The sequence below is a fragment of the Allobosea sp. 05T433 genome (assembly GCF_056396065.1).
Genome location: NZ_JBFTKS010000038.1, coordinates 1 through 43,868, shown reverse-complemented (window position 1 = coordinate 43,868; position 43,868 = coordinate 1). Strand labels below are relative to the sequence as shown.

At 63.8% G+C, this 43,868-nt stretch carries 37 protein-coding genes, 1 tRNA gene and 3 pseudogenes; 11 read left to right on the top strand and 30 right to left on the bottom strand.

Annotated features, from left to right (window positions below; translation table 11 throughout):
* Positions 1–168: 168 nt before the first annotated feature.
* The 5 genes and pseudogenes from AC1DGP_RS31470 to AC1DGP_RS31450 all read right to left on the bottom strand — a co-directional run.
* Positions 169–363: pseudogene (locus AC1DGP_RS31470) on the bottom strand (dihydrodipicolinate synthase family protein); the annotation flags it as partial.
* 293 nt (positions 364–656) lie between these two features.
* Positions 657–1,511: a DMT family transporter gene (locus tag AC1DGP_RS31465; RefSeq protein ID WP_476832996.1), complete on the bottom strand. Its 855-nt coding sequence runs from the start codon at positions 1,509–1,511 to the stop codon at positions 657–659.
* Between the two features lie 947 nt (positions 1,512–2,458).
* Positions 2,459–3,952: an ABC transporter substrate-binding protein gene (locus AC1DGP_RS31460; RefSeq protein ID WP_476832995.1), complete on the bottom strand. Its 1,494-nt coding sequence runs from the start codon at positions 3,950–3,952 to the stop codon at positions 2,459–2,461.
* Between the two features lie 133 nt (positions 3,953–4,085).
* Positions 4,086–4,387 (bottom strand): annotated as a pseudogene (locus AC1DGP_RS31455) (IS6 family transposase); the annotation flags it as partial.
* Positions 4,388–4,467: 80 nt separating this feature from the next.
* Positions 4,468–4,543: transfer RNA gene (locus AC1DGP_RS31450), tRNA-Ile, on the bottom strand.
* Positions 4,544–4,713: 170 nt separating this feature from the next.
* Here AC1DGP_RS31450 and AC1DGP_RS31445 point away from each other — a divergent pair.
* On the top strand, positions 4,714–5,076 hold the full coding sequence (locus AC1DGP_RS31445; protein WP_476832994.1) for a hypothetical protein: 363 nt from the start codon (positions 4,714–4,716) through the stop codon (positions 5,074–5,076).
* Here AC1DGP_RS31445 and AC1DGP_RS31440 read toward each other — a convergent pair.
* The 14 genes and pseudogenes from AC1DGP_RS31440 to ehuR all read right to left on the bottom strand — a co-directional run bounded on the left by AC1DGP_RS31440 (position 5,057) and on the right by ehuR (position 20,136).
* Entirely contained in the window at positions 5,057–5,503 is a 447-nt protein-coding gene (locus tag AC1DGP_RS31440; RefSeq protein ID WP_441508087.1) for an RES family NAD+ phosphorylase, read from the bottom strand. The genes AC1DGP_RS31445 and AC1DGP_RS31440 overlap by 20 nt on opposite strands.
* 1 nt (position 5,504) lies before the next feature.
* Complete coding sequence (parS, locus tag AC1DGP_RS31435; protein WP_476832993.1) at positions 5,505–5,933, bottom strand: type II RES/Xre toxin-antitoxin system antitoxin; 429 nt, start codon at positions 5,931–5,933, stop codon at positions 5,505–5,507.
* Positions 5,934–6,835: 902 nt separating this feature from the next.
* Positions 6,836–7,883: pseudogene (locus tag AC1DGP_RS31430) on the bottom strand (IS110 family RNA-guided transposase).
* Between the two features lie 188 nt (positions 7,884–8,071).
* Positions 8,072–9,454 (bottom strand): aminotransferase, encoded by a 1,383-nt coding sequence (locus AC1DGP_RS31425; RefSeq protein ID WP_476832992.1) that lies wholly within the window; start codon positions 9,452–9,454, stop codon positions 8,072–8,074.
* A gap of 35 nt (positions 9,455–9,489) precedes the next feature.
* Positions 9,490–10,998 carry an NAD-dependent succinate-semialdehyde dehydrogenase gene (locus AC1DGP_RS31420; protein ID WP_476832997.1) on the bottom strand — a complete coding sequence of 503 codons (1,509 nt, stop codon included), beginning with the start codon at positions 10,996–10,998 and terminating at the stop codon, positions 9,490–9,492.
* A gap of 135 nt (positions 10,999–11,133) precedes the next feature.
* A complete protein-coding gene (gene ehuA / locus AC1DGP_RS31415; protein ID WP_476832991.1) occupies positions 11,134–11,913 on the bottom strand; it encodes an ectoine/hydroxyectoine ABC transporter ATP-binding protein EhuA in 780 nt (259 codons plus the stop codon).
* On the bottom strand, positions 11,910–12,602 hold the full coding sequence (gene ehuD / locus AC1DGP_RS31410; protein ID WP_441492588.1) for an ectoine/hydroxyectoine ABC transporter permease subunit EhuD: 693 nt from the start codon (positions 12,600–12,602) through the stop codon (positions 11,910–11,912). Before ehuD ends, ehuA begins: the two co-directional genes overlap by 4 nt.
* A gap of 10 nt (positions 12,603–12,612) precedes the next feature.
* The gene (ehuC, locus tag AC1DGP_RS31405; RefSeq protein WP_476832990.1) at positions 12,613–13,278 is read right to left on the bottom strand and encodes an ectoine/hydroxyectoine ABC transporter permease subunit EhuC; all 666 of its coding nucleotides are present in this window, start codon (positions 13,276–13,278) and stop codon (positions 12,613–12,615) included.
* Positions 13,279–13,357: 79 nt separating this feature from the next.
* Positions 13,358–14,209 (bottom strand): ectoine/hydroxyectoine ABC transporter substrate-binding protein EhuB, encoded by an 852-nt coding sequence (gene ehuB / locus AC1DGP_RS31400; RefSeq protein WP_441480479.1) that lies wholly within the window; start codon positions 14,207–14,209, stop codon positions 13,358–13,360.
* Between the two features lie 105 nt (positions 14,210–14,314).
* On the bottom strand, positions 14,315–15,328 hold the full coding sequence (gene doeB, locus AC1DGP_RS31395) for a N(2)-acetyl-L-2,4-diaminobutanoate deacetylase DoeB (protein WP_441492589.1): 1,014 nt from the start codon (positions 15,326–15,328) through the stop codon (positions 14,315–14,317).
* Between the two features lie 4 nt (positions 15,329–15,332).
* Complete coding sequence (doeA, locus tag AC1DGP_RS31390) at positions 15,333–16,511, bottom strand: ectoine hydrolase DoeA (protein WP_476832989.1); 1,179 nt, start codon at positions 16,509–16,511, stop codon at positions 15,333–15,335.
* Entirely contained in the window at positions 16,508–17,521 is a 1,014-nt protein-coding gene (gene eutC / locus AC1DGP_RS31385; RefSeq protein ID WP_476832988.1) for an ectoine utilization protein EutC, read from the bottom strand. Before eutC ends, doeA begins: the two co-directional genes overlap by 4 nt.
* Complete coding sequence (eutB, locus tag AC1DGP_RS31380; RefSeq protein WP_441480483.1) at positions 17,518–18,546, bottom strand: hydroxyectoine utilization dehydratase EutB; 1,029 nt, start codon at positions 18,544–18,546, stop codon at positions 17,518–17,520. Before eutB ends, eutC begins: the two co-directional genes overlap by 4 nt.
* Positions 18,547–18,681: 135 nt before the next feature.
* Entirely contained in the window at positions 18,682–20,136 is a 1,455-nt protein-coding gene (gene ehuR / locus AC1DGP_RS31375; protein WP_441480484.1) for a MocR-like ectoine utilization transcription factor EhuR, read from the bottom strand.
* 60 nt (positions 20,137–20,196) lie between these two features.
* Here ehuR and AC1DGP_RS31370 point away from each other — a divergent pair, with 60 nt between their 5' ends.
* Complete coding sequence (locus AC1DGP_RS31370) at positions 20,197–20,658, top strand: Lrp/AsnC family transcriptional regulator (RefSeq protein WP_441480485.1); 462 nt, start codon at positions 20,197–20,199, stop codon at positions 20,656–20,658.
* 491 nt (positions 20,659–21,149) lie between these two features.
* On the opposite strand, the gene AC1DGP_RS31365 is transcribed toward AC1DGP_RS31370, so the two are convergent.
* The 9 genes from AC1DGP_RS31365 to AC1DGP_RS31325 all read right to left on the bottom strand — a co-directional run bounded on the left by AC1DGP_RS31365 (position 21,150) and on the right by AC1DGP_RS31325 (position 31,704).
* Entirely contained in the window at positions 21,150–22,217 is a 1,068-nt protein-coding gene (locus tag AC1DGP_RS31365; RefSeq protein ID WP_476832987.1) for an ABC transporter ATP-binding protein, read from the bottom strand.
* A gap of 17 nt (positions 22,218–22,234) precedes the next feature.
* Positions 22,235–23,020, bottom strand: coding sequence for an ABC transporter permease (locus AC1DGP_RS31360; RefSeq protein WP_476832986.1), 786 nt, complete (start codon positions 23,018–23,020; stop codon positions 22,235–22,237).
* Between the two features lies 1 nt (position 23,021).
* On the bottom strand, positions 23,022–23,897 hold the full coding sequence (locus AC1DGP_RS31355) for an ABC transporter permease (RefSeq protein WP_476832985.1): 876 nt from the start codon (positions 23,895–23,897) through the stop codon (positions 23,022–23,024).
* Positions 23,894–24,955 carry an ABC transporter substrate-binding protein gene (locus tag AC1DGP_RS31350; RefSeq protein WP_476832984.1) on the bottom strand — a complete coding sequence of 354 codons (1,062 nt, stop codon included), beginning with the start codon at positions 24,953–24,955 and terminating at the stop codon, positions 23,894–23,896. Before AC1DGP_RS31350 ends, AC1DGP_RS31355 begins: the two co-directional genes overlap by 4 nt.
* Before the next feature lie 12 nt (positions 24,956–24,967).
* A complete protein-coding gene (locus tag AC1DGP_RS31345; protein WP_476832983.1) occupies positions 24,968–25,933 on the bottom strand; it encodes a dipeptidase in 966 nt (321 codons plus the stop codon).
* Between the two features lie 12 nt (positions 25,934–25,945).
* Positions 25,946–26,656 (bottom strand): hypothetical protein, encoded by a 711-nt coding sequence (locus tag AC1DGP_RS31340; protein ID WP_476832982.1) that lies wholly within the window; start codon positions 26,654–26,656, stop codon positions 25,946–25,948.
* Positions 26,653–28,248, bottom strand: coding sequence for a hypothetical protein (locus tag AC1DGP_RS31335; RefSeq protein WP_441492600.1), 1,596 nt, complete (start codon positions 28,246–28,248; stop codon positions 26,653–26,655). Before AC1DGP_RS31335 ends, AC1DGP_RS31340 begins: the two co-directional genes overlap by 4 nt.
* A gap of 142 nt (positions 28,249–28,390) precedes the next feature.
* Positions 28,391–29,107, bottom strand: coding sequence for an IclR family transcriptional regulator (locus AC1DGP_RS31330; protein ID WP_441480493.1), 717 nt, complete (start codon positions 29,105–29,107; stop codon positions 28,391–28,393).
* A gap of 1,457 nt (positions 29,108–30,564) precedes the next feature.
* On the bottom strand, positions 30,565–31,704 hold the full coding sequence (locus tag AC1DGP_RS31325) for an AGE family epimerase/isomerase (protein WP_476832981.1): 1,140 nt from the start codon (positions 31,702–31,704) through the stop codon (positions 30,565–30,567).
* A 330-nt stretch (positions 31,705–32,034) separates the two neighbouring features.
* Here AC1DGP_RS31325 and AC1DGP_RS31320 point away from each other — a divergent pair, with 330 nt between their 5' ends.
* Positions 32,035–33,243 carry an extracellular solute-binding protein gene (locus AC1DGP_RS31320; protein WP_476832980.1) on the top strand — a complete coding sequence of 403 codons (1,209 nt, stop codon included), beginning with the start codon at positions 32,035–32,037 and terminating at the stop codon, positions 33,241–33,243.
* Between the two features lie 253 nt (positions 33,244–33,496).
* Here AC1DGP_RS31320 and AC1DGP_RS31315 read toward each other — a convergent pair whose 3' ends face one another.
* Entirely contained in the window at positions 33,497–34,639 is a 1,143-nt protein-coding gene (locus tag AC1DGP_RS31315; RefSeq protein ID WP_476832979.1) for an acyl-CoA dehydrogenase family protein, read from the bottom strand.
* Between the two features lie 27 nt (positions 34,640–34,666).
* Entirely contained in the window at positions 34,667–35,830 is a 1,164-nt protein-coding gene (locus AC1DGP_RS31310; RefSeq protein WP_476832978.1) for a dihydrodipicolinate synthase family protein, read from the bottom strand.
* Positions 35,831–36,000: 170 nt separating this feature from the next.
* Between AC1DGP_RS31310 and AC1DGP_RS31305 the strand changes: the two genes are divergently transcribed.
* From AC1DGP_RS31305 to AC1DGP_RS31270, 8 genes are all read left to right on the top strand, one after another.
* Positions 36,001–37,053 carry a LacI family DNA-binding transcriptional regulator gene (locus AC1DGP_RS31305; protein ID WP_441508103.1) on the top strand — a complete coding sequence of 351 codons (1,053 nt, stop codon included), beginning with the start codon at positions 36,001–36,003 and terminating at the stop codon, positions 37,051–37,053.
* A 24-nt stretch (positions 37,054–37,077) separates the two neighbouring features.
* Positions 37,078–38,670 carry an acyl CoA:acetate/3-ketoacid CoA transferase gene (locus AC1DGP_RS31300; RefSeq protein WP_476832977.1) on the top strand — a complete coding sequence of 531 codons (1,593 nt, stop codon included), beginning with the start codon at positions 37,078–37,080 and terminating at the stop codon, positions 38,668–38,670.
* Positions 38,667–39,440 carry an enoyl-CoA hydratase/isomerase family protein gene (locus AC1DGP_RS31295; protein ID WP_476769201.1) on the top strand — a complete coding sequence of 258 codons (774 nt, stop codon included), beginning with the start codon at positions 38,667–38,669 and terminating at the stop codon, positions 39,438–39,440. Before AC1DGP_RS31300 ends, AC1DGP_RS31295 begins: the two co-directional genes overlap by 4 nt.
* Position 39,441: 1 nt before the next feature.
* Positions 39,442–40,203, top strand: a complete 762-nt coding sequence (locus tag AC1DGP_RS31290; RefSeq protein ID WP_476832976.1) for a 3-ketoacyl-ACP reductase — start codon at positions 39,442–39,444, stop codon at positions 40,201–40,203.
* A 108-nt stretch (positions 40,204–40,311) separates the two neighbouring features.
* The gene (locus AC1DGP_RS31285; RefSeq protein ID WP_441492612.1) at positions 40,312–40,980 is read left to right on the top strand and encodes an amino acid ABC transporter permease; all 669 of its coding nucleotides are present in this window, start codon (positions 40,312–40,314) and stop codon (positions 40,978–40,980) included.
* 10 nt (positions 40,981–40,990) lie between these two features.
* The gene (locus AC1DGP_RS31280; protein WP_441492613.1) at positions 40,991–41,641 is read left to right on the top strand and encodes an amino acid ABC transporter permease; all 651 of its coding nucleotides are present in this window, start codon (positions 40,991–40,993) and stop codon (positions 41,639–41,641) included.
* 47 nt (positions 41,642–41,688) lie between these two features.
* Positions 41,689–42,510 carry a transporter substrate-binding domain-containing protein gene (locus AC1DGP_RS31275; protein ID WP_441492614.1) on the top strand — a complete coding sequence of 274 codons (822 nt, stop codon included), beginning with the start codon at positions 41,689–41,691 and terminating at the stop codon, positions 42,508–42,510.
* 82 nt (positions 42,511–42,592) lie between these two features.
* Positions 42,593–43,384 (top strand): amino acid ABC transporter ATP-binding protein, encoded by a 792-nt coding sequence (locus tag AC1DGP_RS31270; protein WP_441508106.1) that lies wholly within the window; start codon positions 42,593–42,595, stop codon positions 43,382–43,384.
* Positions 43,385–43,868: the final 484 nt, after the last annotated feature.

Sequence of the window (43,868 nt, the reverse complement as noted above, 5' to 3'; positions counted from 1 at the left end):
GAGCTTCTCTTCCGGCGTCCACCGCCGCCGCGATCCCGTCGTGATCACTTCAAGCCGAGAGAGCTTCGGCATAGGCGTATGACTATCCATACGCCTATTTCTTCACTCAGCACGCGCCACCGCAAGGCGGCCCACGCCGAAGGGCTACGGAGAAACGCGACTCCAGGCTCAGCTATTCGCTCTGGGGTCGGTTTTTGCCACGCGTTCTAGTAGGTAGTCGACCTCTGCCTTCGCGGCGGCTGTGATGGTGGAGCCCGGCAAACGCTGGGCGTCATGGCTGAGGATGCCGCGCTTCATCATCGTGTATTTGCGGACCGCCAAGCCCGCGCCTTGCTGCTGGGCGATGAGGGAGAGGGCGAGGTGGAGCGCGACGACCTCCCCTTTGATGACTCGGACCGGGCGGTTGGAAGCGATCCTCCGATCCGAGCCGAGATCGTTCGCCGTAGACGAATGCGACGCGATCACACGTAATCTGCGCGAACTCGACCGCCGACGAGGATCGATCGCCCGATTGCTGCATCAGCCTGTTCGCCCATTCGAAGATCGCGACGGCCTAAGCCATGGCCCGACGCCGCACCCCCAGCACCTGATTTCAAGCGCCAGGTGGCCAGGACTACATGGCTGGCGAGACGCTCCATAGCCTCGCTCGCCGACAGCTACCTAGCCCGGATGCGTTCCCGGTGGGCCGTGTAGAGTCCGCTCGCCGCGATCACCGCTCCTCCGAGGAAGGTCATGGCCTCGGGGACAGCCCCGAAGATGGCGAAGGAGAGTAGGGCTGCGGAGGCGAGCTGCACGTACGAGAACGGGGCGATCGTCGATGCGGGGGCCTTCTTGAAGGCGAGGATGACCATCCAGTGACCGATGGTCGAGAACAAGCCCATGGCCACGCCGATCCCGATCTCCCGCAGTGTCAAAGGATGCCAGGAGAAGGCCACGCCCGCGGACAGCACCGCGAAGCCGATGAGCGCGGACCAGGCCATCGTCACCTCCGACCGCTCGGCATGCATCTTTCGCGTCACGATCGCGGCCACCGCCCAGCACATGGCGGCGCCCATCGGCAGGAGAGCCGCCATGCTGAACCCAGCGGTGCCCGGTCGCACGACGATGAGCACGCCTGCAAAGCCGACCGCTGCCGCTGCCCAGCGGCGAAGGCCCACCTTCTCGCCGAGCAATGGGATGGACAGGGCCGTGATGAAGATGGGCGATATGAAGTTGATGGCGGTTGCCTCCGCAACGGGAAGCTGCGTGAGGCCCAAAATGAAGAGCATCGCGGAGCCAGCCACTGCGAGGCCACGAAGGGTCTGCATGCCGGGCGAGGCGGCCACGAGGGCGCGCCTGCCGCTCATAGCGAACGCGGTCGGCACAACCAGGATGACGAATACGAGATAGCGCAACCACGCCACCTGCACGCCGGGAAGGTTTGCCGTCAGGAGTTTCGCCGAGACGTCTCCGGCGGCGAAGAACAATGTGCTCGCCAGGATGAGACCTATGGCGAGGAACGCGTTGTCCACGGGTAACGAGATACCGGCGGGACGGGTAGGGGGCTTCCTTATCGAGACATCAGAGGAATAGGCATCGCAATCGGCCGCGGTGGCAGCTGCAGACGGGGGTGACATATCGATCCGATCGGGAAATTCGATCTGGCGGCGCGCCATATCCTTGGTTCAAGCAAGGCGCATGATCGTGATCAAACTATGAATTCGCGGCGCAATCGCCGAGCGAAGAAGCCCTACCCGCCATGTGAAATTTGCATGCGATGTGGTCCTCCGTCGTCGCGCCCTGCCTTCCTGATGGGTGCCCCTTACTTGCATCCGCGCGATCCCGAAGCCGACGCACGGCGATGCATGACGGGCGGGTAGCTCCACATCCGCCGAGGCTGCCGGCATCCGATCAACTGAAGGCCAGGGTAGGGGTCTCGGCGCTCAAAAGAGATCGGAGGCCTTGGCTGTCGGGAGCGCCAAGGTGAGGAGTTATATGACCTTGGCGCGTAGCCGCGCGTCGGGAAGTGGATTGTCAGGCGAACCGAGGGTGGGTCCACATGCGCCTGATAACCCGCTCCCGAACGGCCTCTGCGCCTCTTGCTGGACGGTCGCAAACGCGCAAAGTCGGGGCAGCCACCCGCCGTGCTTACGGTTTCTTTTGATTCATTTAGGCCGATGTCTGAGAGGACGTGCGGCCATGGCTCCGAGCGGATGGTGATGTATTCGCTACTGGCGCGCGCCGAATTAATCGCCCCCATTCGGGATCGGAGGCATTTGTATGACTCCGTCAGCTGACCAATCGACCGGGTCACGCAGCAACAGGATGATTGGCCGACTGGGTTCAGGGCATGACTTTCGCGAGAAACCGAATTCGATCGACCAAGCCTGGGTAGGTTTGCGCTTCCGAACCCGGCGGCGACCGGTTCAGTCCCTGACGCTCGCCGGCAGTTAACGTGCCAATGCCAGCTAGGCTCGAATCACTCCCCCCAACGCATGCGGTTGAGGAACAGACTTTCGTTCGGCGTCGGGTTGAATTGCAGTGGCTTGGCGGCACCATAGCCGACGACGGTCTGATAAAGAGGTACGACGGGCAGTGTCGCCGCAACAATTTCATGAATCTTGCGATAATCGGCCAATCGTACTGCGGGATCGAGCGTCGCGCGCGCGCGGTCGAGCAGCCCGTCGATCTCCTTGTTCTCGACGATTGTCCAGCCATTGCCGGAGTGGAAGAGTTGGTACAGCGCACCGTCCGCGTCTTGGCAAGCGCAGGAGGAGCGGCTGATGGCGAGGATGGGAGAGTCGAGGGGTCCGCGCTGGGTCCTTTGAAGGAAGCTCGGCGTGTCGACCAAGGTGATCGTCACCTCGAACCCTACATCGCGCAATTGCTGTTGGATCGCCTGGACGACACGCTGATCGAAGAAGGGCGCGGTGGTCAGCGCAAATGGCACTTTGGCTGCAGCCCCGGCCTCGGCGACAAGCGCCTTGGCGCGCGCCGGGTCGTAGGTGGGGCCGGCGATGCCCTCGGCCCAGCCAAAATGTGCCGGCGTCAACATCTGCGCTATGGGCTTCTCCTGCCCGCCCAGAATGCCGTCGATGATGCCCTGTTTGTCGACAGCTCGCGCCACGGCTTCGCGAATCTTGGGGTTATCGAAGGGGGGCTGGTTCGGATTGAGGCGCAGATAGGCGAGGCGCTCGGTTAGGGCCGTCAGGGGCTTAACCCGCTGCGACATCTTGAATTGGGCGAGTTGGTCGTTGTCGAGCCCCACGGCAAGGTCGGAGCTCCCCGCCTGCAGATTGGCGACGCGTGTCGCACCATCAGGCACGGCGCGAAAGAGCACGGTCGGGAATGGGCCCTTGGTGCCCCAATAGTCATCGTTGCGCTTCAGGGTCACGGCAACGCCGCGCTGCCAGCTTTCGAAACGATACGGACCGCTCCCGACCGGCTTGAGATTGAAGGGGTCGTTGCCGACTTTCTCGACGACCGCCTTTGGTACGATCGAGAGCTTCACGAGCTGGGCGAGCAAAGCCGGATAGGGCCCGTCGGTGACAAGTTTCACCTCCGTCGCCGAGAGGGGGACGGCGGCAACGATCTTGTCGAACTGCCCGCGCTGCGGGCTCCCGAAGGACGCGTCGGTGATACGCTTGATGCTGAAGGCGACATCCTCGGCGGTGAGTTTTGATCCGTCATGGAAGGTCACGTCACTGCGCAGCGTGAATAGGATTTCCGTATTGGACAGGCTGCGCCAAGAGGTGGCGATCTGAGGGATGATATCGCCCTTGTCGTCGCGGGTGACGAGATTGTCGAAGATGTTGCGGTAGACGTAGTAGCTATCGGGATTCCACTGGATCTGCGGATCGAGCGTCGACGGTTCGGCCGCCAGATCCACCACCAAGCGGTCTGCACTGGCAAGCGCAGGGGTGGCGAACCCCAAGGCGGCTGCAACCAGCCATCGGCCAACCTTGAGCTTCATCATCTGGTCCTTTTGGAGCGCGTTGGGGCCTGTGCCTTTCGGATAGTCCGTCAGTTTCGCACCGCGCCGAAATGACCACAATTCTATTGTGACATGTGAAAATAGAACGTTCTCTCGCGGTCAAAATCCAATGGAGGCGTTTCTTCGCCGAGCCGTTCTGCGTGAACTCGTCAAGAACATAGCCCTCTTGATCGACGGCGCACCACAGCCAGTGCCTCTGGCCGCCGCTGCCGCCGACAGGCTACGGGCTTATTCCCGCCCGAATTTCAGGGCCCGGCGCCTCACCGTCTCGTAGGAGACAGCAATGCTGCGCTCCGGCAGCATCTCCTCGACAAGGCGACGGCTCAGGGGAAAGCAAAAATACAGCCACACCGCATGAGCAATGATCGCAGGCGGAAATCGATGGCGACTATAGCTGATGGTCGACTGGCTCATGCCCGCCCATCCACACAGCTCTCCGCCACCGGAGTGACAACGCCGAGAGAACGCGGATGGCAAGGCCATTGAGAGGAAAATGGTGGGCCGGGCCGGATTCGAACCGGCACCGCCGCTGTTATGAGCAGCGAGCTCTAACCGTTGAGCTACCGGCCCACCCTTCGCCTAACACCCTCCCGTTCTGCCCGGCAAAACGCGAGAACGGCGCGCAAACGGAACCAAGACACCGTTGCGGCGCTAAAACGCGCCGGCGTGATCACACCGGACCGCGCAGCCCGGAGCCGGGGGCGCCCTATACCTATGTCACGACCGACAGATTCCTGTCGGTGTTCGGTCTCGCCAGCCTGCGCGACCTGCCGGATCTCGAAAAGCTCGAGGATGCCGGCCTGCTGACCAAGGACACGCTCCTGGCTGAGGAGTCCCGACGAGCGGCGCCGACGACGGGGAGGGCGACGCGGAACGTGACGGCGTCGCCAATGATCGGGGCGCGACGGGCGGAATTGAGCCAGCATGATGAGCCGAGCCAGCGAAGAGGCCTTTCATCGATGAGTTCAACCAGGCGCGCGGGGTCGGCCGATGAGTCTTTCAATGAGATGAAGAAGTGGATCGAGCAGCCCGTGCCTCAACCAGCCAGATGGGTGATCTGTCCCGCCGATCGGCAGGTTCTCCTCACGGAGGCATGTATGTGAGGGGGAGCCAGAGCCGCCTGTCGAAATCAAATGGTTTTGTGCTTTGGATGCTGATGCTCGCGGCTCCGGGGTGCGCCGGGTTGATCAGCAAGTTGAAGCTGTTTGGCACCACAAAGGATGGAACCTTAAGGATCGGGGTTTCCATTGTGGCGAGCCAGCGGTCACCGACAGTTGCCGGTGCTTCAATTGGGTCCAAAATCTCTTTGATTACAGCTGAGCCTGACTCGATTTCCATGAGGACGTAATCGTCTGGGATCAGGTCAGGCTCGAGGTCGAGATGTACTCTTACCTCAAGAATCGCGAGTGCCGGGTTTTCGGCCGTATACAGCAGGGGGCGTCCGGGAGTGTTCCACCGTCCGCCGTAGATCCGAGCCCCCTCGCCGTTCAAATCGGCGAACGGTAAACGGCAAACACGCCAGACTTTCATATCAGGCGGCGATGCCGTGGMCGATGCGGCCGAGCAGCGCCTCGACCTGGTCTGCTCCCTCCGACGTGTCGAGGAGGTCGATGGGTTTTTCGCCGCTGAGTGCGGTTGTTGGTCGGCGCAGCCACTTGGCTGCCTTCTGCTGAGATCCGAACGTTTCCTCAGCTTCGGCAAGGACGCGCGCAGCCCGGATCAGGCGGTCAGATTGTTCGGATGTCAGGGTGCCAATCTTGCGCCGGTGGCTGAGGGTTTTGCGAGGAATGACAACCAGGTCAATTTCGGCGAGGGACATGCGGCCGCTGCTGATGACGTACTCCACAGTCTGGACCGGGAAGCCTCGCCGAACTGCGCTAATGAGATCGCGGCTGCTATTGATGGGGGCGCCGATTAGGTCGCGCCCACCAACGACTTCGAGTGCGGTAACTGTGGTCATGGCCGATCTCCCTGGCGATATGCCTTAGATATAGGGGCATATCGCCATAACTACAAGTGGCACGGTCGCCAAGCCGCCGGATCAGGGTCGCGCCCTCGGCGTTCTCGTCGATGCCCAGCATCGCCTTCCCCTCGCGGCCCGGTTCGGCTCGGGCGACCCAAGACGATGAGGCCACCCAGGCAGAGCACGGGCCCGGTACAAGCCAGCTTTCTCAGGAACGCGCCGCAGCCCGCGCGCCGTGGTCTCGCCCTCCCGATCCTCGGAGGTGCGGCGAAAATCCAGCTCCTGCGTGTCCGTCGCCAGTGCGTCGACAACCGGCTCGCGCCAGCAACATCCGTTCGCCACCTGTGGTCAGCTCCATGCATGTCACGCTGGAGATCCTGCGCGCAAGCGCGCTTCATGGCCGGGGAGGGGGCCGCCCGTTGATCCTCGAACGCCGGGAACAGGCGCTGATCGGTGACGGGCGGAGCGGACAAGGCACTGCTGACCAGCGCCAGCGGGTCAGCCCGTTTTGCACACAACCTTGGTCGCAACCGACCGCCGTTTCACGGGCAATCAATGTCCGCTTCTCTATCGCGGTTTAAGTCAAGGGGCCGCACCGATCGACCGCCGGTTGTGCCAGCGGGGACGACGGCCGTGCGGATCGCGTCCAGCTGTGGTCGGTTCCTGCTCGGGGGCATTTCGGTACGAGGTCGCCGCACGGGGCTCGCGCTTCTCTCCGGGGTCGGCGCAGGGGCCGCCCCATGATGGGGTAAGAGGATGAGGCGGACCAATCTCTCGGGCGCTCTTGCCGCCGTCGAGCGGCAGAGGCTGCGGACATTACGATCTCGTCTCACCACCGTCCCCGTGAGGACCTCTTCCTGCCGTGGCAGAACCCGTCGCTGCTCCTGTGCGGGCCGGGGTCAGGCCGCCTGAACGGCGGCTGCCGGGTCGCGGCCCCAGCGGAAGTCGGTGCCGTCGATCCACATGCGATGCAGGATCACCGCCAGTCGCCTGGCGACGGCTACGATGGCGCGCCGCATGCCGCGCCGCTGCGCGACCCGCGTGCCCCATGCTTTGAGCCACGACCAGTGCCGGCTCTGCGTAAGCAGCGTCTGGGCGGCCTCGTACAGCATCGTCCGCAGCATGGTGTCGCCGGACTTGGAGATGCCGCCATCATAGTCGATCTCGCCGGACTGGTGGCGTCGAGGTGTCAGTCCAACGTGCGCGCCGACCGCCCTGGAGTGAACAAAGCGCTGCCGGCTGATCGACCGTCGCCCGATAGGTGAGCGCCACGACCGCCCCGACACCAGGCGCGGTCATCAGCCGCCGGCACACGGGATCCTGGCGAACCACTTCGAGCAGCATTTTGTGCATCCGCGCGAACTCCTGGCGCAGGACGCGCCGGACGGTGAGCAGTGGCTCCACGATCGCCGACAGACTGGACATGCCCGCCACCAGCTCGCGGACGCGAGCTTCGAACCCGGCCTTGCCGACCACGCCGACCTTGAGGCCGAAGTTGCGCAACGTGCCGCGCAGGTCGAACTCGATGTCGAGCATCTTGCGCTGCAGGAGCTTGCGGCCGGTCAGCAGCATCCGCTTCTCCTGGCTCGCCAGCGTCTTGACGTGTACCGGTTTGAACAGGCCGACSCGCATCATCTGCGCGATGCCACGAGCGTCGTGACGGTCCGACTTGTTGACCTGTTGCGCCTTCAGGAGCGAGTTCATGTGCCGCGTCTCGACGCAGATCACCGGCAGGCCTGCTTCCGCCAAGCCATTCACCAGCCACTGCGAGAGCGGACCGGCCTCAATCCCGATCCGGCCATAGTCGCCACTGATGGACATGAGCAGCACGACGAGATCGTCCGGCTCGGTCGCAACCTTCTGCTCGAACACAACCTTGCCGGCTTCGTCGACGACGCACACCGCCGTCTCCTGCACCGACACGTCCAGACCTACGAAATGCGCCATCGCCGTCGCTCCTTCGCTCGCTGCCGAGGTCAGGTCCGACCTCTCCGGCACCGTATGTGAAGAGGCTGCGCACTTCCGCTCCCGGATCGCCCGCAGCCACCGCGATACCTCATCTCCCGGGCGAGGGCCCCAACGTCCCTAACTGGCGCAACAGCGCCAACGCGACTAGGTTCATGGGATCATTKGCGCTAAAGCACTGCCGCCACGGCGCGCCGGGTCGCGTCGACGATCTGGTCGACCTCCTGCCTTGTGAGGCATAGCGGTGGTGCGAAGCCCAGGATATCGCCTTGCGGCATGGCGCGGGCGATGACGCCCTGTTCCAGCAGGGCGGCGGCAATGCGCGGGCCGACCTTTTCAGAGGTAGCGAAGAAGACGCGGTCATCCCTGTCGCGGACGAACTCGACCGCCGCCAGCAGGCCCTCGCCACGGACCTCGCCGACATGGCGATGGCCGCCAACGGCATCCTGCAGCGTCGCATTGAAATAGGCGCCGACTTCGCCGGCATTGCGCACGAGATCGAGTTCGTCGACCAGTTCGAGATTGGCGACGCCCGCAGCAGTGCAAAGCGGGTGCGAGGAATAGGTCCAGCCATGGCCGATCGGGCCGTATTCATCCGAGCCCTGCTCCAGCACCCGCCAAAGCTTCTCCGAGACGATGACGCCCGAGAGCGGCGCATAGGCCGAGGTCAGCCCTTTGGCGATGGTGATGAGGTCGGGCTCGATGCCGTAATGGTCCGAGCCGAACATGCTGCCCAGTCGCCCGAAGCCGGTGACGACCTCGTCCGCGATCAGCAGGACATCGTGCTTCTTCAGCACCGCCTGGATCTTCGCCCAGTAGCCGGCGGGCGGCGGCACGATGCCACCCGTGCCGAGCACCGGCTCGCCGATGAAGGCGGCGATCGTCTCCGGTCCCTCGGCCTGGATCAGCTCCTCGAGCTTGTCGGCGCAATGCTGCGAGAACTGCTCCTCGCTGAGGCTGCGGTCCTCGCGGTGGTAGTAATACGGCGCTTCGGTGTGGAGGATCGGGGCCCTGGGCAGGTCGAAGAGAGTGTGGAAGGCGGCAAGGCCGGTGAGGCTCCCGGTCATCACGCCCGAGCCGTGATAGCCGCGCCAGCGCGATATGATCTTCTTCTTCTCCGGCCGCTTCAGGACGTTGTTATAGTACCAGACCAGCTTGAGATTGGTCTCGTTGGCGTCCGAGCCAGACAGCCCGAAGAAAACGCGGCTCATGCCCTTGGGCGCGCGCTCGATCACCATCTTGGCGAGCTTGATCGAGGGCTCGGAGCCGTGGCCGACATACGCATGGTAATAGGGCAGCTTCGCCGCCTGCTCGGCGATCGCATCGGTGATCGACTTTCGGCCATAGCCGACATTGACGCAGTAGAGGCCGGCGAACGCGTCGAGGCTCGTTTTGCCCTCGCGGTCGACGATGTAGGCGCCCTCGCCACCGGTAATGATGCGGTTCGGGGCCTCACCACGGGCATGCTGGCCCATATGGGTCGAGGGATGGAAGACGTGGTCGCGGTCCCAGGCGTCCAGTTCATTGCTGGTGCGGGCGTGATGGTCGAGCATCGCAGGAATCCTTCGTGGAAACGGCAAGCGGCGCCTCAGTTCAGATCGAGGCAGACATATTTGAGGTCGGTGAAGGCCTCGAGGCCGTGGCGCGAGCCTTCGCGACCAAGGCCGGATTGCTTCATCCCGCCGAAGGGGATCGGCGCGCCGGTGATCTTGACCCGATTGACCGCCACCATCCCGTATTCGAGCGCCCTGGCCATGCGCGCGGCCCGCGCACCGTCACGCGTCACGAGATAGGCGACGAGGCCGTATTCCGTGTCGTTGGCACGGGCGATGACCTCGTCCTCGCTACCGAACGGGGCGATGGCCGCCACTGGGGCAAAGGTCTCCTCGCGCATGATCAGCGCCTCGTCGGGCACGTCGGCGAGGGCGGTCGGTGCCAGGAAGAGCGGGCCCGGCATGGCGCGCTCCGGCGTCAGCCGCCGCGCGCCGCGCGCCAAAGCGTCGGCGATCTGGGCTTCGGCTTTGCGTTTGGCAGCCGCGTGCATCAGCGGGCCTATCTCGACCTCGCGCTCCAGGCCGGACCCGACCCGCAGCGCCGAGACCTTGTCGGCAAAGGCAGCGCAGAAGCGCTCGTAGAGACCACGCTGCACATAGATCCGGTTGGCGGCGAGGCAGTCCTGGCCGGACGTCGCGAACTTGGCATCGATGGCGAGCGCAACAGCCCGGTCGAGATCGGCATCGTCGAAGACGATCAGCGGCGCATGGCCGCCGAGCTCCATGACCACGCGCTTGACGGTTGCCGCAGCGTTGCGGGCGACGACCCGGCCGATCTCGGTCGAGCCGGTGAAGCTGACGGCACGCACGCGAGCATCGGCGCAATAGGTTTCTGCGATCGGCGCGGCGTCGCCGGTAACGATGTTGAAGACGCCAGCCGGCAGCCCGGCGCGGTCGGCGAGCTTCGCCAGTGCCAGTGCCGACAGTGGCGTGTGCGACGAGGGATGAGCGACGACGGTGCAGCCGGCGGCGAGGGCTGCCGCGGCCTTGCGCGTCAGCATGGCGGACGGGAAGTTCCATGGGGTGAGCAAGGCTGCAACACCAACCGGCTCGCGCGACAGGGACATCTGCGCACCCGGCAAATGGCTGGTCACGCTCTCGACATTCACGCGCAGGGCTTCCTCCGCGTAATAGGTGATGAAGTCGGCGGCGTACGCGATCTCGCCGCGCGCTTCCGCCAGCGGCTTGCCCTGTTCAAGCGTCATTAGAAGCGCGAGATCCTCGGCAGCCGCAAACATCGCGGCATGCCAGCGCCGCAGCAGTGCTGCGCGCGCCTGCGGCAGCAGCGCTTTCCAGGTCGGGAAGGCAGCATGCGCCGCCTCGATTGCCTGCGTCGCTTCAGCCGCTCCGAGCGCTGCGACCTGCGCGACGAGGGCGCCCGTCGCGGGGTCGCTCACCGGGAAGGTCTTGCCGTCGCGAGCAGCGGTCCAGCGCCCGTCGATATAGGCGACCTGCCGTAGCAGGCGACGATCGGCGAGGCGCGACAGTCCGGGATGCTCCGCAGGCTTGGCGATTGCAGTTTCCCGCCTTGCCGTGCTCGTCATTGCGTTCATGACCATCCTCCCTCGGTTGACGACGAGGTTAGGTGAAGGACTGGCGAGACTGTCTTCGAAGTCTCGGTTTCGCGCCGAGAAAGTCTCGGAAGTTCAGGCCGGCGCCGATAGAGTGTCGGCGCCGCCTCAGCCCAGCACCGAGGCCAGGAATTCGCGTGTGCGAGGCTGCTCGGGCGCGCTGAAGATGCGCTCCGGCTCCCCCTGTTCGCAGATGCGCCCCTTGTCGAAGAAGCAGACCCTATCGGAGACCTCGCGAGCGAAGCGCATTTCGTGAGTGACCAGCAGCATGGTGAGGTCGTGTTCGCTGGCGAGGCCGCGGATGACGGAGAGAACCTCTCCGACGAGTTGCGGGTCGAGTGCCGAGGTCGGCTCGTCGAAGAGCAGCACACGGGGACGCATGGCCAGCGCGCGGGCAATGGCGACGCGCTGCTGCTGGCCGCCGGAGAGCTGTGCAGGATAATGGTCCTTCTTGTCGGCGAGCCCGACCATGGCGAGCAGGTCGACGGCCCGGCATTCGGCCTCGCCGCGCGGCAGGCCGAGCACGCGCACTGGCGCTTCGACGACATTGCGCAGAACGGTCATATGCGGGAACAGGTTGAAGCTCTGGAAGACCATACCGACATGGCTGCGGATCCGGCGCAGATGCCCGTCCGACGCCTTGAATGGTCCGCCGGCTTTCGGCTCGTGATAGGGCATGCCTGCAAGCGTCAGCCGGCCCTCCTGGAACGGCTCCAGCGTCATCAGGATGCGCAGCACCGTCGATTTGCCCGAGCCCGACGGGCCGATCAGCGTGACCTTCTCCCCACGGGCGACGCTGAAGTTGAAGTCGTCGAGCACGGTCAATGCTCCGAAGCGCTTGGTGACGCCGGCGAACTCAATGATGGGCGCCTGAGAGGTCTCGGTCATCGTAGCGGGATCCCTGCTTTCGGCAGCGCCTTGTGCAGCCGGTGCAGGCCGGCTGAGCAGATCAGCGTGAGGAGGAGGAAGATCAGGCCGACCAGGGTCAGCGGCACCAGATATTCGAAGGTGCGCTCGCCGATCATGTTGGCGAGCCCCATCATCTCAAGCACGGTGACGACGGAGAGCACCGGCGTCTCCTTGATCATCGCGACGAGATAGTTGCCCATCGCCGGCAAGATGCGCGGCACGATCTGCGGCACGACGATGTCGCGATAGGTCTGCATCCGGGAGAGGTTCAACGCGGTCGCCGCCTCCCATTGCCCGCGCGGCACGGCCTCGATACCGCCGCGGTAGACCTCGGAGGTATAGGCCGAATACTGCAGCCCGAGCGCGATCGCCCCGGTCAGGAAGGCCGGCAGCGTGACGCCATAGTCCGGGAGCACGTAGTAGAGGAAGAAGAGTTGCACCAAGAGCGGCGTGTCGCGCAGGAACTCGACGACGATGGCCGTCGTCCAGGACACGGCCGCAAAACGGCTGCGGCGCAGCAGCGCGAAGACAAGGCCGAGCACCAGCGCGATCGCAAAGCCTGCAGCAGCCGCCTGCAGCGTCACCGTCAGCCCGATCAGGATAATCGGCAGGATCGAGGACGCGTAGGTGAGCGGCGTCGTCGTATCCCATTCGAAGCCGTACATCATGCCATCAGCCTCACGAATGGGCCGCGCGCGGGAAGGCGGCGCCGCGCCGGACCAGCCGTTCGATCAGCCGCATGATCAACATCAGCACCAGCGACATCCCGAAGTAGCCGACGAGCGTCAGGCTGTAGACGCCGGCGCTATCGAGGGTGAGGTTGCGGATCGATTGCGCCCGGAAGGTCAGGTCAGCGATCGAGATCAGCGACACCAGCGAGGATAGTTTCAGGGTCTCGATGGCGAGATTGCCGAAGGCCGGCATCATCTCGACCAGCCCCTGCGGCAAGGTGATGTGAAGAAGCGTCTGGGTGCGGCCGAAATTCAGCGCCCGCGCCGCTTCGTGCTGCTGGACGGAGACCGATTGAAGCGCGCCGCGGACGATCTCGGAGCCATAGGCGCCGACATGTAGCGAGAGCACGAGGATACCGGTGGCGACCGGCTCAAAGCTTATCCCTAAGAGCGGCAGGGCGTAGTAGAACCAGAACAGCTGGACGAACAGCGAGGTGCCGCGGAAGAGCTCGGTGTAGCAAAGGGCAATCGTCGCCAGCACGCGCCCGCCCTCGACGCGGGCGATGCCGGCCGCAAAGGCGGCGACAGCGCCGATCGCGATCGCCGACAAGGTGATCCCGGCAGTGACGAGGGCGCCGCGCGACAATGCGGGCAGATAGGACAGCCACTCCATCCAGTAGGCTCCGCGAAAGCGTTTAACAGGTGTGGAGCTCCACCCGCCATCGGGGCGGGCGGAACGATGTCAGCTACCCTTACTTGCCGGCGCAGAGGTCCTCGACCTTGCGCTCCGCCGCAGCCTTGATGCTGGCTTCCGACAGCCCGTAAGTGCCGAGGATCTTCTTGTAATCGTCAGTCTTGCGGAACTCGACCAAGGCGGCGTTGAAGGCGTCGCGCAGCTCCTTGTCTTCGGACCGGAATGCGAAGCCGCCGAAATTGCGGACCGGCTTGCCGTTGACCACAGGGTCGCTGAAGGGCGCGACCTGCTCGACATTGGCCTGGCCCTTGGCGAGCGAGGCGACGGTGAGTTCGGTCGCGGCATAGGCGTCGGCGCGGCTCTGTACGGTGGCGAGCGCGTCGGCATTGGCGGTGATGAAGATCACCTGGCTGTCCTTGACGCCGACGGCGCGCAGGAAGTCGATATTGTTCGCCCCGGACACGACCGCGACCTTCAGCGACGGATCCTTGGCGATATCGGCATAGGTCGTCAGTTTCTTCGGGTTGCCCTTCTTCACCAGCAAACCCTCGCCATAGGAGGAGTTCGGCTCGGTGAAGGAGACCTGCTTGCACCGCTCCGGCGAGATGTTCTGCTCGGCGGCGACGAAATCGAAGCGCTTGGCCTTGAGGCCGGGGATCAGAGTGCCGAACGGCGTGACGGACCAGTTGGCCTCTGCGACACCGAGCTTCTTCAGCACGGCATTGGCGACGTCGGGGCCGATACCGGCCGAGGTACCGTCATCCTTCATGTAGGAATAGGGCAGCTCGTTGGCGGTCGCGACGCGGATATAGCCCTGGTCCTTGACGTCCTTGAGGCTGGTGGCGCCAGCCGCGGACAGGGCGATGGCGAGAGCCATGGCGGAGATTCCGGCAATCTTCAGAAATGGCATCTGCATTCTCCTCTGGTTGATGTTTCTCCGCATGCCGATTGCTTCGGCTTCTCTGGCGTCTTCGCGCCGGCGGCTTGGCTTGGGCCGGTCGCCCGGCCGAACGGGTCAGGGTGCCTCCCGCAGCGCGGCGAGGACGCAAAGGCAGTCGCCCGCCTTGATCAGCCCGGGGATGTGACGGGCGGCGAGGATGCCATCCATGGCAGCCTGGTACTCGGCCGGGGCGAGCCCGGTTTTTCCAACGGGATGAACCCGGGCGATCACTTCGCCGGCCCGCACGGCTTCGCCGAGATCGTGCTGGAAGACGATCAGCCCGTCATCCTGCGCGAAGGTGAAGCAGTCGTCGGAGGGCATGTCGAGCCAGCGGGTCGGCGCCGTCTCGGGCGCTCCTGCGAGGATGCCGGCATGCCTGAGCAGGTTCCCGGCACCGCGCCGGGCGATGCCGATGCTGCGGGCAGTTGCCGTCCCGGCGCCGCCGAGCTCGGTCGTAACGAAGACCTTGCCCATCTCCTCGACCGTGGTGTCAAGCATGCCGACGGCGTCGATCTCCAGCATCTTCATCGAGTACGGCGCAGAGAAGGCGGCAACCGCCGCAAAGCAGCGCGCCTCCTGCGCCTTGTCCGGCAGCTCATGAGCCGCCGCATAGGGCAGGAAGTCGAGCGTCTTTCCGCCCGAATGGAAGTCGAGCACGATATCGGCGAGCGGCACGAGATGGCGCGTGACATAGTCGGCGATCTTCTCGGTGACACTGCCGTCCGGGCGGCCCGGAAAACTGCGGTTGAGATTGCCCTTGTCGATCGGCGAGGTCCGCGTCCCCGCGCGGAAGGCGGGGTAGTTCAGCGCCGGCAGGATGATGACCCGGCCCGAAATTGTCGCCGGGTCGAGCGTGCACGCCAGCTCGAACAGTGCCGCCGGGCCCTCATATTCGTCGCCATGGTTCGCGCCGGTCAAAAGCGCGGTCGGCCCCTCCCCGCTCGCAACGACGCAGATCGGGATCATCACCGAGCCCCAGGCGCTGTCATCGCGGCTATAGGGCAGACGCAGATGGCCGTGCTGAACGCCCTTCGCCGATAGATCGATCGTAGGCGTCACTGGCGAGGGACGGGGCGAGGCGATCGACATGCCCTTACCCCTTGACGAAGAGCTGGCGTGGCACGTTCGACAGGCACTCGACGCCGGTCTGCGTGATCGCGATGCTCTCCGTGATCTCGAGCCCCATGTCCTCGAGCCAGAGGCCGGTCATGAAGTGGAAGGTCATGCCGGGCTTGAGCTCGGTCCGGTCGCCGGGCCTGAGGCTCATGGTGCGCTCGCCCCAATCGGGTGGATAGGACAGACCGATCGGGTAGCCGGTGCGGTTGTCCTTGATGATGCCGTACCGCCTCAGCACCGCGAAGAATGCGTTGGCGATGTCCTCGCAGGTGTTGCCGGGTTTCGCTGCGGCGAGGCCGGCTTCCATGCCTTCGAGCGTCGCCTTCTCGGCGTCGAGGAAAGCCTGTGTCGGCTTGCCCAGGAAGACGGTGCGCGACAGTGGGCAGTGGTAACGCTTATGGGCGCCGGCGATCTCGAAGAAAGTGCCTTCGCCTGATCGCATCGGCTTGTCGTCCCAAGTCAGGTGCGGAGCTGAGGCGTCGGCGCCCGAAGGCAGCAGCGGCACGATCGCCGGATAGTCGCCGCCGAACTCGGCCGTGCCGCGGATGCCGGCATCGTAGATCTCGGCGACGAGGTCGCATTTGCGCATGCCGGGCTCGACGACCTCGACGATGCGCTGGTGCATCAGCTCGACGATGCGGCCGGCCTTGCGCATGTAGTCGAGCTCAGTCTTGCTCTTGACCGCGCGCTGCCAGTTCACCAGCCCGCCGGCATCCTTGAAACGGGCATTCGGCAGGTGCGTCCGCAGCGAGGCGAACGCCGCCGCCGAGAAGTAGTAATTGTCCATCTCGACCGCGATAGGAAGCCTGTCCCAGCCGCGCTCGGCAATGATCTGCGCGAGCAGATCCATCGGGTGGCGCTCGGTCGATTGAACGTAGTGGTCGGGATAGCCGATGATGTTGTCGTGGGCGAGATAGGCGGTGCGCTTCGCGCCATTCGCGTCCTGCTTGCGGCCATACCAGATTGGCTCGCCCGTCGGCGGCACGAGCACGCATTGGTGGACGTAGAACGACCAGCCGTCATAGCCGGTGAGCCAATGCATGTTGGACGGGTCGGTGACAATCATCAGCTCGACGCCAGCCCGCTCCATGGCGGCGCGGGCCTTGGCGAGGCGCTCGGCATATTCCTCGCGGGTGAAATTCAGGGTCACGGTCACGCGGCGTCTCCCGCTTCGGCTCTGGTGTCTATGGTCTGCCCAACGCCGACATCGCGGGCGCGGGCGGCGGCAAGATTGGCGATAGCGGTGTCCTGCACGCCCGTGCCGGTCAGGTCCGCGAAGGTGATCTCGTCGGTACGCGACCGGCCGGGACGCTTGCCGGCGATGACCTCGCCGAGCTCGGCGAAGCTCTGGTCGCTCGTAGCCAGACCGGCGCGGATCGCAGATGCGAGCTCGCCGAGGCGCCGAGTCTGGCTGAGGCGATCGGCAACATAGGTCGCGCGGGCGAAGATGACCGGATCGATCTCGTTCTTGTGCTCGCTGTCGGAGCCCATCGCGGTGATATGCTGGCCGGGCTCGAGCCAGTCCGCCAGCAGGATCGGCTGTGGCGCCGGCGTCGTGGTGACGATGACATCGGCACCGCGCGCGACGGCCTGAGGATCAGCCACGGCGGTGACGGAAAAGCCGAGCTTCCGGGAGAGGTCCGTCGCGGCCTCACCGGCTTTGCACGGATCACGTGCCCAGATCCGCGCCTCGCGGATCGGCCGCACCAGCGCCAGCGCTTCGAGTTGGAACCGCGCCTGCATTCCGGCACCGAAGATCGCGGCGACCGCGGCATCGGGCCGAGCAAGATGACGCGCCGCGACGGCTCCGGCGGCGGCCGTCCTCACATCGGTGAGATAGCCATTGTCCAGAAGCAGCGCCTCGACGAGGCCGGTGCGGGCGCTGAACAGGATCATCAGCCCATTGAGGCTGGGCAGGCCGAGCTTGGGATTGTCGAAGAAACCGGGGCTGACCTTGATCGCGAAACCGTCGAGGCCCGGCACATAGGCCGTCTTCACATCAACCTCGCCGCGATGCTCGGGAATGTCGAGCCGCAGGATCGGCGGCATGGCGACGGGCTTGGTGGCGAGCGCTGCGAAGGCTTCCTCGACACAAGCGACCGCGCTCGCATCGAGCCTGACGACGCGGCGCAATTCCGCCTCGGTGAGGACGAGCATACGGCTCATGCGGTGGCTCCCGAGACGATGCGCCGGTGCGCGGCTTCATCGATATTGCGGCCGGAGACGATGAGCGCCGCCGGGCCTGGCGGGCTGACCTTGCCGGCGAGCAGGGCGGCGATGCCGACCGCCCCGGCCCCCTCGACAACCTCGCCCTCCTCGCGTGCGGCGTGACGGATGCCGGCTGCGATCTCCGCTTCGCTCAGCAGCACGACCTCGTCGATGAGATCGCGGCACAGGGCGAAGGTGACCCGATTGGCGAGGCCGATGCCGCCGCCGAGTGAATCCGCCAGCGTTTCCTCCTCGGCCATCTCGACCGGCCGGCCCGCCACGATCGCCGCGGCCATGGCGGCGCCGCGCTCCATCGAGATGCCGACGATCCTTACGGAAGGCCGCAGCGCCTTGACTGCCACCGCGACGCCGGCTGCGAGCCCGCCGCCCGAGAGCGGGACCAGTGCGCAGGCGAGCGAGGGCAGATCCTCGATCAGTTCGAGCCCGATCGTGCCCTGGCCGGCAACGACGTCAGGATCGTCGAAGGGCGGGATCGGGGTGAACCCGTGCTCGGCGACCAGACGCTCGACTTCGACCTGCGCATCGTCCTGAGAATGGCCAATAATGCGGATCTCGGCGCCGAGCGAGCGGATCGCCTCGACCTTGTTCGTCGGCACCAGCGTCGACATGCAGATCGTGGCGGCAACGCCGAGCTCCCGGGCAGCGTAGGCGACCGCGCGGCCATGATTGCCGGTGGACGCGGTCACGAGCCCGCGCCGGCACTGATCTTCGTCCAAAGCCAGCACCGCGTTCATCGCGCCGCGAAGCTTGAAGGCGCCGATCGGCTGGCGGGTTTCGAGCTTTAGATGGACGGGCTGGCCGCACAGGCGGCTCAGGAAGGCCGAGGCGACGAGCGGCGTGCGCGCCACCCGGCCGGCGATACGCGCCGCTGCGGCTTCGATGTCGGGCAAGGCCAGGGAGGCCGGCGGAGCGGCCGGCCGATCTGCTTCGGCAGTGGCAAGATGCGGTTTGATCACCTTCATTTCCCTCTCGCTTGTCATGCTGCGAGGGAGAAAAATTCATGTCAATTATTATATTGTAATGATTCAATCATAACGGGAGCAAGCCCGCACGCGGCAATGACGCGAAGAAGACCGTGCCGTTTGCGGCCGCAGCTCTCAGCCGATCGCGCCGATATCGAAGACCGGCGGAAGCTGCTCGAAAGTCTGGCGTACACTCGTCAGCGTCCGGGTCAGCAGCTCATGGCTCATCCGCCCACCAAGGCAGATGCGGATGCCGCCGCCATGGCCGACGCCGGCCACGAAGGGATCGGACGGCGTCACCGCCACGCGCCGGTCGGCGAGCGAGCGCACCAGGCTGTCTTCGGTCCAATGCGTGGGCACCTTGAGCCAGGCGCAGAGCGAGAGCGGATGGCTCGAGGCGACGTGGCTCCCGAGTGTCTCCGTCACGATGTGCTGGCGCGCCTTGGCCTCCTCGCGCTGGACGGCAAGCAGCCTTTCCGCCGTACCGTCCTCGACCCAGCGCGTCGCGATCTCGGCTGGCAGATAGGTGCCGCTCCAGCTCGTCACGCGCAGGATCGAGGCAGCGCGGATCGAGTATTGCGGCGGCACGACCAGATAGCCGACGCGCAGGCCGGTCAGCACCGTCTTGGTGAAGCTGGTGAGGAAAAAACCGAGATCCGGCAGCATCGCTGTGATCGACGGGAGCGGCTCGGGTATGAGCGGCTTGTAGACCTCGTCCTCGACGACGAAGACGCCGTGGCGCTGCGCGATCTCGGCAATGGCGCGGCGGCGCTCGGGGCCAGCGACATGGCTCGTCGGATTGTTCAGCGTCGGGATGAGGACCAGCGCACGCACACCGCCAGCACGGCACGCTGCCTCGACCGCATCGGGGCGAACGCCTTCCTCATCGGTCGGCAGGCCCCTGAGGCTGAAACCGAGAACATTGGCGAGGCCGATAACTCCATGATCGGTCAGGTTCTCGGTCAGCACGAGGTCGCCGGCGCGGACCACGCAGGCGAGAGCCAGGAAGAGCGCGTGCGCGGCACCGTTCGTGATCAGGATGCGCTCGGCTGATGTCTCCACGCCAAGCGGCCCGAGCCAAAGCCGCGCCGCTTCGCGATGGCGGTCGAGGCCCGCGATCGGCCGGCACGGCCGCATGAAGGCGCTGGTGTCGCCCTCGGCCAACGCGGCCAGCACCTGGCGCGAGGCCGCCTCATGCGCATCGAGATATACCCCGCGCACGATCGAGAGGTCGACGATCTGCGTCGGGCTGCGGTCGAGCATCAGCCGCCCTGCCTGCTCGGTGACACGGCTCTTCACGAAGGTCCCGCGCCCGACCTCGCCGCTGAGATAGCCGAGTCGCTCGGCCTCCTTGTAGCTGAGGCTGACGGTCTGGACGGAGATGCCGAGCTCGCGGGCGAGGTCGCGATGGGTTGGCATCCGGTCCATCGGCTTCAGAACGCCGGCGCTTATGTCGCCGATGATGCGCTCGGTCAGGGCGGCATGCTTGGTCGCGCCCCTCTGCTTCGTCAGGACCGGGTGCCATTCGACGGCCTTCTCCACAACCGGAGAAAGCCTGTTGCCGGAAGGCCGCGCGGCTTGACGGAACATGGGATTGTCTCGTTCTTAGGAGTCAGAATTCATGACATTATGCACGTGCGGTCACCGAAGATGAAGCTCGATCCCATCGATCTCAAGATCGTCGCAGCCCTGCAGCGTGACGGCCGCATGACCAAGCTCAAACTCGCCGAAACGGTCGCGCTGTCGCCGGCGGCCTGCTGGGAGCGGTTGCGCCGGATGGAAGAGGCCGGCGTGATCAAGGGCTATACCGCCATCGTCGATCTCGGGGTGGAGGCGCCGCGCACCACGGTGATCGTCGAGATCAGCCTGAAGAGCCATCAGCAGGCGGATTTCCGTCGCTTCGAGGAGGCGGTGGCCAGGGAACCGGCGATCGTCGCTTGCGATGCCACCGGCGGAGGCATCGACTACATCATGCGCGTGGTCGTGCCAGACATTGACAGCTATCAGCGCCTGATCGACAGGCTGCTCGACCCCGCGATCGGGATCGAGCGATACTACACCTTTGTCGTGACCAAGAGCATCCCGCTCGTCGAAGCGCATTCACGTGCATAGCAGCACGGCCAAGGATCCAACGAATATCCGCTTCCGTCAGAAGCGACAAATAGTCACTTCTCTTTCCCTTTGGCTTCAGTTCGCAAATCAAATGGCGCATAAATGTTCTGGGCGATCTCTCAATGACCGGAATTAGCGCGATCCGGACCAATGCATTGGTACAGGCGAAGTTCAGCCTGGAGCCGGAGATCGATCCCTGCGGTATTTTACCCGACACACGCGTAGCTAAATCAACGAAGCTGCGATCGATCCTCGAGCGCTCCCCTCGATCTTGGCTTTGTTGGCAGATCAAATGCCAGACGACGAAGGCCTCATATCCCGGTTCTCCATCAGCAAAAACCCTCTGGCAGCAGGCAGTGCCGAGGTGTCCGCGCCAACTTGCTCGCGCACGACAGGCATGAGCACAGCTGCATCCTCTCTCATCCCTAAAACTCGCAGATCATCCGATCCTGAGCCGAGCTACACGGTGCTACATAGCAATCGTTGCGGCGTCAGTGCTCGATCACATGGATGCGGGTAGGGGCCCATTCTATGTCGCATTCATCGCCCCGACGCAGGTCCGGCATTTCCATGCTGGGGACCCGGATCCGCAGTTCCTGGCCGTCCTTGCGCCCGAGGACAAGGACGCTATCGCCATAGTTCACTATCTCCGCGATGGTGATTGAATTTCGCAACGGCGATAGTTCCGCACGTTCGGAGCTGAGCCGGATTGTTTCAGGGCGGACGAGTATGCTGACGTCTTTGCCAGGCGGAACGTGCTCGGCGCTGGTCGCGATCGGGCCGATGCCGGCAACATCGACGAGGCCACTTTCGCGTGTCTTACCCGAGAGTAGATTGCTATCCCCGACGAAGGAGGCGACGAAGCGCGTCTTCGGCGTGAAGTAAACCTCGCTCGGCGTTCCGATCTGCTCGATGCGACCCCGGTTGAACACAGCGATGCGGTCCGACATGGCCATTGCCTCGGTCTGATCGTGGGTCACGTAGACCATCGTGACGCCAAGCTCGCGGTGGATGCGCTTCAACTCCATCTGCATTTGTTCCCGCAAAGTCTTGTCAAGCGCTCCCAGGGGCTCGTCGAGCAGAACGAGGTCAGGCTGGAAGACGAGGGCGCGCGCTAATGCAACGCGCTGCTGCTGGCCGCCGGAAAGCTCGGCCGGGGCCCGGCCAGCATATTCGGCGAGGCCGACCATGGCGAGCGCGGCCGTAACCTTGGCTTGCGCCGGCACCTTGGCGACGCCACGCATGCGCAAGGGAAAGCCGACATTCTGCGCCGCGTTCATATGAGGAAACAGAGCGTAATTCTGGAATACCATCCCGATATTGCGGTCGTAGGGCTCGACTGCATCGATCTGGCGCCCGGCGATGCTGATCTCGCCTCGCGTCGGACGCGCAAATCCCGCGATCATCATCAGCGTTGTCGTCTTGCCGGAACCGGAGGGGCCAAGGAAGGAGATGAACTCACCAGGTGCGACATCGAGGTCGATGGCCTCGACCGCATTTTGCCCTGGTAGATAGCTCTTGGTCACCGATTTCAGCGACAGCGAACGGGCGGTTTCCATCGGAAGGCTCCAGTGTCTCAGGAGTGCGCAGGCCGTTGCTTACGCACGAGCCGGGCGGCGAACCGCGCACCGAGCGCGGCCAGAACGGCAGCCAGCAGCAGCGAGGATGCGGCGGAAATGGCGGGGTCGGCTTCCATCTGGAAGCTGTTGAACATCTGGCGAGGCAACGTCGCGCTGTCGCGACCGGAGATGAAGATCGCGATCACTGCCTCGTCGAAGGAATGGATGAAGGCAAACAGCGCAGCCACGAAGAAGGCCGGGCGCAAGATCGGAAACGTCACCAACCGGAAGGTCGTCAGCGGGCGGGCGCCCAGATTCGCCGCGGCGTTCTCAAGCCGGCGATCGAAATTGACCAGCGCCGAGGTCAAGGTCAACACCACGACCGGGATCGACAGACAGGCATGGGCGAGGATCACGCCGGTCATGCTCTGGACCAGCCCGAGCGAACCGAAATAGCTATAATAGCCCAGTGCCATTACGATATGCGGCACAATCAACGGCATCATCACGATGAGCCGGAACAGCGCCCGGAGGCGAAACCGATAGCGCACTAGCGCGAAGGAAGCGGGAGCGCCGAGCAGCATCGCCAAGACCATGGTGCCGAGCCCGATCAGGAAGCTATTCAAGACCGGACCGGTCCAGTTGGGATCGGAAAAGAAGCGCCGATAGTAGCCGAGCCAGTAGCCAGGCGGCGGAAACTCAAGTGATGGCGCGGTGCTGAAGGACATAGGCACGACGATGAACATCGGCCCGGCTAGCAGGATCGCGACGGCCACCGCGATGATCACCGTGGAGCGCGACATCTCACCTCCACATCTTTTCGATGCCGAACAGGCGATCATAGACCACGAAGAGCGCCACCGCCGCGGCGAGCAGGACCATCGAGGTTGCTGAAGCCGCGCCGAATTCGAGAAGCTGCTCGATTTGCTGGCCGATGCGGCCGGCGATCATCTTGTCCTGCGGGCTGCCAATCAGCGTCGGCGTTACATAGAAGCCGAGGCAGGTAATGAAGACGAGCGTCGCACCATTGAGGACGCCGGGCAGGCTTTGCGGCAGATAAACCGTCAGGAATGCCTTGAGCGGCCGGGCGCCGAGGCTGGCTGCCGCACGCATGTAGACCTCGTCGATGCGCTTCATGACGGCATACAGCGCCAGGACCATGAACGGTACCAACATATGAGCCATGGCGAAGGTCGCAGCAAAAGTGGTGAAGAGCAGACGCGGCGGCGGGGTGACGCCAAGCGCGACCAGGAGTCCGACAACAGGCCCGCGCGCGCCCAGGATCACCATCCAGGCATAGGTTCGCACAAGAAAACTCGTCCAGAAGCTCAGCGCCACGATGCCAAGTAGGAAGGAGCCGACTGCGCCACCCTTTCGGGCCGCGACGTAAGCCACGGGATAAGCGAAGACGAGGCTGGTGATCGTGACGATCAGTGCCGTTTGGAAGGTGCGCATGAGGACGTTGAGATCGTATTTCGAGGCGAAGAACTCAGCGTAGTTGTCGAAGCCGACCGTCGGTTCGCTCACGCTCATCCAGACGACGAGGCCCAGCGGTGCGAGGAAGAACACTGCCAGGAACAGGGTCGCCGGCGCATAGAGCAGGAAGGGCGGCCGGAACAGGGCTTTGCCCCATCCAGCCGCGCTCCAGGCGCGGCCTTGCGCAGGGGCTGATAGGGTCAAGTCGAGAGCCATTGTTCGAAGCGCTTGGCCATTGTGTCGAGCTGGGGCAGTAGCTTCTCGGCATCGAGGATGACGGATTTCGGCAGGTTCTCGGGGGAGGTCGGCATATGGTTGATGACCTCGGGCGACAGGTATTTGAACGAAGCGGGGTTCATCGGGCCGTAATTGTTCTTCTGCGCGAACTGCGCGAGCCGCTCTGGCCCCACGGCAAACTCGATGAAACGCCAAGCGTTCTTCGCCCTCGGAGAACCGCGCGCTACCACCCAGGTCGCGACATCGATCACGGCCTGGTCGAAGACGAGTTCGATTGGCTGCTTCTGGTCGGCCATCGTCTGCGCGCTGGTGTTCCACATCCCGATCAATTCGACCTCGCCATCGCGCAGCAATTGTTGGGATTGCGGGCTCTGGCTCCACCAGACGCGGACATCCTTCTTGATCCTGTCGAGCGACTTGAAGGCGCGGTCGAGATCATAGGGAAACAGTTTCGCAGGCTCGACGCCATCAGCCATTAATGCGAAGGCAAGCACGCGTGCGGGATAGTTCTGCAGGCTGCGCGAACCCGGAAATTTGGTCGTGTCCCAGAAATCCGCCCAGTTCCTCGGGCCGCCATTGGGTATTTTATCGCGGCGGTAGGCGATGATGTTGGCGAAGGCGTGGGAGTTGATGCCGTTCAGTGTCACCGCGCCGGGCCAGAGCGACGAAGCCGGAATTTTGCTCTCGTCATAGGTGTCGATCAGCTTGGCGTGATTGGCGCGGCCGAGTTCAGCGACGCCGAGCGTCGTCACGTCGAATTCATAGATACCAGTCCGCGTTTGCGCCGCGAGCTTGGCGAAGGAGACCGGCGCGATCGTGCGGATCTCGATTCCGGTCTCCGCCGTGAACGGGTTGAAGAGTATCGCGCGCGCTGCTTCTTCCCAGGGACCGCCCCAGGTGTTGATATAGAGGGTCTCGGCGGCGCGGGCTTTCCGGATGAAGGGCATCGCGACGATGCCGCTCCCAAGCATCGATAGCAGGGCGCGGCGCGTTGTCCGCGGTGGAGTCAGTACGGTCCTAGCCATGGTGCTGTCCTCTCAACCGATCGTTGCGCGATAGAGGCGAAGCCAGTTGCCGGAGGTGATCTTCTCGACTTCGGCTGCGTGGAAACCGACCCGCGCCAGCGCCGGTCCGACATCGGACAGGCCGCTGATCCTTTTGAGCCAGGCCGGCTTCTCACTGGGGCCGGGCTTGGCCGCCGAGGCGGCGCCGTACTGCACAGAGCGGGTCCAGCGGCCCGAGCGCATCCAGTCGAGGTAGACCTGATTGGAATGGTGGCTAAAGTCGGTGCCGAGGCCGACATGGTCGATACCGGCAATCTCGACGGTCTGCGCCACCATCTGGGCCCAGGCATCGACGCTGTCGCAGGCCGGCTCCGGCGTTATGTTGCGATAGGCTGCGCAGCCGATGACGCCGCCCTTTTCAGCGAGTGCCTTGATGATTGCATCCGTCTTGTTGCGCTTGTGCGGGAAGACGGAGGCCGGGTTGGCATGGGTGATCGAGACCGGCTTCTGCGACCATTCGATCGTATCGAGCGTGGTCCGGTCGCCGACATGTGAGAGATCAATCAGCATGCCGCACTGGTTCATCTCCCGGACAACCTCACGGCCAAAGCGTGCAAGGCCAGGATCGACCGTCTCGTAGCAGCTAGAGCCGAGCTCGTTCTGGTTGTTGTAGGTCAGCTGCAAGACCTTGACGCCGAGATCGGCGAAGAGCTCGACATAACGGATCCGGCCATCGAGCAGATTGGTGTTCTGGTAACCCAGCAACATCGCGACCTTGCCATCGCGCTCGGCCGCGAGAATGTCGTCCGTCTTCCGCACGATCGTAATCAGATCAGCATTGGCGCGCTCGAGATCGCGCCATTTCGCGACAGAATCAAAGGACTCGATCGCGCCCTCCCAAAAGCCGAGCGTCGGTGTGACGCAACTGAACCCGCCGGCCTTGAGATCCTCGAATACGCCGCGGTCAAAGAAACCACATTGCAAACCGTCTATCAGCATCGGGGCGCGCCTTTACGAAGCGGAGGAAACAGGATTGGGCTGAAGCCAGGACGGATCGGCGGTCAGCATCGATAGATCGGTCTCGTCCTCGTCATTGCGACCAACGACGCGTCCGTCTGCCTCGACCCGCACGGTGCCAGCATGTCGGCGGCTCTCGAAGGAATCGGGCATCAGGGCATCATGCGATGCCTTGTAGAGCGGCCACCAACTCGACGCCGCAGCGGAGAGGCCGTCATGGCGAACCATGTCGATGGCACGGCGCTTCGCCGCGGGGCGGTCCATCAACGACACTTGGGCACTGTTGCCCTTCGGCTCGACGATAGCCGCGAGGCCGAAACGCTCAGCAAGCCCCGATACGACGCGCAATTCGGGGGGCTCTGTGAGATTGAGCGCCAAAACCTCCCCCCGGCCGGTCAACCGAAAGCGCTCGACAGCCAAATCAAGCAGCGTCTCGGCCACCATCCAGGCATGCTGGCCGCCGCAGTCTATCGTCAATTCGCCGTCAGTGCTGACATCGGCGAGCGGGGCAACGCCGCTCGCACGCACGTGCTCTATCTGCTGTGCGATGCCAGACAGACCTGGCCCCGGCAGCACGGCGGAATAGAATGCGCAATCGCGCACGGAGGGTAATAGCCCAGCGGGCGTGCCGGCGGCCTGAACCAGTCGCTCCAGAATGAGCCGGAGTTCGCGCACGGACAGGATCAGCGTTTCGGATAGCATCATGCCTGAGGCTCCGCGGGATAGAACCAATGGGAAGCGGCGCTCCCCGAGGCGAGATCTTCGGGGGTCGGGGCGCCGTGGAAGATCACGCCGCGCAGATTGCGGTTCAGGAAGTCGCGGGCCTTGTCGATACCGTGGATGCCGACGTTCAAGAGCCGGGTGATATGCGCCGGAACGAAGTCCTCGCCCATGATGTCGGCATGCGGCGAGTGATAGGGCAGTCCAGCAAGGGCCTGGATGCGGATCACGATCTGCCGATGCAATGGGTGCGCCATGAGGAAGCGCGCGACGCTGAGGCGGGGATCGGCGGCAGCGAGATCGCGATCGAGTGCAACGACGAGGCGCGGCAGATCGAGGCCAAGATTATGAGCCGCGCCGATCTCTTCGCGTGGTCCACGACGCGGCTCCTCGGCCGTGCGCGATTTGTACCAGACGTAGCGCTGTGAGCGCTCGGAGACGAGATCGAGATCGAAGGCCCAGCTGTAATCGGCCCTCAGGATCTCTTGTAGCCGTCCGATCGGCATTTCGGGGCGGCCGGCGAGATCCTCATCGATCACGAGAGTTTGTGCCAGGCCATCGGCGATTTCGGGCACGAGTTCGATGATGAGAGACAGTAGCGTTTCGTGGGCCTCGCGATTGACGCGGCCGTCGAGCGAAGCGGTGAAGTCGACGAGTGGGGTCGCCTCGGCGCAGCCGGCGCGCACGCGCTCGATCAACTGGCCGAGTTCGCGGCGGATGATGGCGAGGTCGTCAGCGACGATGCTGCTTGGCGCGAAGGCTTCATATTCGGCCCGATCCTGGCGCCGCGCCAGTATTGCCTTGTCGAGCAGCGCTGCCAATTGAACCAGCGGGGCAGCATCGGGACCGACACGCAGCAACCGGCCATGGGCGATGGCCTCCTCGTGGATCGTCAGCCAACGGTCGATCAGGCGAGGATGGTTATTGACGAAGAACATCAGCCCCAGCGCCGAGCCGTTGCCGACGCCCAGGAAGCGGCGCAACTCGGGCTGCATCGCCACTGCCGCCGGGCCGCCCTTCATCCGCGCAAAATGCTGGACGAGATCGCCGGCAAAGACGCGCATCATATAGGCGGTGAGCATTTGCGCTTGCAGCGAGGCTCGCAGCGGATGGTCCGGCGCGAAGGCAAGGAAGGACTTGGTGCCGAAGGTGCCGTTGCCGTCGATGCCGGTGTTGCGCATGAAGTAGCAGGTGCGGCCGAGCTCGGCGATGGGCGGCTGTTGCCCGGATGCGAGATGGTCGACGGCAAGGTCGAACAGCCGTCCCGAGCGGTTCGAGCGCGCCCAGGTCAAGGTCTGCGGGGTAGCGCGGCCCTCATAGAGCTTCGGCAGTTCCTGTCTAAGTTGCTCGATGCCGGCGGCCGAAAGTTTGCCTTCGATCAAACCGCCCATCATGTCCCAGGACCGGCCGATGATGCGGCCAGTGCGCTCGCGACCTGAGGGCTCGAACGAAAAGATTGGGAAGGTGAAGTGCCAGCCATCGGCCTCGATGCCGTAGCGCGCCGTGCCTCGACCGCGCGCGTCGATATCGAAATCCTGGCAGGTGATCTGCCAGCGCTGATGTGAGGCGCGAGCCATCAGGGTCCGCGATGCACTGATCCGTGACGGCTGAATCGCGGCCAATATCTCCGGTCGCATGAGCGTGGAGGGGGATCGCATCAGGGCTTGCGGCTGCCAGGGACCGGGCTTGGAGGCGAGGGAGAATGGCGGGGCCGACATGTCATGCATTCCCGAATTGAGCGCTGAAGCGTTGCGCCGCGCTGACCGCAATCGGCGCGCAGTTCGCGTGATCGAACCGCGTGGTCGGGCCGGAGATCGCGATGACGGCAATGCATTGGCCGGCCGCGTCGAAAACCGGTGCAGCAACCGCGGCGACGAATTGCGGGTCCGTCGGTGCGAAGAGGGCAAAGCCGCGTTCGCGAACCTCTGCCAGCGCGATGTCGTCAGGGAGCGCGATGCCCTGCTCGCGCAGCCGTTCACGCATTTCCAGCGAGCCGAAGGCGACGAGCACGGAGCCCGACGCGCTAGCGCCCAGCGCCATGCGTGCGCCGACCCGGAGATCGGCACGCAGTACCTGATGCGATTCGACCCGGTTGATAATGACCGCATGATAGCCGTCGAGCACTGAAATCGTCGCCGTTTCGCCGCTCTCGGCTACGATCTCCTGAAGCAATTCTGTCGTCCGTTCTCCGAGATTGGCCTGCTCGAGGGCACGCACTGCGTAGAACTGAAAGCGTAGCGCGAGCCGGAACGCGCCCTCGACCGTCTGCTCGAGAAAGCCTGCATCCACCAGAGTACGCAGCCGCTGATAGACCGCGGCGCGCTGGTCGCCTGTCGCCTTGACGACATCGGGCAGTCGCATTGGCTTCGGGGATGCCGCGATGACATCGCAGACCGCGAGCGTCTTGAGCGTGGTGGAGAGAGAGCGAACAGCCATGTTGTCTTCTATATGAATACGACGTATGTTAATAGCATCATACAATTTTGATCTGTGTCAAGGCCAGCGCCGATCCACTTCAGTATCCGCGCCGCGGACCGCGCGGGAAACGGGGATCCCGCCCGGTTCGGCAGCTTCCTGAAGACGCGCCGCGATGTTGACGCCGTCACCGAAGACGTCGCCCCTTGAGCGATGACGTCGCCACATGGATCCCTCCGGAAACGCGTGTCCCGGTCAGCCTCAGCGCATTTTTGTTGGACTTCCGCCGCGCACTCCGCCGCCTTGATGACGCTGGTAAATTCCGCCAGGAACCCGTCGCGCATGGTCTTGACGATGCGCCTTGTTTCCGCTGAGCTTCGGCTGAACCACCTTGCTGATGAGCGTCGGTACGCGAGTAAAGGTCCTCTCCTAGTCGGCGCTCATCAGGCCGGGACGGCCGGCGACATCGGCGCATACGATGGCAGGGCGACGGTTGAGCGCGTCCACCAGGCTTATGATGCACCCGCGGCGGCCGGATCGTCGTGCGCCCATCGCGATCGCGCGTCCAACCCCACTGCCCACGCGGGTGATTGCAGAGATCATCCGACCATAGCGATCAGGCAGGAACTCTACGGGAGGCGGGGAGCGCCGATCCCCGCGCCGTCCACCCTTACCGCCCCATGCCGATTTACCGCTTCTTAACCGCGGCGGGCGCCATGCGTCATTTTGATAAAGCCCGGTTCCAGCAAGACGAAACTCTTCGAGAACTTGCTCTGTATAGGTAAAAACCGGCCGAGCGTTGTGGCGGGCAGCTTTACCGAGCATGCCTGATACGTTTGTCGAGACCAGCCTAAGTGAGGCCGGAATTCTGGCGCTTAGCCTGAGCGGCTATCGCCTGGTGATTGATCCCGCGACGGGCGGCGAGATCCGAAGAGACTTCGTTAAGTAAGCGGTGAGGAGCCCGAAGTTTGGCCGGGAGCTCATGCACGGTGACCTCGGAACACGTCCGGCGGGCGATATCAATCAGGTGACGGTGATGGGTCGCGACGATGACCTGGCCGGTACCCGCCGTGGCGGTGAATAGCCGGCACCAGTCCGCAGGTTCTCGCATTTTTGCCCTGATGGATGCGATTTTCCGGGCCGAAACTCGCGGACGCCAGGTGCGCCCCTTCTGGTTGCCACCCAAGGGGGGATCGGCTCAGGCAGCGAGCCAGAGCAAAGTTGATCACGTTCCCGGCGCTTAAGTGATCTCCGTCGAGGTTTCGAGGACGAATCTGTAAAATGAGAGCGGCAAGTCGCCGTCATATTTGGCGTTCACCTCGGCTGCGCCCGAGCGTTCTCGGCTGGTGGAAGTCGCTCATATGTATTTGGCCTACTCTTCGGCTTGCGGGCCGTCGGCGAATACAACACTCTTAAACTCGGCTTAGTGCCGGTCCCGGGCCGGCTGGCTCTCATCGGTGGACACATAGTGCGCGTGGTCACGATTTCGCACTGTGCGACTGCTTCACCCTGCAGACATCTGCAACTGCGAGCACCAAATGGTAGAGTACCCGTACCGGGATCGGCTCGGCCACCCTCCAGCCTTGGCGATCGATCTGGTTGCTCCACAGTCCGGTATCCGCGTCGACGAAGCGTTCGAACATCAGGCGCAAATGGTCGTTGAGCCGATTTGTCGCCTCGTTGTCGTCCTCGAATTCGAGCCGTGCCGCCAGCGCCTTGAGATACTCAGTCTGCGGCCAGAGCAGGGCCCCGCCGTTGAGCACCGCGCCTTTTTGATCGACCTCGTTGATCACCGGCTTGCCGGCGGCTTCAGCGCCGAACATCTCACCGAAGGCGAAGAGTTGCCGTGCGCTCATCCGGGCAGTGCCCGAACCGGTCAGGCGCTCGTGGTGATAGAGCAGCCAGGTCCATTCGAAATGATGACCGGGCTCGCGAATCCGACCCTGCTCGCCGGCAAAGGGCTTCCACTCGTTGTCGAAGAACTCGCCGAGCGTTCCGTCCGCGGCGAAGCGCCGTTGCATCAGGCGCACGATCCTCTCGGCGCGCTCAAGCCAGCGCTTTTCGCCGGACGATTGCGCCATGGCGTGGCAGGCTTCGAGCAGGTGCATATGCGGGTTTTGGCGGCGCGGGAGGGTCCCGAGCGTATCCTCGCGAAAGCCGCCGGAAGGTGAGACGAGGGCCGTCTCGATAAATCGCATCACCGCTTCCCCTTGGTCGAGCGGTTCGGATTCTCCGATTGCACGCGCGCACCATGCGAGCGCGAAGATGACGAAGGCGAGATCGTACAAATCGGATTTGCCGTCAATGATCTCACCTTGGGTCGTGCAGGCATGTATGAACCGGCCATCGCTGTCCCGGCAGGCACTAAGAAGGAAGGACAGGCCATGGCGCGCCGCTTCGAGCGCCCCGGGTACGCCGAGAAGATGGGCATGGCTGAAGACGTATAGCGTTCGCGCCGTAACCAGCGTCGTGCGCCGCTCACTTTCAATGATACTTCCATTAGGCTGAACCCATTCGGCATAGCCTCGGCGCTTCGGATCATAGGCCCGCGCGAGCCAAGCCGGCAGTAGGCTCCCAGTAAGCCAAGCCGAAAGCTCTTCTGCCGATACCCCGACCATATGTTTGCCCCACCTTTAAATCCAGATTGTCTGCCAACCGGTATGGTGTAACGTTCTACCAGCGCCTTTGATGGCCTTAGCGACGCAACACAGGGGGAGCAAGCGATCAGAGACTTCCCTATTCGCAGCTCCGTTGTCGCGCCAGTTCAAGACAGGCCAATCCGACATCATCGACCTGATGCGGCCCACCGCTTCAGCAGGTATTGTTGCCAGAAGTGAGGGCTTAAGCCCCGGTCCAAGGAATCTAATCTTCGTGCCCGGTCTCGTGGTGCGGGAACCTACACTCGAGTTGATCGAGTGAAGTTGTKGCAATCCCAGGGAGGGGAACCAATGACAGACCAGACCAACAAAACCGGCCCATCGCGCCGACAATTTGTCGAGGGTAGCGTGGCTTCGCTGACGCTCGGCGCTACCGGTGCCACGGGCGCGTTTGCGCAGGGCCTGCCGCTGCCGAAGTCGCCGGTGGCGCTGAACATCATCGATGTCGGCGGCGCCCTCGCCCTGCTACAGAAGCCGCTGGAGAACTATCGCGCGGCCAAGCCCAACCTCGTCTCGCGCATGACCTTCGTCAAAGCACCGGCGCCGGAACTGCCCGGCAAGATCAAGGCGATGCAGGAGGCCAATCGCGTCGATATCGACCTTGTCATCGGCGGCCTCGACGCACTCGCCGCGGGTATTGAGCAGAAACTCTGGGTGACGTTGCTGCCCGAGCATGCCGCCTCACTCCCCGACCCAGCCAAAGTTCTGATGAAGCCGGCGCTCGACATGCACAACCTCGGTTCCGGCCAGGGCATGTGCATGGTCTACTATCCCTCCGGTCCGCTGCTTGAGTACATGCCGGCACGCGTCAAGGCCGTGCCGACCACGGCAGACGAACTGCTTGCCTACACCAAGCAGAACCCGAACCGTTTTCTCTATGCTCGACCGGCCAATTCCGGCCCGGGCCGCACCTTTATCATGGGCCTGCCCTATCTGCTCGGCGACAAGGACCCGAAGGATCCGGCCAATGGCTGGGACAAGACCTGGGCCTATCTGAAGGAGCTCGGCAACGGCATTGAGTACTATCCGACGGGCACTGCCGCGACCATGAAAGAGTTCGGCGACGGCTCGCGCGACATTATCATCTCCACCACCGGATGGGACATCAACCCGCGCGTCCTCGGTATCGTGCCGAAGGAAGCGAAGATCCAGGCGCTCAAGGGCTTCCATTGGGTCTCGGATGCCCAGTATATGTACATCCCGAAAGGCGTCTCGAGCGAGAAGCTCGCCGTCTTGCTCGACCTGATCAGCTTCGCACTGACGCCGCAGCAGCAGGCGTTCACCTATGATGAAGGCTACTTCTATCCGGGGCCGGCCGTGAAGGATGTGCCGCTCTCGATGGCGCCGCCAGAGAGCCAGAAGGCGATCGAGGAATTCGGGCGCCCCGAATACGCCGACCTGATCGCCAACAACCCGATCGAGGTGCCGCTGACGCCCGACAAGATGGTCCTAGCGTTTCGGCGTTGGGACGAGGAAATCGGCGCCAAACGGACGAAATAGGCAGGGAGGACGGTGGCGCGCCCTTCCTCCGCGCCACCAGGCCCGCCGTTCTGCTTGCTGCTTGCGGCCTAACCCAGAGCACTGCGACCTGGGGTCGTCCGCCGACCGTAATTGCGTCGCCGAAGGTCAGCTACCCGGCTCCCGCTGTCAGGAGCGGAGTAACCGGCCGCCGGCTTGAGATGCTATTTCTGTTCGGGGCCGCCGATTTGCAGCCAATCATGCCAAGTGAGCTCGGCAAGTCGTTGGCAAGGAGTTAAGCCGCGACCCCGTTCTTAATGAGTTCCTTGGCGATAATAGTTCGTTGAATCTGGTTAGTACCTTCGTATATCTGGGTAATTTTGGCGTCGCGATAGAGCCGCTCAACTTCAAACCCGCGGATATACCCGGCGCCCCCGAAAATCTGGACGGCATTGGCGGTCTGCGCCACTGCCATATCGCTTGCAAAGCACTTCGCGATTGACGCGGCAGCGGTCGCGGGTCTGGCGTGGTCGATCAGCAATGCGGCTCTCTCTGTCAGGGCACGGGCGGCGGCTATGTCTTTGGCCATGTCCGCCAGCATCCATTGCAGTCCCTGATTGTCGAGGATCGGCTTGCCGAACTGACGGCGGTCTCGCGCGTAGCCCAGAGCCGCTTCCAGCCCGGCCTGCGCAATGCCGGTCGCGAGCGCAGCGATGCCGACGCGGCCCTTCTCCAGTACACTCATCATGATGTGGAAGCCGCGCCCTGTCGGGCCGAGCAGCGCCTCGCGCGGCACCACGACGCCGTCGAAGTTGAGTGCGCCGACCTGGCTGGCACGCTGGCCCATCTTGTGCTCCTTCGGCCCGCGCGAGACACCCGATGCATGGAGATCGACCAAGAAGATGCTCATGCCGCGATGGCCCGCGGCAGGGTCGGTCGAGGCTAGGACGAAGCCGAGATCTGCGACCGGCGCGTTGTGGATCCATAGCTTGTCGCCATCGATGACGTAGCCGGCGGCGGTCTCGCGTGCGGTGGTGCGGACATTGGAGAGGTCGGACCCGGCCTCCGCCTCGGTCAAGCAGTAAGCGATGCGGGTCTTCGCGGAAATGATGTCCGGCAGGAGCTTCAACTGCTCGGGCGTGCCGTAGCGGGTGAGCAGAGTGCCGATCAGCTCGACGACGCCGCACTGGTCAGCGATCGAGGCATAACCGCGCGACAACTCCTCCATCACTATTGCATAGGCGAACGTGTCGAGGCCGGAGCCGCCATGCTCTTCCGACACGGTGATACCGAACAGGCCGATCTCGCCCATCAGGCGGTAGATCTCGGCCGGAAAGGTTTCGTCACGGTCGAGATCGGCAGCGGCGGGCCTGACGACATCTTCCGCGAAGCGCCGGGCGGTTTCGCGAATTTGGTCGTAGGTCTCGGTGTCAAGCAATGGAGCGTGCATGGTACGGCCCTTTCCTCAGGCGACGCCGTTAAGGGCGCACAGATGCTCCATGCGGCGTGCGGCAAGCTCCGGCTCGACGAAGAGCCCGGACTGGTCGGCGAGGCGGAAGAGATCCGCATAGTGCAGGATGCCACGGGCGGATTCGGCGCCGCCGACCATCCGAAAATGTTTCTGGAAGCCATTCAGCCAGGCGAGGAAAACCACCCCGCATTTGTAGTGCTGTGTCGGGGCCTCGAAGAGCCGGCGAGAGAGCGCGACTGTCGGGTCGAGGATAGCGTGGAAGCCGGCTTTGTCACCAGCTTCCAACCTGGCGAAGGCGGCTGCCGCAGCCGGCGCAATCGGATCGAAGATGCCAAGCAGCCCGTGCGAGAAGCCCTGCTCATCGCCGGCGATCAGTTCGGCATAATTGAAGTCGTCGCCCGTATACATGACGACGCCTTCGGGCAGGAGGCGCCGCATCTCGATCTCCTTGCCGGCGTCGAGCAGCGAGACCTTGATGCCGTCGATCTTGGCCGCGTGCTCGCGGATCAAGGTTAGCACCGTCTCCATGGATTGCCGGAAGTCGCGGCTGCCCCAGTAGCCTTCGAGCGCGGGGTCGAACATCTCGCCGAGCCAGTGCAGGATCACCTTGCCGCGGCACTGGCCGATCAGACGGCTGTAGACCGCGTGGTAATCGTCTGGGCTTTTCGCGACGCGGCAGAGCGCGCGGCTCGCCATCAGGATGATCTTGCCACCGTGCTTCTCGACATGGCCGATCTGTTCCTCATAGGCGCGTAACACGTCGTCGAGGCTGCGCGCCGCGTGCGGATCCAGTTGGTCGGTGCCGGCGCCGCAGGCGAGATCGGCGCCGGGCGTCGCCTTGGCTTCAGCGAGAACGCAGGTGATCAGCTCAGCCGCATTCGGCCAATCCAGCCCCATGCCGCGCTGGGATGTGTCCATCGCCTCCGCAACCTTGAAGCCGAGGCCCCAAAGATGGTGGCGGAAAGCCAGAGTGGCGTCCCAGTCCACCGCCGCGACGCGCCAGGGCTCCTGCAGCTTCAGCGGGTCGGCCACGATATGGGCTGCCGCATAGACGGTGCGAACCCCGTTTGCGGAAGCGGTGCGGGGATAAGGGGAGGGTGCCGCCAACGGGTAGCGCTCGCTGCTGCCGTCCGCACGGGGCAGGGAAATTTCAGCCATCGCTTCCTCCGGAAGTGCAGTTTAGTGGAACGTTCTATTTCATGAACGCCTCAATAACCTTATATAGGTGCATAAAATCATTTGAAAGAGGGTGATTGCCTCACTCGCGCAAGTATGATAATGGAACGTTCCATAATAAGAAGTGACGCAGACGGTTCAGGGATGAAACGATGCCGAAGTCGAAAAGCGGCAAGCGAAAGGTGACGATCATCGAGATCGCGGACGCCGCCGGCGTCTCGAAATCGACGGTCTCGCTCGTCCTGACCGGGCGCGGCACCGTCAAGCGCGAGACTCGGCAGCAGGTTCTGCAGACGATGGACCAGCTGGGCTATGTCTACAACCGCGGCGCTGCCAACCTCCGAAATGCGCAATCCCGCATCGTGGGCCTGGTCCTCAACGACCTCTCGAACCCATTCTTCGCCGAATTTGCGATTGGCGTCGAAAAGGTCCTGCAGATGGCAGGTTATGTCGCCTTCATGGCCAACACAGCCGAAAGCGTGGTGCGTCAGGACCAGGTGATGCGGATGATGCGCGAGCATGGTGCTGGCGGCATCATCCTTTGTCCGGCGCTGGACACGCGGTCTGAGCATCTCGATTGGGTCAAAGCAGCCGATACTGCGCTCGTGGTGGCGATCCGGCGCCTTCCGGGCGCCGAGGTAAGCCACGTCGTGCCGGAAAACGTCGCCGGGGCCAGCCGGATCACCCGCCATCTCATCAATCTTGACCATGAGCGCATCGCCTATCTCGGCGGCATGCATTCGATGGTCGTCCGACAGGAGCGGCACGGCGGCTTTCTCGCGGCTATGGAGGCGGCCGGCCGCAAAGTTGATCCAACCCTCAACCTTGAAAGTATGCCGACACGCGACGGGGGCTTCGGTGCAATGAGCGCTGTACTATCGCTAAATGATCGGCCTACAGCGGTGGTCTGCTACAACGATGTCGTCGCAATCGGCGCGATGCTCGCCGCGGCGCGGCACGGTCTCGTTGTCGGGCGCGACATCGCGATCGTCGGTTTCGACGACACCAGCGAGGCGCGTCATGTCTCGCCAGCACTGACCACCGTCGCTGTTGATCCCGTCGGGCTCGGCGAGCGCGCCGCCGCGCTGCTGCTGAAGCAGATCGCCGATTCAGCCGCGGAATCGGAGAGCTACATAGGCCCCGCCAACCTCGTCATCCGAGAATCCTGTGGCGCCTATCAGCGCGCACTGGCCGCCGCCGGCTGACAATTCACATCCAGAGACAAAACCATGGCCTTTCCTCGCATTCTCTCCGCTGACGAAGCCGCGGCCCTAATCCCGGACGAGGCGATTGTCACTGTCTCCTCGTCGTCCGGTCTGGGTTGTCCCGACGCCGTGCTGGCGGCAATCGGCCGACGCTTCGACGCCTGCGGCCATCCGCGCAATCTCACGACCCTGCATCCGATCGCAGCCGGCGACATGTGGGGCATCAAGGGCATCGACCATCTGGCGAAGTCGGGCCTACTGGCGCGGATTATGGGTGGCTCCTATCCGTCCGGCCCGTCCTCGGCCGAGCCACCGGAAATCTGGAAGATGGTCACAGGCGACCAGATACCGGCCTACAACATCCCGAGCGGCATACTGTTCGACATGCATCGCGAGGCCGCCGCCAAGCGGCCGGGCGTGCTGACCAAGATCGGCATGGACACTTTCGTCGATCCCAGGCATCAGGGCTGTGCCATGAATGCGCGCGCCGCGGCTGAGCCGATCGTCAGCCGCGTCGATTTCGATGGCGACGACTGGCTTTATTTCCGGAGCATCGTACCTCAGGTCGCGATCATCCGCGCCACGACCGCCGACGAACGCGGCAACCTCTCCTACGAGCATGAGGGAGGCCTGCTCGGCCCGCTCGATCAAGCGCTGGCGGTTCGCAACAATGGCGGCATTGTCATTGCACAAGTGAAGCGCGTGGTCGCCGCCGGCAGCCTTAAGACGCAAGCCGTCTTCGTGCCCGGCATTTTGGTCGACGCAATCGTTGTCGCGCCCGAGCAGATGCAGACGACGCAGACGGCCTATGATCCGGCGATCTCGGGCGAGGTGTCGCGGCCCCTGTCGAGCTTCGAGACGCCGGCCTTCGACGTCGCCAAGGTCATCGCGCGGCGCGTGGCGCAGGAACTGCGCCACGGCGATGCGGTCAATATCGGCTTCGGCATCTCAGCAAACGTCCCGCGCATCCTGATCGAGGAGGGGCAGCACGGCGCGGTGACTTGGGTGATCGAGCAGGGCGCCGTCGGCGGCGTGCCGTTGCTCGAGTTCCAGTTTGGCTGCGCTTCCAATGCGGAGGCGATCGTGCCGTCGCCCTACCAGTTCACCTACTTCCAGGGGGCGGGCTTCGACATGTCGCTGCTCTCCTTCCTGCAGATCGACCGGCAGGGCTGTGTCAACGTCTCCAAGCTCGGGGTCAGGCCGCATGTCACGGCCGGCGCAGGCGGCTTCATCGACATTACCGCCCGGGCCAAGCGCATCGTCTTCTCCGGCTATTTTAGCGCCGCGGCCAAGCTCGCGATCGCCGATGGCAAGCTGGTTATCGAGAAGGAGGGGAGGGTGAAGAAGCTCGTCGAGGCCGTCGAACACATCTCCTTCTCAGGGCCGCGCGCAGTCGCACAGGGGCAGGAGGTGACCTACATCACGGAACGCTGTGTGATGAGGCTGACGCCGGAGGGGATCGTMATCACGGAGATCGCGCCCGGCGTGGATCTGGAGCGTGACATCCTCGCCCAGGGCGAGTTTCCGCTTCTGGTGCCGCGGCCGCCAAAGCTGATGGATGCGGCCTTGTTCGACGAGGCGTTGATCGGCCTTGAAGTTCCAATGAGGGCAGCATGAGCGACTCCGTCCGCCTCGACATCGCCTCCGGCATCGCGACGATCACGCTCGCCAGGCCAGAAAAGCTCAATGCGCTCGACGACGTCATGGTTGGGCTGCTCGGCAGCTTCGCCGATAGGATCGATGCCAATCGAACGGTGCGCGCGGTGATCCTTACGGGTGAAGGCAAGGCCTTCTGCGCCGGCGGCGACATTGTCGCCTGGGGCGAGCTTTCGGCACTGGAGATGGGGCAGGGCTGGGTGCGTTCTGGCCACCGTGTCTTCGACAAGCTCGCGCGGATGAAACCGCCGGTTATCGCCGCCATGAACGGCCACGCGCTCGGCGGCGGGCTGGAGCTCGCCGTTACCGCTGATATCCGAATCTGTGAAGCTCAGGCCAAGATTGGCCTGCCCGAGAGCGGCCTCGGTATGATTCCGGGCTGGTCAGGCACCCAACGCCTGGTCAAGCGCCTGGGCGGGCGTGTCGCGCGTCGCCTTGCCCTGACGGGCGAGGTCGTCACCGCCGAGACAGCGCTTGCTCTCGGCATCGTCGATCAGGTCGTGGAGAAGGGTGGGGCGCTCGCGGCCGCGACAGCGATGGCCGAGCGCGTCGCCGCCCGTGGTCCGGTCGCGAACATCATCGTCAAGCAGTTGATCAACGCCGCGGAAGACGAGGACCGGGCAGCGATCATGGAGACGCTGGCGAGCTCGCTCGTCTCCTATACTGATGACGTCAGGGAAGGTGTCGCCGCCTTCCAGGAAAAGCGCACACCGCTCTACCGAGGGGAATAAGATGACCCGCCCCGTCGCACTAATTACCGGCGCAAGGCGCGGCATCGGCTGCGCGATCGGTGTCGCGCTCGCCAGGGTAGGCCATGACATCGCCTTCACCGACGTTGTCGAGGACGAGGCGGTCGCCGTGGCGCTGAAGCTCTTCGAGGAGGCCGGCGCCGCGGCGCGGTTCTTCAAGCATGACGTCGCCGCAGTCGAAAGCCATGCTGCCCTAAACGCGGATGTGAAGCGGGCTTTCGGCCGGCTCGATCTCTTTGTCTCGAATGCCGGGATCGGCGCGCCGGTTCGCGGTGACATGCTGGAGATTACGCCGGAAAGCTTCGACGTCGTCATGGATGTCAACCTGCGCGGCGCCGCCTTCCTGAGCCAGGAAGTCGCCAAGGCGATGCTCGCGGAAAAGGCAGAGCGGCCGGTGATCGTCTTCATCACGTCGGCCAGCACGGAGCTGGTTTCGATCGACCGGGCGCAATATTGCGTCTCGAAGCTCGGTCTCTCGATGTGGGCGAAGGCGCTCGCGGTCAGGCTCGCGCCCGAAGGCATCCCGGTCTTCGAGGTCCGACCGGGCGTGATCCGCACCGACATGACCGCGAAGGTCGCGGCCAAATACGATGCCCGTATCGCGGACGGCATGATACCAGCCGGGCGCTGGGGCGAGGGCGAGGACGTGGCGCGTTGCGTGGTCGGTCTGGCGAGCGGCAATTTCGCCTACGCGACGGGCACAGTGATCAATGCTGATGGTGGATTGATGATCCCGCGTCTGTAATTGGCGCAATGGTTGTAAGACAAAGAGCCGATATCGAACCGGCCGGTGAGGGCATAGGAGGAGACGGATGGCTGGACGCTTGGTCACCCGCCGCATCGGGTGTTTTGCATGAGCTATGAATTCGATTTCGCCGACGTCTTCGCGGCGTGGCCAGAGTTACTGCAGGGACTGATCAACACGCTCGTGCTCTCGGCACTTGCAATGGCGATCGGCATGGTCGTTTCGGTCGCGGGGGCGCTCGGCAAGACTTCGGGTCCGCGATGGCTACGCTGGCTCATCGACGAATATATCGAGCTGATCCGGAATACGCCGTTCCTGATTCAGATCTTCATGATCTATTTCGGTCTGCCTACGCTCGGCATCAAACTCTCATCGAACGAGGCGGCGCTCATCGCGCTCGTCGTCAATGTCGGCGCCTACGGCATCGAGATTATCCGCGCTGGCATCGAGAGCATTCACAAGGGCCAGGTCGAGGCCGGCAAGTCGCTCGGCATGCGGCCGCTGCAAATCTTTCGCTACATCGTCCTCAAGCCGGCGATCCAGGCGGTCTATCCCTCGCTGACCAGCCAGTTCATCCTGCTGATGCTAAATTCGAGCGTCTGCTCCGCGATCGCGGCGAGCGAGCTCACGGCGGTCGCGGGCGATATCCAGTCGCGCACCTTCCGCAGCTTCGAGGTCTATTTCGTTGTGACCTGCATCTATTTCGGCCTGTCGCTGTTCTTCTGGAGCGCCTTCGCCGGAATCGAGCGCACCCTCCTGCGCAAGCCAACCCGGTAGGTTTCAGACGATGCGCACACTCGGACCTAACGAGATCCTCTACATCATCGCCGCGGTGCGCTGGACGCTGCTGCTCTCGGTCGTTGCCTTTGTCGGCGGCGCGATTGGCGGCGCCCTTGTCGCGCTCGCTCGAACTAGTGAGTTCAAATGGCTCAGGCTGGTCGCGAACGGCTATATCAAGGTCTTCCAGGGCACGCCGCTGTTGATGCAGCTCTTCCTCGCGTTCTTCGTGCCCGGTCTGTTTGGCTGGTCAGTCGATCCCTGGACCGCAGCCGCGATCGGCTTGTCGCTGCATGCCAGCGCCTTCCTGGGCGAGATTTGGCGCGGCGCTATTGAGGTCGTGCCGCGCGGGCAATGGGAGGCGGCGACCTCGCTCGGTCTGCGCTACTGGCCGAAGATGGCGCTGGTCGTCGTGCCACAAGCGGTCAGAATCTCCATTCCGCCAACGATTGGCTTCCTCGTTCAGCTGATTAAGGGCACTTCGCTCGCCTCGATCATCGGCTTCGTCGAACTGACGCGGGCGGCGCAGGTGATTAACAACGCCACCTTCCGGCCCTTTACCATCTTCGCGCTCGTCGCGTTGATCTACTACCTGATCTGCCGGCCGCTATCGGCCTACAGCAAGCGAATGGAGCAAAAGCTCCTGGTCGCCGCGCGCTAAGCGCGGCGACGCAAGGCCTACCAAGTCCACCCGAGGAGAAACGTCCCATGTCACTGTTCAAGTCCATCCTGCGCCGCAGCCTCGGCGCGCTGCTTCTCGCCGGCGTCGCCGCCGCAACTCTCGGCGCCGCCCCGGCGAGCGCAGCCACGCCCGAGGAGATCAAGGCGCGCGGCAAGCTGCTGGTTGGCGTACTGACCGACTATCCGCCTTTCGGCGGCACCGACGCCCAGCAGCAGCCGGCCGGATACGACGCCGACGTCGCCAAGCTGATGGCCAAGGCGCTTGGCGTGCAGCTCGAACTCGTCCCGGTCACCGGGCCAAACCGCATACCCTATCTGCTGACCAACAAAATTGACGTGCTGATTGCCACGTTCGGCATCACCGCCGAGCGCTCAAAGCAGGTGCTATTCTCCAATCCCTACAGCACACTCACCATTTACGTGCTGGGTCCCAAGAGCCTGAACATCAAGACTCCGGAGGACCTGAAGCCGGTGACGATCAGTGTCGCGCGCGCCTCGACGCAGGACACGGCCATCAGCGCGATCGCGCCGCAGGGCACGCCACTCAAGCGCTTCGACGACGATGCCACGGCGCTGCAGGCCCTGATCTCGGGTCAGGTCCAGGCCATGGGCGCGAGTAACACCATCCTCGCGCAACTCAACAAGGACTATCCACAGCTCAACATGGAGCCGAAGCTGACCCTGCGCGAGCAGGCCAATGGCATGGCCTTTCGCAAGGCCGACACTGCGCTCGCCGAGTTCGCCAACAAATTCATCGCCGATATCGAGAAGAACGGCGAACTCAGCGCCATCAACCAGCGCTGGTTCGGCATTCCGTTGAACAAGCTTCCGCCGATGCCGACATTCTGAGAACCTGCCCAAACGCGTGACATGGCGCGTCCGGTCTCGGGTCGGGCGCGCCAAATTCTCTGGTCAAAACGAGATGAAGCTCATGACGATGCCCGCAACAGAGAAGACCGGCGCGTCCCGCACCGCGGGCGACGTTATGATCGAGATGCGCAAGGTCGACAAATTCTATGGCGACTTCCAGGTTCTGCGGAACATCGACCTGACGGTCAACCGCGGCGAGCGCATCGTCATTTGTGGACCCTCGGGCTCTGGCAAGTCGACCCTGATCCGCTGTCTCAACCAGCTCGAGGAACACCAGAGCGGCGAGATTATCATTGATGGCACGAGCGTACACGCGCATCTGCGCGGCATCGAGAACATCCGCCGCGAGATCGGCATGGTGTTCCAGAGCTTCAACCTGTTCGGGCATCTGACGGTGTTGGAAAATTGCACGCTAGCGCCAATGAAGGTGCGCGGGATCAGGAGGCCGGAGGCCGAGGCGAACGCTCGCATCATCTTGGAGCGCGTCCATATCCCCGAGCAGGCCGCGAAATACCCGATCCAGCTCTCGGGTGGCCAGCAACAACGCGTTGCAATCGCGCGGTCGTTATGCATGAACCCGAGGATCATGTTGTTCGACGAGCCTACTTCGGCGCTCGATCCGGAGATGGTCAGCGAGGTCCTCGACGTCATGGTAGAACTCGCCGAAAGCGGCATGACCATGATCTGCGTCACTCATGAGATGGGTTTCGCCCGCAAGGTTGCTGACCGGATAATCTTCATGGATGCAGGCGAGATCGTCGAGGTCGCGCCGCCTGCAGAATTTTTCTCAACACCTCGAAATGAACGCACGCGACAATTTCTCGGCCAGATTCTTCATTCTAATCAGCACTGACTTCCGCTGAGGGCGATCTCTCGCCTGGCAGCTTCACCTCGGGAGAGGCTCGGTGCTTGAGGGGGAGGCAACTAATGGGGAACGTGCTGGAGCCCCAATTGCTAGATTGGGCTGGCCCGCGCTTTAAGTGGGCGATGATTATCCGTCGACAGCGCGCTTGCACTTGTAGTCTCTTGGCGTTCCAGTTCGACTACCCGTCAGCTCCGGCCACAACACGGTGCTCACATGTCCCGGACCGTCCCGCCGGGGCAGCGGCGCATCGTCCCGGAGTTGCTCATCGCTCAGCGAGCGCAGGATCTTCTTGGTTCGAGCGCGCCGTGCATATCGGTGTGCCAAGCTAGAGCAGGTTCATGGTTTTCCGATTCTGCCGGGATTCCCAAGCGCCGCGAACAGTGCGATTCCTTCCTTGTCTGACGCGGGAGGCCGGGATGGCACGGGCTTACAGCCAGGATTTGCGTGAGCGAGTGATTGCGGCGACCGAGGC

What these genes read in the sequence shown, in the direction of transcription:
- AC1DGP_RS31335 (WP_441492600.1), bottom strand. Translation starts at nt 28,248, where the DNA reads ATGGCTCGCGCCTCACATCAGCGCTGGCAGATCACCTGCCAGGATTTC.
- AC1DGP_RS31270 (WP_441508106.1), top strand. Translation starts at nt 42,593, where the DNA reads ATGACGATGCCCGCAACAGAGAAGACCGGCGCGTCCCGCACCGCGGGC.
- doeB (WP_441492589.1), bottom strand. Translation starts at nt 15,328, where the DNA reads ATGTCGATCGCCTCGCCCCGTCCCTCGCCAGTGACGCCTACGATCGAT.
- ehuR (WP_441480484.1), bottom strand. Translation starts at nt 20,136, where the DNA reads ATGTTCCGTCAAGCCGCGCGGCCTTCCGGCAACAGGCTTTCTCCGGTT.
- ehuA (WP_476832991.1), bottom strand. Translation starts at nt 11,913, where the DNA reads ATGACCGAGACCTCTCAGGCGCCCATCATTGAGTTCGCCGGCGTCACC.
- AC1DGP_RS31325 (WP_476832981.1), bottom strand. Translation starts at nt 31,704, where the DNA reads ATGGTCGGGGTATCGGCAGAAGAGCTTTCGGCTTGGCTTACTGGGAGC.
- eutB (WP_441480483.1), bottom strand. Translation starts at nt 18,546, where the DNA reads ATGAAGGTGATCAAACCGCATCTTGCCACTGCCGAAGCAGATCGGCCG.
- AC1DGP_RS31350 (WP_476832984.1), bottom strand. Translation starts at nt 24,955, where the DNA reads ATGGCTAGGACCGTACTGACTCCACCGCGGACAACGCGCCGCGCCCTG.
- AC1DGP_RS31365 (WP_476832987.1), bottom strand. Translation starts at nt 22,217, where the DNA reads ATGGAAACCGCCCGTTCGCTGTCGCTGAAATCGGTGACCAAGAGCTAT.
- AC1DGP_RS31295 (WP_476769201.1), top strand. Translation starts at nt 38,667, where the DNA reads ATGAGCGACTCCGTCCGCCTCGACATCGCCTCCGGCATCGCGACGATC.
- AC1DGP_RS31285 (WP_441492612.1), top strand. Translation starts at nt 40,312, where the DNA reads ATGAGCTATGAATTCGATTTCGCCGACGTCTTCGCGGCGTGGCCAGAG.
- AC1DGP_RS31370 (WP_441480485.1), top strand. Translation starts at nt 20,197, where the DNA reads ATGAAGCTCGATCCCATCGATCTCAAGATCGTCGCAGCCCTGCAGCGT.
- AC1DGP_RS31420 (WP_476832997.1), bottom strand. Translation starts at nt 10,998, where the DNA reads ATGACGAGCACGGCAAGGCGGGAAACTGCAATCGCCAAGCCTGCGGAG.
- ehuB (WP_441480479.1), bottom strand. Translation starts at nt 14,209, where the DNA reads ATGCCATTTCTGAAGATTGCCGGAATCTCCGCCATGGCTCTCGCCATC.
- AC1DGP_RS31460 (WP_476832995.1), bottom strand. Translation starts at nt 3,952, where the DNA reads ATGAAGCTCAAGGTTGGCCGATGGCTGGTTGCAGCCGCCTTGGGGTTC.
- AC1DGP_RS31305 (WP_441508103.1), top strand. Translation starts at nt 36,001, where the DNA reads ATGCCGAAGTCGAAAAGCGGCAAGCGAAAGGTGACGATCATCGAGATC.
- AC1DGP_RS31330 (WP_441480493.1), bottom strand. Translation starts at nt 29,107, where the DNA reads ATGGCTGTTCGCTCTCTCTCCACCACGCTCAAGACGCTCGCGGTCTGC.
- AC1DGP_RS31440 (WP_441508087.1), bottom strand. Translation starts at nt 5,503, where the DNA reads ATGAAAGTCTGGCGTGTTTGCCGTTTACCGTTCGCCGATTTGAACGGC.
- AC1DGP_RS31360 (WP_476832986.1), bottom strand. Translation starts at nt 23,020, where the DNA reads ATGTCGCGCTCCACGGTGATCATCGCGGTGGCCGTCGCGATCCTGCTA.
- ehuC (WP_476832990.1), bottom strand. Translation starts at nt 13,278, where the DNA reads ATGGAGTGGCTGTCCTATCTGCCCGCATTGTCGCGCGGCGCCCTCGTC.
- AC1DGP_RS31340 (WP_476832982.1), bottom strand. Translation starts at nt 26,656, where the DNA reads ATGATGCTATCCGAAACGCTGATCCTGTCCGTGCGCGAACTCCGGCTC.
- AC1DGP_RS31345 (WP_476832983.1), bottom strand. Translation starts at nt 25,933, where the DNA reads ATGCTGATAGACGGTTTGCAATGTGGTTTCTTTGACCGCGGCGTATTC.
- AC1DGP_RS31275 (WP_441492614.1), top strand. Translation starts at nt 41,689, where the DNA reads ATGTCACTGTTCAAGTCCATCCTGCGCCGCAGCCTCGGCGCGCTGCTT.
- AC1DGP_RS31310 (WP_476832978.1), bottom strand. Translation starts at nt 35,830, where the DNA reads ATGGCTGAAATTTCCCTGCCCCGTGCGGACGGCAGCAGCGAGCGCTAC.
- ehuD (WP_441492588.1), bottom strand. Translation starts at nt 12,602, where the DNA reads ATGATGTACGGCTTCGAATGGGATACGACGACGCCGCTCACCTACGCG.
- AC1DGP_RS31290 (WP_476832976.1), top strand. Translation starts at nt 39,442, where the DNA reads ATGACCCGCCCCGTCGCACTAATTACCGGCGCAAGGCGCGGCATCGGC.
- AC1DGP_RS31280 (WP_441492613.1), top strand. Translation starts at nt 40,991, where the DNA reads ATGCGCACACTCGGACCTAACGAGATCCTCTACATCATCGCCGCGGTG.
- AC1DGP_RS31320 (WP_476832980.1), top strand. Translation starts at nt 32,035, where the DNA reads ATGACAGACCAGACCAACAAAACCGGCCCATCGCGCCGACAATTTGTC.
- eutC (WP_476832988.1), bottom strand. Translation starts at nt 17,521, where the DNA reads ATGAGCCGTATGCTCGTCCTCACCGAGGCGGAATTGCGCCGCGTCGTC.
- AC1DGP_RS31425 (WP_476832992.1), bottom strand. Translation starts at nt 9,454, where the DNA reads ATGCTCGACCATCACGCCCGCACCAGCAATGAACTGGACGCCTGGGAC.